This window comes from Nitrospirota bacterium (assembly GCA_035516965.1).
Taxonomy (GTDB): domain Bacteria; phylum Nitrospirota; class UBA9217; order UBA9217; family UBA9217; genus MHEA01.
The window spans coordinates 57672-115057 of sequence record DATIZR010000061.1; the positions used below are offsets into that span (position 1 = coordinate 57672).

53 protein-coding genes, 7 tRNA genes and 4 riboswitches (1 of these 64 only partly in view) are annotated in these 57386 nt (G+C 58.1%); of the genes, 7 read left to right on the forward strand and 53 right to left on the reverse strand.

Annotation, left to right across the window (positions count from 1 at the left end):
* The 41 genes from tig to VL197_09395 form a co-directional block, all read right to left on the reverse strand.
* Positions 1-1055, reverse strand: the 5' portion of a protein-coding gene (tig, locus tag VL197_09195; GenBank protein HUJ18156.1) for a trigger factor. The gene continues 229 nt to the left of window position 1, outside the view; only the first 1055 of its 1284 coding nucleotides appear in the window; it begins with the start codon at positions 1053-1055; its stop codon lies off the left edge, out of view.
* A gap of 82 nt (positions 1056-1137) precedes the next feature.
* Positions 1138-1220: transfer RNA gene (locus VL197_09200), tRNA-Leu, on the reverse strand.
* An 84-nt stretch (positions 1221-1304) separates the two neighbouring features.
* A tRNA-Lys gene (locus VL197_09205) sits at positions 1305-1380 on the reverse strand.
* Positions 1381-1862: 482 nt separating this feature from the next.
* Positions 1863-1939, reverse strand: a tRNA-Arg gene (locus VL197_09210).
* Positions 1940-2205: 266 nt separating this feature from the next.
* Positions 2206-2282: transfer RNA gene (locus VL197_09215), tRNA-Arg, on the reverse strand.
* Positions 2283-2343: 61 nt separating this feature from the next.
* Positions 2344-2419 (reverse strand) — tRNA-His (locus tag VL197_09220).
* A gap of 336 nt (positions 2420-2755) precedes the next feature.
* Positions 2756-2832 (reverse strand) — tRNA-Arg (locus VL197_09225).
* Between the two features lie 79 nt (positions 2833-2911).
* Positions 2912-2988: transfer RNA gene (locus tag VL197_09230), tRNA-Pro, on the reverse strand.
* Between the two features lie 171 nt (positions 2989-3159).
* The gene (locus tag VL197_09235) at positions 3160-3492 is read right to left on the reverse strand and encodes a c-type cytochrome (protein HUJ18157.1); all 333 of its coding nucleotides are present in this window, start codon (positions 3490-3492) and stop codon (positions 3160-3162) included.
* A 50-nt stretch (positions 3493-3542) separates the two neighbouring features.
* Positions 3543-3878 carry a cytochrome c gene (locus VL197_09240; protein HUJ18158.1) on the reverse strand — a complete coding sequence of 112 codons (336 nt, stop codon included), beginning with the start codon at positions 3876-3878 and terminating at the stop codon, positions 3543-3545.
* Positions 3879-3888: 10 nt separating this feature from the next.
* Entirely contained in the window at positions 3889-5088 is a 1200-nt protein-coding gene (locus VL197_09245) for a molybdopterin-dependent oxidoreductase (protein HUJ18159.1), read from the reverse strand.
* Positions 5089-5186: 98 nt separating this feature from the next.
* Complete coding sequence (locus tag VL197_09250; GenBank protein ID HUJ18160.1) at positions 5187-6047, reverse strand: DMT family transporter; 861 nt, start codon at positions 6045-6047, stop codon at positions 5187-5189.
* Between the two features lie 267 nt (positions 6048-6314).
* The gene (gene ahcY, locus VL197_09255; GenBank protein ID HUJ18161.1) at positions 6315-7724 is read right to left on the reverse strand and encodes an adenosylhomocysteinase; all 1410 of its coding nucleotides are present in this window, start codon (positions 7722-7724) and stop codon (positions 6315-6317) included.
* 21 nt (positions 7725-7745) lie between these two features.
* Positions 7746-7834, reverse strand: a riboswitch (S-adenosyl-L-homocysteine riboswitch).
* Between the two features lie 289 nt (positions 7835-8123).
* Positions 8124-9287, reverse strand: coding sequence for a methionine adenosyltransferase (gene metK, locus VL197_09260; GenBank protein HUJ18162.1), 1164 nt, complete (start codon positions 9285-9287; stop codon positions 8124-8126).
* Positions 9288-9508: 221 nt separating this feature from the next.
* The gene (locus VL197_09265) at positions 9509-11032 is read right to left on the reverse strand and encodes a cobyric acid synthase (protein ID HUJ18163.1); all 1524 of its coding nucleotides are present in this window, start codon (positions 11030-11032) and stop codon (positions 9509-9511) included.
* A gap of 184 nt (positions 11033-11216) precedes the next feature.
* The gene (locus tag VL197_09270; GenBank protein HUJ18164.1) at positions 11217-12350 is read right to left on the reverse strand and encodes a zinc-ribbon domain-containing protein; all 1134 of its coding nucleotides are present in this window, start codon (positions 12348-12350) and stop codon (positions 11217-11219) included.
* A gap of 118 nt (positions 12351-12468) precedes the next feature.
* Positions 12469-12669, reverse strand: coding sequence for a DNA gyrase inhibitor YacG (locus VL197_09275; protein ID HUJ18165.1), 201 nt, complete (start codon positions 12667-12669; stop codon positions 12469-12471).
* A 31-nt stretch (positions 12670-12700) separates the two neighbouring features.
* Complete coding sequence (locus VL197_09280) at positions 12701-13384, reverse strand: energy transducer TonB (protein HUJ18166.1); 684 nt, start codon at positions 13382-13384, stop codon at positions 12701-12703.
* Positions 13385-13445: 61 nt separating this feature from the next.
* Positions 13446-15329, reverse strand: coding sequence for a TonB-dependent receptor (locus VL197_09285; GenBank protein ID HUJ18167.1), 1884 nt, complete (start codon positions 15327-15329; stop codon positions 13446-13448).
* 15 nt (positions 15330-15344) lie between these two features.
* A riboswitch (cobalamin riboswitch) is annotated at positions 15345-15533 on the reverse strand.
* Positions 15534-15591: 58 nt separating this feature from the next.
* A complete protein-coding gene (locus VL197_09290) occupies positions 15592-16377 on the reverse strand; it encodes an ABC transporter ATP-binding protein (GenBank protein HUJ18168.1) in 786 nt (261 codons plus the stop codon).
* Positions 16361-17326, reverse strand: coding sequence for an iron ABC transporter permease (locus VL197_09295; GenBank protein ID HUJ18169.1), 966 nt, complete (start codon positions 17324-17326; stop codon positions 16361-16363). The genes VL197_09290 and VL197_09295 overlap by 17 nt, the downstream gene beginning before the upstream one ends.
* The gene (locus VL197_09300) at positions 17314-18147 is read right to left on the reverse strand and encodes a cobalamin-binding protein (protein HUJ18170.1); all 834 of its coding nucleotides are present in this window, start codon (positions 18145-18147) and stop codon (positions 17314-17316) included. Before VL197_09300 ends, VL197_09295 begins: the two co-directional genes overlap by 13 nt.
* A 229-nt stretch (positions 18148-18376) precedes the next feature.
* A complete protein-coding gene (cobT, locus tag VL197_09305) occupies positions 18377-19447 on the reverse strand; it encodes a nicotinate-nucleotide--dimethylbenzimidazole phosphoribosyltransferase (GenBank protein ID HUJ18171.1) in 1071 nt (356 codons plus the stop codon).
* Positions 19448-19573: 126 nt separating this feature from the next.
* A riboswitch (cobalamin riboswitch) is annotated at positions 19574-19753 on the reverse strand.
* 72 nt (positions 19754-19825) lie between these two features.
* Positions 19826-20011, reverse strand: a riboswitch (cobalamin riboswitch).
* 112 nt (positions 20012-20123) lie between these two features.
* Positions 20124-20762: a class I SAM-dependent methyltransferase gene (locus tag VL197_09310; protein HUJ18172.1), complete on the reverse strand. Its 639-nt coding sequence runs from the start codon at positions 20760-20762 to the stop codon at positions 20124-20126.
* A 2-nt stretch (positions 20763-20764) separates the two neighbouring features.
* Positions 20765-20908 carry a hypothetical protein gene (locus VL197_09315; GenBank protein HUJ18173.1) on the reverse strand — a complete coding sequence of 48 codons (144 nt, stop codon included), beginning with the start codon at positions 20906-20908 and terminating at the stop codon, positions 20765-20767.
* A gap of 155 nt (positions 20909-21063) precedes the next feature.
* Complete coding sequence (locus VL197_09320) at positions 21064-21300, reverse strand: Rdx family protein (GenBank protein ID HUJ18174.1); 237 nt, start codon at positions 21298-21300, stop codon at positions 21064-21066.
* A 19-nt stretch (positions 21301-21319) separates the two neighbouring features.
* The gene (locus tag VL197_09325) at positions 21320-21505 is read right to left on the reverse strand and encodes a hypothetical protein (protein HUJ18175.1); all 186 of its coding nucleotides are present in this window, start codon (positions 21503-21505) and stop codon (positions 21320-21322) included.
* 57 nt (positions 21506-21562) lie between these two features.
* Positions 21563-23506, reverse strand: coding sequence for an ASKHA domain-containing protein (locus tag VL197_09330; GenBank protein HUJ18176.1), 1944 nt, complete (start codon positions 23504-23506; stop codon positions 21563-21565).
* Between the two features lie 121 nt (positions 23507-23627).
* Positions 23628-24299 (reverse strand): cobalamin-dependent protein, encoded by a 672-nt coding sequence (locus VL197_09335; GenBank protein HUJ18177.1) that lies wholly within the window; start codon positions 24297-24299, stop codon positions 23628-23630.
* Positions 24300-24344: 45 nt separating this feature from the next.
* On the reverse strand, positions 24345-25409 hold the full coding sequence (locus tag VL197_09340; protein ID HUJ18178.1) for a uroporphyrinogen decarboxylase family protein: 1065 nt from the start codon (positions 25407-25409) through the stop codon (positions 24345-24347).
* A 58-nt stretch (positions 25410-25467) separates the two neighbouring features.
* Positions 25468-26160 (reverse strand): DUF2284 domain-containing protein, encoded by a 693-nt coding sequence (locus VL197_09345; GenBank protein ID HUJ18179.1) that lies wholly within the window; start codon positions 26158-26160, stop codon positions 25468-25470.
* Positions 26161-26162: 2 nt separating this feature from the next.
* Complete coding sequence (locus VL197_09350) at positions 26163-26396, reverse strand: hypothetical protein (GenBank protein HUJ18180.1); 234 nt, start codon at positions 26394-26396, stop codon at positions 26163-26165.
* Between the two features lie 123 nt (positions 26397-26519).
* Entirely contained in the window at positions 26520-29225 is a 2706-nt protein-coding gene (locus VL197_09355; protein ID HUJ18181.1) for a VWA domain-containing protein, read from the reverse strand.
* The gene (locus VL197_09360) at positions 29222-30055 is read right to left on the reverse strand and encodes a CbbQ/NirQ/NorQ/GpvN family protein (protein ID HUJ18182.1); all 834 of its coding nucleotides are present in this window, start codon (positions 30053-30055) and stop codon (positions 29222-29224) included. Before VL197_09360 ends, VL197_09355 begins: the two co-directional genes overlap by 4 nt.
* A 19-nt stretch (positions 30056-30074) precedes the next feature.
* Positions 30075-30503, reverse strand: coding sequence for a hypothetical protein (locus VL197_09365; GenBank protein HUJ18183.1), 429 nt, complete (start codon positions 30501-30503; stop codon positions 30075-30077).
* Positions 30500-31117, reverse strand: a complete 618-nt coding sequence (locus VL197_09370) for a GTP-binding protein (GenBank protein ID HUJ18184.1) — start codon at positions 31115-31117, stop codon at positions 30500-30502. The genes VL197_09365 and VL197_09370 overlap by 4 nt, the downstream gene beginning before the upstream one ends.
* Positions 31118-31133: 16 nt before the next feature.
* On the reverse strand, positions 31134-32150 hold the full coding sequence (locus VL197_09375; GenBank protein ID HUJ18185.1) for a uroporphyrinogen decarboxylase family protein: 1017 nt from the start codon (positions 32148-32150) through the stop codon (positions 31134-31136).
* 309 nt (positions 32151-32459) lie between these two features.
* On the reverse strand, positions 32460-33029 hold the full coding sequence (locus tag VL197_09380) for a DUF1638 domain-containing protein (GenBank protein HUJ18186.1): 570 nt from the start codon (positions 33027-33029) through the stop codon (positions 32460-32462).
* Between the two features lie 50 nt (positions 33030-33079).
* Entirely contained in the window at positions 33080-34999 is a 1920-nt protein-coding gene (cooS, locus tag VL197_09385) for an anaerobic carbon-monoxide dehydrogenase catalytic subunit (protein ID HUJ18187.1), read from the reverse strand.
* A gap of 317 nt (positions 35000-35316) precedes the next feature.
* Positions 35317-35964, reverse strand: a complete 648-nt coding sequence (locus VL197_09390; GenBank protein HUJ18188.1) for a response regulator transcription factor — start codon at positions 35962-35964, stop codon at positions 35317-35319.
* Positions 35961-38321: a PAS domain S-box protein gene (locus tag VL197_09395; protein ID HUJ18189.1), complete on the reverse strand. Its 2361-nt coding sequence runs from the start codon at positions 38319-38321 to the stop codon at positions 35961-35963. Before VL197_09395 ends, VL197_09390 begins: the two co-directional genes overlap by 4 nt.
* On the opposite strand from VL197_09395, the gene VL197_09400 reads away from it, so the two are divergent.
* Positions 38265-38699 carry a hypothetical protein gene (locus VL197_09400; GenBank protein ID HUJ18190.1) on the forward strand — a complete coding sequence of 145 codons (435 nt, stop codon included), beginning with the start codon at positions 38265-38267 and terminating at the stop codon, positions 38697-38699. The genes VL197_09395 and VL197_09400 overlap by 57 nt on opposite strands.
* A 220-nt stretch (positions 38700-38919) precedes the next feature.
* On the opposite strand, the gene recO is transcribed toward VL197_09400, so the two are convergent.
* From recO to VL197_09430, 6 genes are all read right to left on the reverse strand, one after another.
* Positions 38920-39696 (reverse strand): DNA repair protein RecO, encoded by a 777-nt coding sequence (gene recO / locus VL197_09405; protein HUJ18191.1) that lies wholly within the window; start codon positions 39694-39696, stop codon positions 38920-38922.
* A 176-nt stretch (positions 39697-39872) separates the two neighbouring features.
* The gene (locus VL197_09410; protein HUJ18192.1) at positions 39873-40712 is read right to left on the reverse strand and encodes an MBL fold metallo-hydrolase; all 840 of its coding nucleotides are present in this window, start codon (positions 40710-40712) and stop codon (positions 39873-39875) included.
* A 35-nt stretch (positions 40713-40747) separates the two neighbouring features.
* The gene (locus tag VL197_09415) at positions 40748-41350 is read right to left on the reverse strand and encodes a DedA family protein (protein HUJ18193.1); all 603 of its coding nucleotides are present in this window, start codon (positions 41348-41350) and stop codon (positions 40748-40750) included.
* A 352-nt stretch (positions 41351-41702) separates the two neighbouring features.
* Complete coding sequence (era, locus tag VL197_09420) at positions 41703-42602, reverse strand: GTPase Era (GenBank protein HUJ18194.1); 900 nt, start codon at positions 42600-42602, stop codon at positions 41703-41705.
* Positions 42603-42686: 84 nt separating this feature from the next.
* Positions 42687-43139 carry a hypothetical protein gene (locus VL197_09425; protein ID HUJ18195.1) on the reverse strand — a complete coding sequence of 151 codons (453 nt, stop codon included), beginning with the start codon at positions 43137-43139 and terminating at the stop codon, positions 42687-42689.
* A 50-nt stretch (positions 43140-43189) separates the two neighbouring features.
* Positions 43190-43993 (reverse strand): alpha/beta hydrolase, encoded by an 804-nt coding sequence (locus VL197_09430; protein HUJ18196.1) that lies wholly within the window; start codon positions 43991-43993, stop codon positions 43190-43192.
* A 609-nt stretch (positions 43994-44602) separates the two neighbouring features.
* On the opposite strand from VL197_09430, the gene VL197_09435 reads away from it, so the two are divergent.
* The 3 genes from VL197_09435 to VL197_09445 all read left to right on the forward strand — a co-directional run bounded on the left by VL197_09435 (position 44603) and on the right by VL197_09445 (position 47455).
* A complete protein-coding gene (locus VL197_09435; protein HUJ18197.1) occupies positions 44603-45076 on the forward strand; it encodes a CHRD domain-containing protein in 474 nt (157 codons plus the stop codon).
* Positions 45077-45255: 179 nt separating this feature from the next.
* Positions 45256-46239 carry a quinolinate synthase gene (nadA, locus tag VL197_09440; GenBank protein ID HUJ18198.1) on the forward strand — a complete coding sequence of 328 codons (984 nt, stop codon included), beginning with the start codon at positions 45256-45258 and terminating at the stop codon, positions 46237-46239.
* 85 nt (positions 46240-46324) lie between these two features.
* Positions 46325-47455: a DNA recombination protein RmuC gene (locus tag VL197_09445; GenBank protein HUJ18199.1), complete on the forward strand. Its 1131-nt coding sequence runs from the start codon at positions 46325-46327 to the stop codon at positions 47453-47455.
* Positions 47456-47640: 185 nt separating this feature from the next.
* Here VL197_09445 and VL197_09450 read toward each other — a convergent pair whose 3' ends face one another.
* The 3 genes from VL197_09450 to VL197_09460 all read right to left on the reverse strand — a co-directional run bounded on the left by VL197_09450 (position 47641) and on the right by VL197_09460 (position 50529).
* On the reverse strand, positions 47641-49461 hold the full coding sequence (locus tag VL197_09450; GenBank protein ID HUJ18200.1) for a KUP/HAK/KT family potassium transporter: 1821 nt from the start codon (positions 49459-49461) through the stop codon (positions 47641-47643).
* 171 nt (positions 49462-49632) lie between these two features.
* Positions 49633-49827 carry a twin-arginine translocase TatA/TatE family subunit gene (locus VL197_09455; protein ID HUJ18201.1) on the reverse strand — a complete coding sequence of 65 codons (195 nt, stop codon included), beginning with the start codon at positions 49825-49827 and terminating at the stop codon, positions 49633-49635.
* Positions 49828-50232: 405 nt separating this feature from the next.
* Complete coding sequence (locus VL197_09460; GenBank protein ID HUJ18202.1) at positions 50233-50529, reverse strand: hypothetical protein; 297 nt, start codon at positions 50527-50529, stop codon at positions 50233-50235.
* Positions 50530-50842: 313 nt separating this feature from the next.
* On the opposite strand from VL197_09460, the gene VL197_09465 reads away from it, so the two are divergent.
* The 3 genes from VL197_09465 (at position 50843) to VL197_09475 (ending at position 53192) form a co-directional block, all read left to right on the forward strand.
* Positions 50843-51478, forward strand: a complete 636-nt coding sequence (locus tag VL197_09465) for a CpXC domain-containing protein (GenBank protein HUJ18203.1) — start codon at positions 50843-50845, stop codon at positions 51476-51478.
* Positions 51479-51623: 145 nt separating this feature from the next.
* Positions 51624-52649: a HAMP domain-containing sensor histidine kinase gene (locus VL197_09470; GenBank protein HUJ18204.1), complete on the forward strand. Its 1026-nt coding sequence runs from the start codon at positions 51624-51626 to the stop codon at positions 52647-52649.
* 165 nt (positions 52650-52814) lie between these two features.
* The gene (locus tag VL197_09475; protein ID HUJ18205.1) at positions 52815-53192 is read left to right on the forward strand and encodes a hypothetical protein; all 378 of its coding nucleotides are present in this window, start codon (positions 52815-52817) and stop codon (positions 53190-53192) included.
* A 68-nt stretch (positions 53193-53260) separates the two neighbouring features.
* On the opposite strand, the gene VL197_09480 is transcribed toward VL197_09475, so the two are convergent.
* The 3 genes from VL197_09480 to VL197_09490 all read right to left on the reverse strand — a co-directional run bounded on the left by VL197_09480 (position 53261) and on the right by VL197_09490 (position 57382).
* Positions 53261-54316, reverse strand: a complete 1056-nt coding sequence (locus VL197_09480) for a serine hydrolase (GenBank protein HUJ18206.1) — start codon at positions 54314-54316, stop codon at positions 53261-53263.
* A 26-nt stretch (positions 54317-54342) separates the two neighbouring features.
* Positions 54343-56880: a PEP/pyruvate-binding domain-containing protein gene (locus VL197_09485; protein HUJ18207.1), complete on the reverse strand. Its 2538-nt coding sequence runs from the start codon at positions 56878-56880 to the stop codon at positions 54343-54345.
* 130 nt (positions 56881-57010) lie between these two features.
* Entirely contained in the window at positions 57011-57382 is a 372-nt protein-coding gene (locus tag VL197_09490) for a response regulator (GenBank protein ID HUJ18208.1), read from the reverse strand.
* Positions 57383-57386 lie beyond the last annotated feature (4 nt).

Consider the following 57386-nt stretch of genomic DNA (forward strand, 5'->3'; position numbering starts at 1 on the left):
CTGACGCGCTTCTCGGCTATGGCCCTGTTTTCTTCCCGGAACTTGCCGGCGTCGAAGGTCTTAGTCACGTCGACTCCGCGCCGCGCCATGCGGGTCACGTGCTGCCGCGCCATGGACTGGAGCTCGCGTTCCACCATCCCCTGCGGGACCTCGAAAGAATGGGCCTCGATCAGCTTCGCCATGATCTCTTCTCGCTGGGCCGCGGCCAGTTCATCGCGCTTCCTGGCTTCGAGGTCCTTTTTGATCCCCTCCGTCAGTTCAGCCACGGACTTGTTGCCGCCGATGTCTTTTGCGAACTCGTCATTCAGCTCTGGCAGTACTTTCTTCTTGATCTCCTTCAAGGCGACCGTGAAGTTCGCAGCCGTACCCGCCAGTTCCTTGTTCGAATAATCCCCGGGGAACGTCACAGCGATCTCGCGCGACTCGCCCTGGTTCATTCCCACGATCTGCTCTTCGAACCCCGGAATGAGGCTGTTCGTGCCGAGGGCAAGCATGTGGCCTGAAGCCTTGGCGCCCTCGATCGGCTTGCCTTCCCGGAAGCCCTCGAAATCGATGATGGCCGTGTCGGTCTTTTCCAACGCTCTTCCCTCCACGGGCTGGAGTTCGGCGTACATCTCCCGGAGGTGGTCGATGGTCTGGTTCAATTCATCGTCGCTTACCGCGACGCTGTGATCCTTCACCTCGAGGCCCTCATAGGCGCCAAGCTCGATCTTCGGCCGGACCTCAACCACCGCGGTAAAGTTGAGCGGGGCGTTCCTGTCGAAAGGGGAAATGTTCGAGATGCTCGGGACGTCGACGGGGCTCAGTTTGTGCTCTTCCAGGGCCTGCAGATAGGAAGCCGTGATGAGCTTGTTCATCACCTCGGACTCGATCTCCATCGCGTAATGCCGCTCCACGACCGACTTGGGCGCCTTGCCGGGCCGGAACCCGGGGATCTTCGCTTTTCTCGCCACGTCTGCCACGGCCTTTCCCATCTCGTGCGCGATCACGTCAACAGCGACCTGGATATGCAGTTTCTTTTTGACTGGACTGACGTCTTCGAGTACGGCTTTCATACGTTACCACCTTTGCGTAAAATAATTTCGGTTTTGAATGGTGAAGCTCGTTCGGTCTGCGGAAGTCGGCACGCCGGTTCAATGGTGCGAGAGGGGGGACTTGAACCCCCACGGTTGCCCACCAGATCCTAAGTCTGGCGCGTCTGCCAGTTCCGCCACTCTCGCCAATGCACCAAAAAAGAGAGCAGTGAACAGAGAAGCAGCTTTCGTGGAAGGCTGCCTGCTGCTCACTGCTCCCTGAATTGTGTATGGTGAGCCGTGAAGGAGTCGAACCTTCGACCCGCTGATTAAGAGTCAGCTGCTCTACCAACTGAGCTAACGGCCCGTCGCGAAAATAAAAAAAGAGTACCAGTTGCGAAAGCGTTGGTAATTATACTGATCTTTGTGTCGGGATGCAACAAAAAACTGCTGTTCCCCATAAAAAAATCGCCTGTTATCGATGGTGCGCCCGGCGGGAGTCGAGTCGAACCTCACTCCGTCGCCACAAAAGGGCTTCCCCAGCGGGGGCTCGCCCGTCTCTCCCAAAGCTCAGGGGAAGCCATCTCCTGAAACCCCTTTGTCGTGGTTTCTCCTGCTGCTCTCGGGGGCTTTGCTGCTTGCGCTATCTTGTCGACGATATTTTTATGGTGCGCCCGGCGGGAGTCGAACCGCACTCCGTCGCCCTGAAGGGCTCCCCAAAGGGGGCCAGCCCCCTCTGGTCTCTCCCCCGAAGCTCAGGGGAATCCTTCCCTTGAAACCCCTGGTCGTGGGTTCTCCTGTTGCTTCCCGGGCTTTGCTGATTGCGCTATCTTGTCGACGATGTTTTTATGGTGCGCCCGGCGGGAGTCGAACCCACGACCTTCGGCTTCGGAGGCCGACGCTCTATCCAGCTGAGCTACGGGCGCATGAGAACAAGGAAGATCAAAGCGATTGAGAATGAAACCTTTACAGCAAACCGCATCCCCGCGTTTTGCTCTGTGCATTTTCCATTTATTTCTGGCGCGCCCGGCAGGAGTCGAACCTGCGGCGGCGCCCGTAAAGGGCTCCCCAAAGGGGGCCAGCCCCCTCTGGTGTCTCCCCCGAAGCACAGGGGAGTTTCTCCCCTTCCACCCCTCGGCCGCAGGGTGCGCGGCGCCTGTCATCACTAGCGGGTAAGCACTGAGTTGGCAATTGGCGCGCCCGGCAGGAGTCGAACCTGCGGCCTGCGGATTCGAAGTCCGACGCTCTATCCAGCTGAGCTACGGGCGCCCTCGGTACCGGGTCTAAAAACTGGTAGAGACGGCCGGCAACGACCGTCTCTACGGAAATTTGGGGTGAGCGACGGGGCTCGAACCCGCGGCCACAAGGGCCACAACCTTGTGCTCTACCAGCTGAGCTACGCCCACCGTATTGACAGTATGAAAAGCGGAGCACATTGTATAGCGTTGACGTTCATTTGTCAACAGCCATTATGTCTGCCGCCCTCAATCCTCGAAGGTAGCTTGTACCTTGCTCCAGATTGCCTTTCTTGTCTTGCATCCGCATTCGATCTAGGTCGATAGAACTGGCGCGCCTGAAGGGATTCGAACCCCTGACCTGTCGCGCGCCAGGCGCTCCCCAGAGGGGGTCCGCCCCCTCTGGTATCTCCCCCGAAGCTCAGGGGAATCCTTCCCCTGAAACCCCTGGGGTCAGGCTGTGGTCGTTCTTGACTTGCATCAGTATTCGACCTTGGTCGATAGAACTGGCGCGCCTGAAGGGATTCGAACCCCTGACCCACAGCTTAGAAGGCTGTTGCTCTATCCACCTGAGCTACAGGCGCGCAAGCGCTTCGCGCTATTAAAAATTGAAAATTGAAAAGAAAAAAAGGCATTCTCAATTTTCAATCTTCAATTCAAAACTGGTCGGGGCGAGAGGATTTGAACCTCCGGCTTTCTGCTCCCAAAGCAGACGCGCTACCGGGCTGCGCCACGCCCCGATGTGCTGCAATGAGCCAATGAGCCCTAGCGTGGCCCTATAATACTCAGACTCCCCTGCATTGTCAAGCTCCCCGATATTCCTCCACGTCGGTGTCGACCTGCGGCTAAACAACAAAAGCCATGTCACCGGGGCTCCCGGGACATGGCTCTGGTCAAGGCAGTCGAAGTCCTTATTTGTTGAACGTCTTGAGGATATACTCCGCGATCTCGTGGGCGTTCTTGTCTGAAATCGTCTTCGTATCGAATTGAGTCATACCCGGGCCGGGGTTTCTCATTTTCTTAATGATGTCTTCAGCAGTCTTGACATTGTTGGCTTCGCGGTCTTTTTTATGGAGAGTCTTCTGCGGGTTGATGATATTCCCGCCGTCAACGTGACAAACCGCGCAATTCTGCTTGAACAGCGTCTCCCCGGGCTGGCCGGCCGCCAGCGCCGCGCCGGTTGAAGAAACGACCGCCACCACAGCAACTAGAACAGCAGCTGCAACAATAAAGCCCTTCTTCATATTCTCTCCTTTCACTCACTTGGCATTGAACATCGGGACACCGGGACCCGTTATTTACCGTTTCCGTAGTTTGCGGCCAGGTAATCGATGATCGTCTTTGCGTCCTCCTCCGGGATGGGGGCCCCCATGACCTTGATCATCTTGTTCACCGTACCAGTCCACTGTGACCGCGAAAATGGCGGCTGCGTCGTGATGTAGTCAAGGCTGTGGCAAATTGCGCAGAACGAGGCAGCCTTATCCACTCCCGGCGCCTGTTTGAGTGTTACCGTCGGCGTCGGAAGCTGGATGGAATGCACGTTTCCCATGCTTCCCGGCTGTCCGGGCTCTTGGGCAAAAGCAGGCATCGAGAGGGCAATGAACGCGAGGATCGGGATAAGGTTCTTCATGATATTCCTCCTATCGCACTACCACTTCGACTTTTTCGATGTCGTTTTTCAGATACCCCGCCGGATTCCAGAGCTTTTCCACGGGCTGCGACTCTCCGATGCTGTTGGTAGCCCTGACCATGAGCGTGTATTTCCCGGCTTTTTTCGGTTTCCATGGATAGGACCACTGGACCCAGGCGTACTTGCCCATGTCCTTTCCAATCTGAGTTTCGTCCCAGGACCGCCCGCCGTCAAGGGAGACGAGCACATCGCGAATGCCGTATCCGCCGGAGAAGGCAATACCCATCATCGTGATCGGCTTGTTTGCCTTGAGCGTTGACCCGTCGGACGGATCGACGATGAACGAACGGGTCGTCATACGATTGATCGGAATCGTTCTGTCCGGCTTGCCGCCCGGAGGGACGCAGCCGCAGGGATTGTCCGGGATCCGATAGGCCGTCTTGACCCAGAAGCCGTCGAACTGTTTGTTCAGGACCGTGATCGAGCTGAGTGACTTGACCCAGTAGGTCGCGAACCAACCGGGCACGATCAGACGCGCCGGGAATCCGTTCAGCATCGGCAGCGCCTTGCCGTTCATTTCGTAGGCAACGATGATATCCTCGTCCAGCGCCTTGTCCACGGGAAGGCTCTTCACGAAATCGGGGACCGATGGGAGCGGCGGACCATCGAGTCCGTCAAAGGCTACATCAACGCTCCCCTCCTTCAGTCCCGCCGCATTCAGGATGTCCTTGAGGCGGGCGCCCGTCCAGGTGACGTTCCCCATGGCCCCGTTCTTCCACTGGCCGCCCGCAACCCGGGGTTCAAACAGGCTTCTGCTATTTCCCGAGCACTGAATCACGGCGGTATACCTGACGGGAGCAAACTTCGTCCTGAGCTCATTCATGGACAGCTGAAGCTCCTTCTCCGTGTTGCCGCCGATCGTGAGACGCCATGTATCCAAATCGACGGATGTCGGGACGTTGGCAATGTGCCACCGGACAAAGACCGCCTCATTGGGGGTGATCAGTTCTTTGAAATAAGGAAAGGGTGTTTCCAGCTGGGGCGGGCGGGACGTAACCAGGATCATATCCGTCTTTTCTGGATAACGGACCAGTTTCTGTTCATCGAGCGCTGCAAGCAGTTCTGCAGGGACCTGGCCGAAGGCAGCCATGCCCGTGATCATACCGGCTGATTTCAGAAAGTCCCTTCTGGTAAAACGATCGTTCCCCATGACGAGCCTCCTGTAATGCAGTTTGATCTATCAAAGATATAAGTTCAGTATAGCCTAAGTTGAACCTGGTTGCCAAATAAAATGGTTGTTCCTGGTGACTACCGAACCGACATCCTTGCATGCACGACCAGATACCCGGACAAGAGGATCAATGCACCGCCGAAGAGCGCCATGAGCGGCGGCGTTTCCGACAGGAACAGGAATGCAAGCGGGATCGCGGAAAGCGGTTCGATATATCCCAGGACCGCCGCATGCTGGGCCAGCACCTTTTTGAGGGCGCTGAAATACAGGAGAGGCGCGATCGTCGAGTGGAAGACACCCGTGATCAGCAGCAGGGCCGCAGTCCGCGGACCGATCGAGTAATCCAGGGAAAGGACGGCCGGTGCCGTGGCAAGGACCGTGATCCAGAGCAGTACGACTAAAGCCTTCTGATTCAGCTCAAGCAGGCTCAGCCGGCGCGTCAGCATGATCATAAAGGCATAACCGAACCCCGACGCCGTTCCGGCAAGAATGCCCGGCAGGTGAACGCTGTTCAGCCGGATTCCCCCCTCGTTCAGCACGATCATCGTCATGCCGGCTGCGGCGAGAGGCAGCGAGATGAGCGTAACCCGTTCAAGACGTTCGGCGATCACGAATGGCGCGAGTACTGCCACGAGCACAGGCGCAGTATAGTGGGTAAAGACCGCGTTGGAGACGGTCGTGTGCCCCAGCGCATAGAAGTAGGTTATATTGTTCAGGATGGATGCCATCGCCAGCCCGGCGAAGAGGTACCAGGAGTCCATGGTAAAGAAAGGCTTCGGGAAGTCCCCTCTTACCGCGAGAACGAGGGGCACCAGGAAGCTGGCGATCAGGGAGGTATAGAAGAGCACCACCACCGGCGGAAGCGCAATCCAGCGGATCAGGACGCCCCAGGTGCTCCAGATGATCATGGAGAGGATGATTTTCAGGTAGTTCTGCATAGATCAAAATAAAGGAGCCAGGAGTCAGAAAACAGAATTCAGAATACATCTCCATCTGAGTTCCGCTTCCCGACTTCTGGCTCCTGTCTGTTCGCTTCTGTCTTGTGAGTCTTTGTCCCTACGTGCCGATCTTCCAGGACTCGAGGTACTTCTTCTGCTCCGGCGCGAGCTTGTCGATGCGGATACCCATGGCCTCCAGCTTCAGCCTCGCGATCTCCTTGCGATGTTTTCCGGCACCGGATAGACTTCCTTCTTGAGCTTCCCCGCTTAGTAGCGGTAGTGCTCCGACTTGTACGGACCTTCCTTGGACACGCCGATATAGGCGGCCTGCTGATCGGTCAATGTGGTCAGCTGCGCGTTCAGTTTTTTCAGCTGCAGGCGCGCGACCTTTTCGTCCAGGTGCTTCGGCAGTGTGTATACGCCTACCGGATACTTGTCGGGATGGGTGAACAGTTCTATCTGGGCGATGGTCTGATTGGCGAACGAGGACGACATCACGTATGACGGGTGGCCGGTTGCACAGCCGAGGTTCACCAGGCGACCCTTGGCCAGCAGGATGATGCGTTTCTTGTCAGGGAAGATGATGTGGTCGACCTGCGGCTTGATTTCTTCCCACGGGTATTTCTCCAACGAGGCAACGTCGATCTCGGAGTCGAAGTGGCCGATGTTGCAAACGATCGCCTGGTCCTTCATCTTCGCCATGTGGTCATGCGTGATGACATGATAGTTCCCGGTGGCGGTGACGAAAATATCGGCCTTGTCGCAGGCGTAGTCCATGGTGACCACGCGGTAGCCTTCCATCGCCGCCTGCAACGCGCAGATCGGGTCGATCTCGGTGACCCACACCTGGGCGGACAATGCACGCAACGCCTGTGCCGACCCCTTGCCCACGTCGCCGTAGCCGCAGACCACGGCGATCTTGCCCGCGACCATCACGTCGGTGGCTCGCTTGATGCCGTCCACCAGCGACTCGCGGCAGCCGTAGAGGTTGTCGAACTTGGACTTGGTGACCGAGTCATTGACGTTGATCGCGGGGAACTTAAGGTCGCCCTTCTCGTGCATCTGGTACAGGCGGTGCACACCGGTGGTGGTCTCCTCGGTCACGCCCTTGATCTTCGCCAGACGCGTCGAGTACCACTTCGGATCCTGCCTGAGCTTGGCCTTGATGCTGGCGAACAGCACCGTAGCTTCCTCGCTGTCGGGCTTGTCGAGCACCGAAATATCCTTCTCGGCACGTGCACCGAGGTGCAGCAGCAGCGTGGCGTCGCCGCCGTCGTCGAGGATCATGTTCGAGTAGCCGTTGTCCGGCCATTCGAAGATGCGGTGCGTGTAGTCCCAGTAGTCCTTGAGCGATTCGCCCTTGACGGCGAACACGGCGATGCCGTCCTTGGCAATTGCGGCGGCAGCGTGGTCCTGCGTCGAGAAGATGTTGCACGAGGCCCAACGCACCTGAGCGCCGAGCGCGGTCAGCGTCTCGATCAGCACTGCGGTCTGGATAGTCATGTGCAGCGAGCCGGTGATGCGCGCGCCCTTCAAAGGCTGGCTCCGGGCAAACTCTTCGCGGATGGCCATCAGACCGGGCATCTCGGTCTCGGCGATCTTGATCTCTTTGCGGCCCCATGAGGCCAGGTTCATGTCGGCAACTACGTAGTCTTTTGCAGCCATTGCAGTAGTCATAAAGCTCCTCCCATTCAGGTTAATGAATGGGCGCCGTTGCTACCAGTTGAAGACCCCATCGAGCCTGACAGACCCACCTTGCGGTGACTGCTGCAGCGCCCCTCGACGGGGTGGGTTGATGTTTGAATTACCGTCCTTCGTCTGTGCGAAACGCGACAGCCGCGTCAGCAGCTTCCCACTTGAATTCCCTGCCTTCGCGGTCAAAGAGTATACGTCACACAGCGTTGGGGGCAGCCACACAGGGCTGCACCTGCATAATTTTCAAACTGCTCACGCATAGCCTGGATCGGCAATCTACCTTTCGCCTGTGCCCAGCGTTTACGAGCCTGCACCCGACGCTTATGAGTGCAAAGCGCGACTGCGGGGTGTTACCGCGCGAGTGCAGCGTGCAATCGGCCATTACTTCAATCCCGCGTCCTTCTTGAGCGTAGCAGCCTTGTCCGTCTTTTCCCAGGAGAACTCCGGCTCGTTCCTGCCGAAATGGCCGTAGGCGGCGGTCTTCCTGTAGATAGGACGGCGGAGATCGAGGGTATGGATGATCCCCTTCGGGGTCATGTCGAAGTTCTTTCTGATGACGTCGACAAGCTTCTCATGGTCCACCTTGCCGGTGCCGAAATCGTCCACATGGATCGAAACCGGCTCGGGCACGCCGATGGCATAGGCAAGCTGCACTTCGCACTCGGCCGCGATCCCTGCGGCAACGATGTTCTTCGCGACGTAGCGCGCCATGTAGGACGCCGAACGGTCGACCTTCGAGGGGTCCTTTCCCGAGAAGGCGCCGCCGCCGTGGCTGCCCACGCCGCCATAGGTGTCCACGATGATCTTGCGTCCCGTGAGTCCCGTGTCGCCCATGGGCCCCCCGACTATGAACTGTCCCGTCGGATTGATGTGGTAGATGACCGTCTTCTCGTCCAGAAGCTCCGGCGGGAGCACGGGCTTGATCACTTTTTCGATGATGTCCTTGCGGATCTGCTTCTGATCCACCTCCGGGCCGTGCTGGCTCGAGACCACGACGGTATGCAGCTTGTGGGGCTTGCCGTCCAGGTACTCGATCGTGACCTGGGACTTGCCGTCCGGCCTCAGGTACGGGAGTACGCCCGACTTTCTCACCTCGCTCAGTTTGCGCGTGAGCTTGTGGGCAAGCATGATGGTCATGGGCATAAGCTCCGGTGTCTCGTCGCAGGCATAGCCGAACATGAGCCCCTGATCGCCGGCGCCGCCCGTGTCCACCCCCATGGAGATGTCCGGGGACTGCGCATGGACCGACTCGATGATCCCGCAGGTCTCGGCATCGAAGCCGAACTTGGCCCGGGTATAGCCGATGTCCGATATCGTCTTCCGCACGAGGTCCTGGATATTGACTCGGCCTTTCGAGGTGATCTCGCCCGCCACCACGACCAGTCCCGTGGTCAGGAGCGCTTCGCATGCCACGCGGCTCATGGGGTCCTGCGCGAGGAACGCGTCGAGGACGGTGTCTGAAATCTGGTCGGCTATCTTGTCCGGATGCCCCTCGGTGACGGATTCCGAGGTAAAAAGGTAGTTCCTGCTGCAGCTGCTGCTCATTTGGCTTCCTCCCGGCCTTGCGGCCCTCTCAGAAAATTTCGTTTTTATAGCACAGCCACGGTATTTGTCAAGAAAAAATTAGCCTCGGGAGAACTCGAGGGTGGAAAGGGACAAATGGATCGCAGATCCCGCGGATGGCTAGAACAATACCTGAACCGCCCCCTCTTTTCAACCTGTTTTTTGCCGGCTTCCGCAGGATCGCGGCCAGGCAGCCTGGAGGATCACTTCTTCATACCCAGGATGTCATAGACGGCCTTCATGTCGATACTGGACCGTACGATCGACGCGAGCTTGTCGAACCCCTCCTGCTTCAGGCTCTCATAGGACGTCCCGGAAACGATGCCGACCCCCTTCCGCGTCCTGATGTGGTCAAGAAAACTGCTCCGGAATACATCGCTGTCGAATACCCCGTGCAGATAGGTTCCCCAGATGCGATGCGACGGCGACAGGGCTCCGTCGTCGCGCATCGTGCCGTTCTCCCGCACGCGAAACGCTGCACTTGCCCCATCGAGCCGCTCGGTCCTTCCCATGTGAATCTCATACCCGCTCAACGCGGCACCGTGCTCCCAGAATTCGCTTCGAAGCGACTCGGCCCGGACCTGCGTCGTCTGTTTCTGCGTTTCCATGATCGTCGTTACCGGGAGCAGGCCGATGCCCTCGGCTTCCGGAACCGTTCCGTCCACGCGGAAGGGGTCGCTAATGGCCTTCCCCAGCATCTGATAGCCACCGCAGATGCCGGCCACCATACCTCCGCGGGCAGCGAACTCCCTGATCCGTTGCTCCATGCCGGTCTCCCGCAGATAGAGCAGGTCGCCGATCGTGTTCTTGCTGCCGGGGATGATTACCACGTCCGGACAGCCCAGGTCGGCCGATGCCTGGACATATCTGACCCGGACGCCTGGTTCGGCCGCGAGAGCGTCAAAATCGGTGAAGTTCGAGATATGGGGCAGATGGATGACAACAATGTCAATTTCGGATTTTGCTCTCGACTCCGCACTCCCCGCTCCGGATCCCGAATTCGCTTCGAGCGGCACGCCGTCCTCCTCCTGGACGTACACGCCGCGGAAGAAGGGAACGACACCGAGCGTCGCGATGCCCGTTCTCTCAGCGAGGAAGTCCAGCCCCGGCGTCAGGAGGGAAATATCCCCCCGGAACTTGTTGATGATGAAGCCCTTGATCCGGTCCCGCTCATGCGGCTCCAGCAGTTCGATTGTCCCGACGATTGAAGCGAACGCGCCGCCCCGGTCGATGTCTGCCGCGAGGATCACGGGCGCGTCAGCCATTTCGGCTGTTCGCATGTTCACGAAGTCGCGGTCCTTCAGGTTCACCTCGGCAGGGCTGCCCGCTCCTTCGATCACGATCACATCGTGGTTTCGGGCGAGCCTGTGGTAGGATTGCTGGATCGAGGGCCAGATGTCCCGCTGGTAAGAGCCGTACTGCGCAGCGGTATAGTCGCCGATCACCCTCCCGTTCAGGATCACCTGGCAGCCGGTGTCGGAACTGGGCTTGAGCAGGAGGGGGTTCATGTCCGCGCACGGCTCCACTCCTGCAGCCTCGGCCTGGACAACCTGGGAGCGCGCCATCTCGAGCCCGTCACGGGTAACGAAGGAGTTCAGGGACATGTTCTGGCTTTTAAAGGGGGCGACGAGAAGCCCGTCCTGAAAAAAAATGCGGCAAAAGGCCGCGCAGAGGATGCTTTTCCCGACACCGGAGCCGGTGCCCTGGATCATGATTGATTTTGACATAAGGATACTTGAGGGAACCACGGGTCCGCTGCGAGGACACACAGAGAAGGCTGGGCTTTTGTCTGTGCTTCTTTCCCTGTGCGGCGAAGCCGCTTGCCTGCGCCCAACGATTACGAGTGCTTCGCGCGAGTGCAGGGTGTGGTTAAAGCAATCTTGGTTTCAGCCCGTCCGGGCAGGGTAACTCCTATGTCTGCTCCTCGGCGATCTCTTTATAGAGCTGCACCGGATCGAATGGCTGGAGTGTCGCGTTGAAGCTGGCGACCCCGACCGGCGGTTCGAGGATGCGTATCTCAAAATTCACCGAAGCCCTGGCAGGGATCGTCACCCCCTGCTCCTGAAGGCTCTTCTTGAGCTCCGGGATGTTCACTCCGCGTTTGGCAAGGATTTCGAGGTCCCGCTTCGTGTAGAGCTGTTTGCCGTTCAGTAATTTCCCTTTTGTGAGGACCGCGTTCTGGGCATTGTACACGTCGACGACGACATACCATGCCGGCCTCGGTTTGTCCGTTGTGTTCTCGATGACGCCGGTTATGACGAGGTCGCCCTTCGCGGGATCGATGGCGCCGGAGGCATTCTGGATCTGCAGTCCGTCCGGTGAGGTCATGCCTTTTGCGGCATCGGACGCACGCTGCGAAGCCTGCCCGAGATAAAATTTTACCCCGAACGCGATGCCTCCGACAACCAGGAGCGCGATAACGATGAAGGCCGTCATTTTCCCGAGGCCGGATCCCGCGGACTGCACGGGAGCCGCGTCAAGAACGACCGGAGCCGGCCGGGCCGCCTCTCGTGCCGGGGATGCCGCGGCTGGAGGCGCGGAGACCGGGGCGGCAGGCCGCACGGGCTCGGGTCTTTGGATGGGCGGCTCTTTTACCGGTGGCTTCTGCTGAACCGGAGCCGGTCCGGGCGCCGGCCGAGCGGCAGGCGGCTCCTGCGGCCGGGGTGAGGGTTGGTCCTTTGCCACTGAGGGTTTTGTTGCCTCGCGGACCGCCGGCTTGACGAAAACAGGGGGAGCCTCTTCCTCCTGCGGCAGGGCGGCAGTGTCATCCGCGGGAAGAGCGAGATCGAACGCGGGGGCGGACGCCGCCGTCTCCCGGGAAGCCGGCGGCATTGCTGCAGCGGCCTTCGGTGCTGCCTGCACAGGCAGTGCGAGCATGTCCGGAAGGGCGGCAGCCGCTTCGGACAACTGGTACTGTTCGAAGTCCTGGCGGGTTATCTTTACGATATCACCGCAGCGGGTGCAGCCGAACTTGATGCCGTTTCCCGTAATCTTATCATCGGCGACACGGAAGAGCTTGTTGCAGCCTGAGCAGCGGACTTCCATGCGATATGCCTCCTCACGATCAGGTCCCCGGTCCGGAAAACGAACTTCGGGAAGGGAATCCCACCGCGCAGTGGGGACTCGAATTGGCGTTCATTGTAGTATATTTTCGGGAAATTATCTACACCTCTCCATCATTTTTTTCTCCCCCTTCCGCGTCGGGGATGTCCTTTTTCTCACCGGCGATGCGGTATTCCCCCGCGGCCCATTTGCCGAGATCGATCAGCCTGCACCGCTCGGAGCAGAAAGGCCTGTACGGGTTGTCTTTCCAGCCTGCTTCCTTTTTACAGACCGGACAGCGGGTGGTCACCATTTTTTTCATCGCTGTCATTTGTTTCTCCGACCGGCTTCCGTCATTTCAACACATAGGCGATCGGCACTTCGACCCAGCCGCTCACGTACGGCATGGGTCCGGCGCGATAGACCGTCCGGACCGAGGCGGAATCCAGGACCTCGGAGCCCGAGCTCTTGACGATCTCGACACGGTCCACATCCCCCTGGGGCCTCACGCGAAACCGGAGACGAACGATGCCTTCGATACCGCGCTCGCGGGCCAGGCGCGGATAGTTTTTTGCCCGCTCGATGGAAGACACGATCACGGCCCACTGCTCCGAAGAAACGGACCCTGACGACGAGCCCGCCGCGGCTGAGGTCTGCCCGATTGATTCCCCGTTCACACCCGAGGCATGCTGCTGCGCATCTTGATCAACGGCTGTCCCCTCGCCATGCGGTTGCCTGTTCACTTGAGGCACGGGGACTGTATCGGAAGCCGGGACCGGGACCGGCGCTTCCTGCTGAACAGGAACCGGCTCATGCAAGACCTCCTTGTTCGGAACGATTTTTCTCGCGGCAGGGGGCGCGGCTGTCTTCGCTTCGTTCCCTGAAGCCGACGTTCCCTCCCTGCCGATCAGTGCGACCATGATCGGGTCATGACGGCCCTGCAGCAGGTCTCCGGCAAACCGGGCAAAGGTAATCCCGGTCCCGAACAGGAGCAGGTGCAGGGCAAGCGAGAGCAGTATGAACTTGCGGAACATCATAGGTCGCGACAAGAGAGGACGTTGAGACGAGTCAACGTCCTTTCTTTTAATTATACAACTATCAGAAAACCAAAGAAACGCCGCCGAACCATTCCCGGCCAGGCATGGGATACCCGGCATTCACCTGGTATTCGCGATTGAACATGTTCTTGACGCCGGCATAGATTTCGGCCTTCACCTTCTGCCCCAACTCGACAGGTTGCGACAACTTTGCATCGGCGACCGTATACTCCTGCGTAGGATTGGGGATGCCGGGATAGGTATAGTTTCTGACATACCTTCCGTCTATAAAGAGATTCGTTTTCCCGGGCAATGTCACATTCACATAACTCTTAGCCTGTGCTGCGGGAATTCCCGCGATATAGGAACTCGTCAGCTGATCCGTGACTGCTTTCGTATACGTGTAATTAAGAGCCCACGTGAAAGATTCGAAAGGAGCTATTTTTACCTCCGATTCCGAACCCTCGATCCGCGCCCTGCTGATATTGACAGGCGAGTAAATAAATGTTGAGGGATCTACCTGCCAGTTGATCAGGTTGTCAACCAGGCGTCTAAAATAGGTGAACTTGACTGAATACCTCTTGCCGAATGGCTGCTCGATGCCTGCTTCATACTCCTTCGAGGTCTCGGGCTGCAGAGCCGGGTTTCCCTGCTCGAAGCCGTCAAACTGCCAGAAGAGCTCGTTCAACGTAGGACCGCGGAACGCTTCGCCCGCCGATGCGCGGATGATGGTTCCGGTCGGGGAAATGATATACCGAGCGCTCACTTTCGGGCTCAAGTTGCTTCCATAAACCGAGTTTGTGTCCTCGCGTGCTCCGACAACAACGATGAGCGATTCACCAGCGGAGATCTCGTCCTGGATATAGGCCGCCATAATCGAGTCGGTATGGACTCCCGGGCTTGCATCAGGCTGTTCCGTGTTAATGCCGTCGAGATGATTCTGCCTCGCCTCGGCTCCCAGCGTCAAAAGGTTCCAGGAATTCGCCACCCAGTTCGTCTGCACCTCGGCCCCGGTCGATGTGCTCGTGTTCTCGGTGTGCTGCCGAAAGAACGGGTTCGGGTCAATGAACCTGATATCATCCTGGTTCTGATATACGTTCAGCCTGAGATCGAGCTCCCTCGTGAATTTTGTCTTATAGGTGAGTGACGAACCCTGGGTCCGGTCCCATTCACGAGCCAGCGGACTCAGAAAGATGCCGCCATCGGCTGTTGAGCCTGGCACACCGATCTCCTTGCCGAGCGAGTCGATGGACAGCTCGACATTCGTATCTGCGCTGTGATCGTAGCCCAGTTTTATAGCAGCCTTCCACTGGTCAAGATCGCTGTTTACCCGAAAGCCGTCGTATTTCTGCGTGCCGCCCGACAGCGAATAATAGAACTTGTCGATCTTGTTCGAATTTCCCACCGTAAGGTCCTGCCATCCGTGCGTTCCGGCCTCGGCTTTGACGGTCGTTGACGGACCTCTCGGTTTTTTTGTGATGATATTGACCACTCCGCCCAGAGCGTCCGCGCCGTACAACGAGGACGCAGCTCCTCGCACGATCTCGATACGTTCGATGTCCTCGAGCGGCACCGGGAGACTGGACATATCGAATCCCCCGGCGCTCGCTGAATTGAGCCGCCTGCCATCAAGCAGGACCACGACCTGCTCGGAATTGGCGCCTCTGATGTTGATTTCAGTGACCGAGCCTTTACCGCCTGTTTCCGTGAGCTTGATGCCGCTTGCGTGGTCGATGGCTTCAGCTGCCGTCTGTGCCCCTGACCGTTGGATCTCGTCGCTCGTGATGACCGTTACGGACTGTGTAACATCCTGAGGCTCCTTCTCGGTCTTCGTTGCCGTTACCACCACTTCCTTGAGCTGCACTGTATCGTCGGCCTTTGCCGGCACAACCGCAAATGCCGCCGCGCAGCACGAAACAATGACTGCTGTTACGATTCCCTTCATTATATATACTCCTTCCATCGAGGTTTTGGGAACGAGAGGTCTCCTGGCTCAGGACTTCCTACTCACCGGCCTTCCCATCCCGCACTGCGGGACAGTGGCGTGCTCGGCTTTCGTTTCCATCACAGTTGCGTGACAGCTGGGGATTCGCACCCCCTTCCGCTTCTCTATTCCCAGTTTTTTTGTTTCATTCTTCAGTTACGTCTCCACCGTGCGCTTCGACTCCCTCCTCTGTCACCGCCTTTCCGACAGCACAGCTTCGCTGTTAATAATTTTCCTCGTAGCTGATATACATGCCCGCCTTCTCGGATCGCCGTATCTCCATGCTTACGTCGAAGGCCTGCTTCAGCATGTCCCTCGTCAATATGGCATCGGGCCGGCCAGAGCCGATGAGGTTTCCGTCCTTGATCAGCAGGACCCGGTCGAACTGGAGCGCGATGTTGATGTCATGGAGCGACATGACTACCGAGATGTTCCGCGCTTTACGCAGTTTCCTGAGCAGCCTGATGAGGTCGATCTGGAACTTGATATCCAGGTTGGCGAGCGGCTCGTCCAGGAGCAGCAGCCCCGCGCCCTGCACCAGCGTCATGGCGATGAAGGCCCGCCGACGCTCACCGCCGCTCAGATCGCTGAGGTTCGCATCCGATTTTGTAGCCAGGCCTACCAGGTCCAGCGCCTCGTCAACGGACATGGCCGGCGGGATGTCATAGGGGTAGAGCCCCATGCTCACCAGCTCGCTGATCGTAAAGGGAACGGTTATATCCAGCGTCTGCGGCAGATAACTGATCAGCTTGGCGCGGTCCCGGTGCCTGAGCGCATGCAGGTCCCTTCCCCAGAGCCTGACACCGCCTGACGACGGCCGCAGGATCCCGGTTCCGAGCTTCAGGATCGTGGACTTGCCCGAACCGTTCGCACCCAGGAGACCGATGAACTCTCCCTGGCCCACGTTGAACGAGAGGTCGCGGATGAACGGCCGCTGACGTTCATAGGAGAAGCAGGCCGCATCGAGTTCCAGGATCCGCGGCTCTGATGGTTCAGATGGTGAGGACATTTTTTCTCCGGAGCAGGAACAGGAAGTACGGCGCGCCGATGATCGCCGTGATCACGCCCGCCGGCAGTTCCATGGGCGGCAGAAGGGAGCGGCTGATCAGATCGGCAATGCAGAGCAGCGATCCGCCGCCGAGCGCCGAGGCGACGATCAGCATCCTGCTGTCCGCGCCGAGAAAGAAACGCATGATATGCGGAATGAGCAGGCCGATGAACCCGATCATGCCGCCGAGCGAGACCGATGCCGCCGTCATCAGGCCGACGGAGACGAACAGGATGAACCGCTCGCGCTGGGGTGCGAAACCCAGGCTGTGGGCGAAGTCATCGCCCAGGATCAGGGCGTTCAGGGCCTTCGCGCGCGTTGCGGAGAGGATGATTCCGGCAGCGACAAAGGCAAGCCCGTAGGGGATGCGGGACCACTCGGACATGGAGAGGTCGCCGAAGATCCAAAGCGTGGCCCGGCGCATTCCCTCGTCGGTCGACACGCTCATCAGCAGCATGAGAAGCGAAGAGAACAGAAAGCTCAGTCCCACTCCGGCGAGCAGCAGCCGCTCCGGCCAGATCCCTCCCCGCTTCCACCCCATGACGCCCACGATGCCTCCGGTTATGACGGCGCCTATGAAGGCCATGACCGGCACGGTAAAGCTGCCGAGAAAACTCAGACCGCCGATGATGCCGAGCGCGGCGGTGAGGGAAGCGCCGCTTGAAATGCCGAGGATATAGGGGTCCGCGAGCGGGTTCCGGAGAATGCCCTGGAGCACCGCTCCCGAAGCCCCGAGCGCCATGCCCATGAGCACTGCCACGACGATCCGGGGCAGGCGGATGGAGAACAGGATCTCGCGGTCCGTGTCGCTCAGGCCGAAGGGAACGATGACGCGCGGCCCCGCGACCAGCGAGCACAGGACGATGAGCAGGACGACCAGGAAGAGTAAGATGATCTTTACCGGAGACATGCGGCAAGCTCCTCGATTCCCCCGATGACACGCGGCCCGAGCCGGTACAGCTTATCGCTCGTGTAAAACACGGCGCCGTTCCTGACCGCCGGCACGGACGACATTCTTTTCAGGAAACCCTCTGATACGCTTCGCATATCCATGCCCGTGGCCTTGCCCACAAAGATCGCGTCCGGTGCTCGGCTGATGACATCCTCGATGGAATACTTGGGATAGGACGTCTTCGCCGTCGCCGCCAGATTTTCGTGGCCGAGCAGCATTATGGCGTCATCGATGACCGTCCCGGGCCCCGCCACGATGAGCGGCTCCGGCCAGACGATGAAGAGGACCTTTCGCTTGACATGATGCTCACTGCGCAGGGCGGACGCCCTCCGGATCCCCTCTTCGATCTCCCGTGCAAGGCGCTCGCCCCGCTCCCGGATGTTCAAGGCGGCCGAAAGGTCGCGGATGCCCTGCGGCAGTTCGGAGAGCCGCCGCGCCTCGAAGACATAGGTCCTGATCTTGAGCGAAACGAGCCGCTCCTCGAATTCCTTCGGGTTCCCGTCCGTGGTCAGGACGACGATGTCCGGCTTGAGGGAGACGACGGCCTCCAGCGAAGGATTGGACATGCCTCCGATCTTGGGCTTCTTCTTCGCCTCCTCCGGGTAGTCGCAATAGGTCGTAACGCCGACGATGTTGTCCGCCAGCCCGAGGGCGTACATGATCTCGGTCATGCTCGGGGCGAGGGACACGATGCGCCGGGGCGACGATGCAAGATCGGCCGCCGATGCGAAACAGGCGATCATCACCAGAGAAAGAGAAAAGAATAGAGAAGTTCTCATCCGCGTTAATCCGGGTCCAATGCCGACCGCATCTTCATCATGTCCACCTCGTTCTCTTTCCGGAACGACACCATCAATATAAAATAAGAAACGCTGTTACGATGTCATTGCGAGCGACCGCCGGGAGCACGGCAATCCCGTCACAAATACGAGATCACTTCGCCGCAGAGCTTATGCCGAGCAAAGCCGAAGCACTCCCCGCAATGACACCACAGCGGGCTTGCTACATCTACGAAACCGTCTGCTCGGCGCTCTTTTCCGATACTCCGGCCGATGAGAACGTGGCCATTTCAGCAAGGACGCGAAGGCCTGCATCGACCAGCGTGATCCCCAAAGCCGCGCCCGTCCCTTCGCCGAGCCGCAGGTTCAGGTCCAAAAGCGGCCGCTGTTCCAGGCGCTCCAGCATCTTCCGGTGGCCGATCTCCACGGACTGGTGCGCTGCGATAAGGTAATCCTTTGCCGCGGGACACAGTTCTGCGGCAATGAGCGCGCCTGCCGTCGAGATGAACCCGTCCAAGACGACCGGGATCCGGTAGAGAGCGGCGCCGAGCACGATGCCCGCGATCCCGCCGATCTCGTACCCGCCCACTTTGGCCAAGACATCCAGCGCATCGCGCCGGTCCGGCCGGTTCACAGCGATCGCCTTCCTGATCGTTTCGACCTTGCTCCTGAGAGCCGCATCATCGATGCCGGTCCCCCGGCCGGTGACCAGTTCCGGATCGGTTCCCGTGATCACCGAAACGATCGCGGACGACGGCGTCGTGTTGCCGATGCCCATGTCGCCCGTGCCGATGATATCCAGGCCGTCGCGGTACTTCCCCACGAGCCCGACGCCTGCCATAATCGACGCTTCGGCCTGTTCCCTTGTCATGGCCGGTCCTGCAGCCATGTTCGCCGTACCGCGGCCGATCTTCCTGATCTCCAGGCCCTCGGCGGGCTCGAAATCGTGGTCCACACCCATGTCCACCACGATGACCCGCACGCCCGCCTGCCGTGCGAGCACGTTCACGCCGGCGCCGCCGCGCAGAAAGTTATAGACCATCTGGGGCGTCACTGCAGCCGGATAGGCGCTCACCCCTTCCTTCGTCACGCCGTGATCCCCTGCGCAGGTGAAGATGATCTTGTTCCTGAGGACCGGTTTGTCTTTGCCCGTGATAAGGCAATACCGTCTGGCAAGCTCTTCAAGCCGTCCCAGACTTCCCTGCGGCTTGGTCAGATCGTCGAGCTGCGCCTGAATCTGGCTTGTTCGTGAAACATCTACCGGTTTTATATTATTCAGAACTTCTTTCAGTGTGTTCATGTTTTCTCCTTAATGTAGTATTAGGTACGGCTTCACCTGCCGTATGCACAGTTGGCTTCCCGACTAACAGGAATCCCAGCATCTATGACAACTCCGAGAACAGTATCGTGACCATGATTTCTCCTTGTACGCGAAGATCGGAATAAGACGTCTCCTGGCTCAGGACAACCTACTCGCCGGCCTTCCCATCCCGGGCGGGACAGTGGCATGATTCGGCTTTCGTTTCCATCACAGTTGCGCGACAGCAGGGGAATCGCACCCCTTTCCGCTTTCTTATTCCTCGGTCCCACTGCTAAACAACAAAAAATCCCCAGTCTTCTACTCAAGACGGGGGATTAAAAGGATGTCTTAATCCACACATGATCTTAACGCCGAAGAATGTGCGAACAGTATCCAAGCAGGTCTTCTGGCTCTCCCCTCCTTTACCGGCCTTCCCGACCGGGTTACCGGTCAGTGGCGCATTGAGAAGTAAAGGACTTAACCCCTAAAGCGGGTCAGGATCACAGCGGCGGGTCCGCTCCCGATTTTCACGGGATTCCCTTGGCTTGAATGTCTCTCTCTATGTATAAGTGTTACATGTATACCACCGGTATCGGGCAAAGTCAATTTCATTTTCAGAGACTTATTTATATTGCTTCAGGAAACAAAGAAACAAGATCCTGATCGCAAGGCATCTTCAAACGATCCGGATGCCATCGATAAGCACGTACGTGTCGTGTTTGATATAGCGCGTTCCCGTCACCGTCAGGTTCGCGTTGTTCTGGAGGTGCATGAGCGTCTGCCGGTCGAACCCCGCGCCGTAGACCTTCGCTACAAGGGGAGCAAAGAAATCCTGCCTTTTTCTGAGTTTTGGGTCGCCCGAATACTTCATTTCGAGAAGCCGGAACCTGCCGCCAGGCTTCAACACGCGCGCAAATTCCGAGATCGCCCGGTCCTGCAGTTCATGGGGCAGGACGCAGCAGAGAAAGAACGCGACGACCCAGTCGTAGGTGTTCGAAGGGACCGTCGCCATCTGCGAAGCGTCTTCCAGAACGAACTTGACATTGCACGTTGCTTCGCTGCACCGCTTCGATGCTTTCTTCAGCATGGCGGAACTGAAATCCATTGCAGTCAGGTCCACGCCTGCTGGGTAGTATTTCAGGTTGCGCCCGGTGCCGACGCCCGCTTCCAGTGCCTCTCCGTGAACATCTTTCAACAGCTCGGGTCGCCACTTCCGGTATTGGCGCTCCCAGGGGTAATCCAGGATATCGTAGAACCACGCAGTAACGGCATATCGCTTCTGATTTAACAGGTTCAACTCCTGCGTGCGGTCCATCGCTATCCTTCTTTCACGAGAGCCGCCTTGAGCTGTTCGTAGGAGATCATTCCCCTTTTCACGATAAAACAGTCATTGACCTTTACCGAGGGACAGGGTGGCGCATCCTTTTCCGATGCATATTCAGGGGCCGTTTTCTTGATCACGATAATTTCCGCGCCGAATTCCTGCTCCGCCCGACGGGCGGACTCGATGTGAGACAGTCACCACTTACCCATGGGATCGTTCATGTACAGCGTGATGGTGCGTTTTTTTATCATCGTTTCCTGTCCGGGCAGAGAGGGAAGAGCGGCGGGCCCGTTCACTCGGGGCCCCGCCGCTTCCTGAGAATTTCGATGATCTCTTCCTTGGACGGGAAAACGCCCGAGACAGACTTTGAGAAGACTGTCTCTCCGTCCGCAATGACCGTGAATGCACCGCTCTCAGTCGAGTGGACCAAGACCGGCTTGACGCCGAACGCTTCCTGGATTGCCAGCGAGAAAGCGGCCGCAATGGGCCGGTAATTGCACGTCCCGCAGTATTCAATGGCTATCTGCATGAACGGGAATCGGCAGCCGCTACATCTTCTTCAGCTCGGACCTCTTGATCTTGACGTGTTCTCCGTCCGCCATGACCACCCGGACCGTTGTGGCCGAATGATATTCCTTTTCCATGCACTCGTATTCGGCGTTCTTCGTGAGGGATACTTCCTTGCCACTGATGGTTTGCACTTTCTTCGTGTCGCCAATGTACTGGACCTTCATTCTGTGCCATCCTTTCCGCGGCCCGGCGTCAAGCGACGCTGCCGCGCGCAGAGAACGTTAGACATATTCCGGCGGCAAAATTCCCTTCAGATGCGGAAATTTGTCGAACATGTGGGGGAACTGCATGGACTCTCCGAAGCGGTCGTTGAAATCCTCCTCGAGCGCAAGCTCGACGTACTCGACCTGCCGGGCGATCTCGTTCGCCTCGCGCCGCTTGTCCGTGTTCAAAAGCGCGATCCGGGCGCCGTCGCCCGCTGCGTTCCCTATGTACTCGACCTTTTTCAGATCGCAGTCAGGAAACATCCCGATGGACATCGCTGCGATCTTGTCGATATGGCTGCCGAAGGCGCCTGCCACGGCAAGGCGGTCAAAGGAGCTGACGCCGAGTTTGCGCATCATGATCAGGCAGCCCGAATAGAGGGCTCCCTTTGCGAGCTGGATGGCGCGGACGTCCTTCTGGTTGACCACGATGTCCTGGTCGATAGCCGTCTCGTGCTTCCAGGCAACGACATACTCGGGTACGTTCTTCGCCCCCTGCCGAACCCGTGCGGACTTGATCTCCGCATTGAGGCGGCCGTTCTTTACGATGATCCCGGCCTTGAACATTTCGGCGATCACGTCAATGATTGCCGACCCGCAGATGCCCCGGGCCTGCATGTTCCGCTGTCCGTCGCTCCACTCGTTGCTGCCGATCACCTTGTACACGGGTTCATAGGTCTCTGGATCGATCTTGACCCGTTCGATCGCCCCGGGTGCTGCCCGCATCCCGAACTCGATCTGGGCCCCTTCAAGGGCCGGGCCCGTGGCGCAGGAACAGGAGATGAGCTTCTTCTTGTTGCCGAAGACCAGCTCGCCGTTCGTGCCGATGTCGATCAGGAGTGTCATCTTATCCCGCTTGTACGGCGTGTCAGCGATCAGGCATCCGACGTTATCGGCCCCTACGAAACCGGCTTCGATAGGCATGATGTGGATGTTTCCGCCGGGAAGGATATCGATGCCGAAGCGGTCGGCCTTGAGATCCACGGAATGATGCAGGGCGGGGGTGAAAGGCGCCACGCCCATGTACTCCGGGTTTATCCCGAGCAGGATATGGTGCATGGCCGTGTTTCCCACGAGGGTCATCTCGCTGATGTCCAAGTGCGAGATCCCCGCTTTGTGGGCCGCCTGCTTCACGATCGTATTGAGCCCTTCGATGATCGTGGCCTGGAGCTCTTTGAGCCCGGTCTGTTCGTTCATCATGCAGTAGGTGATGCGCGACATGACGTCCTCGCCGTACCGCACCTGCGGGTTCATCATCGATTCGGTCACCAGCACATTGCCGGTGTTGAGGTCGGTCAGATATCCGGCGACGGTCGTGGTGCCGATGTCCACGGCAAGACCGATATTGGTCGTCACTTCACCCGGCTCGACACGGATGATCTCGCTCTTGTTCCAGACCGTTACCGTCACCTTCCAGTCCCCCTTGCGGATCGCGTCGGGAAGGACCTGGAGCGCGCGGTAATCGATGGACAGCCCCTTGACCCGGTGAGTCTTGGAAAGCGCCTTTTCCAGCCGCTCGAAGTCGCCGAGGGGATCATCGAGGGATGGATGGGGCAGCTCCACGTAGTACTTCAACACCGCCGGTTTGAGTTTTATCTTGATGACGCCGGCGGCCTTGCTCACGACCTGTTTTCCCGTGCGGCTGGCTTCGGGAACGAAGACAAGCACATCGCCCAGGATCTTCGTGGAGCAGGCCAGGCGGATGTGTTCGTCCGAATCCTTCCGCTTGAGCACCTTGATCTCTTTTTCGTCGAGATCGCTCAGGTGCTTCATCGAGGACGTTATGTTCTCCTTCGGAAAGCTACCCTCCATGACCTTGACGCGGCACTTTCCGCAGACCATATGCTCTCCGCAGACCGCCTCGATACCCACCCCCAGCCTTCTCGCGGCGTCGAGGATCGTAGTGCCTTCAGGTACCTTGCCGCGACGACCGGAAGGCTGAAAGATGATCGTATGATCCATAGTGTTATTCCTTCTCCTTGCTTTAAATTGACCCGGCCCTTCATCTCGAAACCAGCGGGGAGTACGGGTCGTCGGACTCCCCGCTGGTACCGCAGTTCCTTGAATGAAGATTGCCGGCTGTCTAGGCTGCCTCGCCTTTTCGCAGCGTTTCGAGCATTTTCATGGCTTCGCGAAGAGCATTGGGAGCATTGTCCGCCGTGATGTCCGCGCCGTATTCCTCCACGGTCTTCTCGGTGATCGGCGCGCCGCCGATCATGATCTTCACTTTCGGATTTTTCTCCTTGATCATCGGGATAAGCTTCTTGATGCCGACCATGGAGGTCGTCATCATGGCGGAAAGCATCACGATGTCGGAGTCGGTCTTGAGCTGCTCCTCGACGAATTTCTGAAGCGGAACGTCACGTCCAAGGTCGTGCACGGTCCACCCCGATGATTCGAATATGGCCTTGATGAGGTTCTTCCCGAGATCGTGCACGTCGCCCTGCATCACGCCGAGCACGACCTGGCCGCGTTTTCCGCCGCTCGACACTTTAATATGCGGCTTCAGGACGTCGAGGGCGGCGTAGAGCGCCTTGGCGCAGAGCAGCGTCTCGGGGACGAAATACTCGTGGCTGTCGAACTTCTGGCTGACGACCTCCATGCCCCCTGCCAGACCCTCCATCGTCATCTTATAGGCATCGGCGCCCACCTTGACCGCCTCTTCCGCCGTTTTTCTGGCGTCTTCAACTTTGTAGTTGATGACCGCCTCCTGTAGTCTCTTGATCAGTTCCTGTTCCTTTTCCTTCGTCGCCATGTATGGTAATCCTCCTTAAGTTATTGATAGTGCGCTCTTGCGTGGTTATTTATAGACGCCGTACTTCTTCGACGCTTCGACGATCCGCTTCGCGTTTCTGAGCGGGGCATTGGGGCCGAACTCGCATCCAGTCGCGAGGATGAATCCTCCGCCTTTGGCGAAGATCTCGATCTCTGCCTTGCACTCCTCCTCGATCTCCTCGGGCGTACCGAGGAATGCCACCGGTCCCGGCGGGATCCAGCCGATCGTCGTGATGCACTTGCCCCACTTGGCCTTGTGCTCTTCCCAGCTGTCCACATCGTCCGCAACATAGGCATGGGAGATCGCATGGGGTTTTCCGTATTTCGCGCTCAGGTCGAAGTAGATCCCGTTGCCGCAGTTGTGGAAGGCGAAGAGCGCGCCTGCCTTGTGCACGTAATCCGCGATCTTCCTGACGGACTCGCCCTCGAATTTTTCCCAGAGCGGCTTGCTCAGGATGCTTTGCGATGCGTACAGGTGATCGTAGCATATGCAGTGAACTCCCGCTTCGAGCTGTGCCTTTGTGTACTCCAGCAGCATCTCGTCCACCACTTCGACGGCGGCCATGACCTCGGCGGGGTGCTCCATGAGATCCATGAAGAATGCTTCCGGGCCGCGCATCATGCTGAGGACGCCGATGGAGCCGTAGACGAAGCCGACGATGGCATGGGTCTTGCCGATCTCCTTCGAAAGGCCCGCGGCGAGATCGATCACGCCCTTGGTCCGCTGCGTCTTGCGCGGGTCGATGCGCTTGACCTTCGTGTACTCCTTGTAGCTGCTGATGAACGGCTTGTCGTAGTTCGGATGCGCCGTGCCCATCTCGGGGAAGTTGATCTCGCATCCTAATGCATGGGCCTCGACGGAAAGGTCCACCAAAAGGACCACACCGTCATGGCCGATCATATCGAGAGCGTCCACATGCCCCCTGACCATTGCGGGGATATCAGTGCACTGCGACCATTCCGCGTAGGTCAGCCCCGAGAACCGGTGGCTTGCGCCGCATACCAGCGGTGCAGCAGGGACCCGGTCCGCCTCCTTGAACTGCATTGCCGTCGCCACTCTTTCAAGACCATTCATTCGATCTGTTGCCATTGAGAACCTCCTTGCTTTCGGGATTAACAATACCGGTCACATCCAGCATGACCGAACCTTATTCGATCAGCACGAGCCCGCTCCAGACGACCTCATGTTTCGGTGGAATGTCGAAGGGAAGCCCCGCATTCTGGCTCGTTTTCACCACGTCGATGCCGACGCCTTCCATTGCCGGCCGCGCCTGGTAGGCCCGGCGGCAGCCCGCCCCAGGACCTGCACACGACGGGCAGAGCATGCAGTCGCCCCCGATCAGGCCCAGGGCATAATGAAATCCGAGGGCCATGGCCTGGGCCTCCACTTCATTCACCAGTTTGTGTAGCCTGACAGCTTGCAGCTTGACGTCATCCAGGTTCCTGCGCGCTTCATCCGGTTCGCCTCCTTTCTGCGCAGGATCGGTGTTGTGGGATTCCAGGAACTTGAGGACCACTTCCTTGTTGAAATCATCCATGGCCAGGGAGAGCGGCGCCTTGGTCTGAACCAGAACTGCGGTCCGGTACTTGCTCAGCGCCGTCCTGAACTCATCCACCGTGGGCACATTGGGAGGACAGGTCAGCGTTCTGCCAAAATGGGGACAGCGCGGGATCTCGCACTTCATCCGCACCCGTTCGTCGACGACGATCTTGCGCGCCGAAAAGGCCTTTGCCTTCCAGGCGCCTTTGTCGAGGGCGAACTGCACGACCTGAGCGATACGCTCCGGTACGCCGTTTTTCTTCTTCCCTGTCGCTTTTCGCGCTGTCCCTGCCGCTGTCATCACTACTCCTTGCCGCCCATTGAGATATAGAATTTGGGCTTATAGGTATCCACATTCACCATGTCCTGGTTCAGCACGACGCGCTTCTTCTTCCAGCAGGCCGGGCACATGTACCGCGACTTGAAGCCACGGTCGGGCCCTGTGTAGCGGAGCTCCATATGGGCCCTGCAAGCCTTCACCCCGCAATCCGCGCAGATGAAATCCGCCTTCCCCCCGCACTTGAAACATTTTTCCATGATTCATTCCTCCTATCCCCGGACAAGCCGGAACTAAAACTTGACACAGATAAAGTCCGATAAAAAATTACGAAAAATCATGATCCTTCATAAGCAATCTGTGCAGATCAGTGTCAAAACCTTCTAAGTCGTCAGCCGCTTGTAGATCAACGGCAGCCGCACCGGCAGCGTTTCCACGTTTTCGATGAGGGTGTAGTTCGTTTCCCCGTACATGTACGGAAGGTAGTCGCGGCTCTTTTTGTCCACGGTGATGCAATACGAGAAGACCCCTTTTCTTTTGGCCTCCCAGAGGGAATGCCGCGTGTCCTCCACCGCATAATCGGCATCCCCGTAATCGATGTCATAGGGCCTGCCGTCTGACAGGAGGATCAGGAGCCGGATCCGCGAGTTCTGCCGGCTGAGCAGCCGTGTGGCGTGCCGGATGGCCGCTCCGAGCCGCGTCTGGGCCATGGGTTTGATATAGTCGAACCGCTGCCGGAACCGGGTGGGAGACTTCTCGTCGAAATCGCGGATCACATAAAAATCCATCTTGTCCCGGTAGTTCGACGAGAAGCCGTACACGGCCCATTGATCGCCGATGCTTTCCAGCGCTTCGGCCATCAGCACCAGCCCCTCGCGCTCGACGTCGATGATCGTCTTGCCCGAGGGCAGCTCGTCGCCCGTGGAATAGCTCATGTCCACCAGAAAGGCTACGGACACGTCGCGCAGGTTCTTTTCCCGCCTGATATAGACCCGGTCCGAGGGCGTGATGCCCGCGTGGCGCTCGACGACCGCTTCGATCATGGCGTCGAAGTCGATATCATCGCCCCGCTCCTCACGGAAGAACCTCTGGATGCGGTCGGGCCGCAGCATGCTGAAGTACCGGCGCAGCACGCTCACCAGGCCGTACTGCTCCGCGACCGTTCGGTCGTAGTACGCGGTCGAACTTTCCGGCGTGTCCATCTCCCGCACGCGGACCCAGTCCTTCCGGTAATCCCCCATCTTCGAATCCCACTCGTCGTAGTACACGGTCCTGCGGAACCGCTTCTCCGCCTCCATCTCGTCGAGCACGGCTTTGACCTGACCGAAGAGCTCCAGCAACCGGTCCATGTCCTGCACCTGCCAGAGGAGTTCCTCGGATTCGATGACGGCTTCTTCCTCGATGCGCGTGAGCGCGGCGTTCACCAGTTCCGGCTCCACTGTTGATTTCCTGTCCGCGAACCGCTCGACGAATTCGATCGTCAGGCGCTTCATGCCCTGGCGGGCGTTCTCCACGAGCTCGTAATCGATCACGCCGCGATAGAACAGGCGGTTCCCCGCTTCCCGGTTCTCCGAGATCTCACAGGCATCCGTCCCGTCCAGCGATCGAAGAAGCTCCACGGTGAGCTCGAGCACTTCGCGGGAGGAGCAGCCCGGACGCAGCACGCGGACGAGTGAATCCCTGAGCAGCGCGCCCAATTTGTCCCCTGCACCCGGCGAGGCGTCGTAGCCCTTGACGTCCCGGAGGCCGAGCTGTTCGAAGATCGATCGCTCCGTCTTGCCCAGCGCCCGTTCCCGGGCAAGGTAGGCGTTCATGATCAGGTCCCGGTCCTTCCTGAGGCCCGGGTATGCACTCATCATCAGGAAATCCACCCGCTCATCTTCGAGAAATTCGAAGACGCGAAACGCCTGTCTGGGGTTCGGGAGGGCGCCAAGGCCGGCCCTCACCTCGGAAGCCGGGAGTTCGAAGGTCCCGTGCAGCAGATGGGCCATTTCGTGGGTCAGGATCCACTTGTACGTCGTAAAGTTCGTGTCCTCGTCGGGGAAGGCCTCGATCCGCGCCGGCAAAAAGATGCGTGCCCCGTCCGTGACGGAGAAAAACCGGCTCAAACCGGGCAGGTTCTTGTAAAAGACCGACGACGAGCGCAGCATGATCTTCGCGCCTATCAGGGCTTCGGCATAGTCCCGCAGGACCGTATGGATGTCTTTCAGCTCCAGACCCTTGACGAGGCTCTCCATCGTCGTTCGGCTGGACCCGGTCTGGAGCGAGAAGAAGGATTGCCCCTTGTCCGCCTGACTGTCGACGTTCTCCAGGCCCCGGGATACCCACTGCTCGAGATCTTTCATGGTGAGCCTGCCCAGGATCTGCGGCGCCGACTTGAAGTACTGCAGGGCCAGGTCCGCCTTTTTCGCTTTTCCCGCTGATGCGCCGGTAGCGAGCAGGCTGTGGGCCGAGTAAGCGGCCTTGATGTTCGGTGCCTTGTCGATCAGCAGCAGGCCGAGAAGTGCCCAGCGGTCCAGGTCGCAGACGTCGATCTTTTTCATCACCTCGGGACTGGACCGGAAATATTCCCGGCCCGTTTTCCAGGATTTCTGCGTGATCTCCACGCCGCGCACTGCCCAGCGTTCGAACGCCTCATCGCCCACGCTGTCCAGCATCGAGGGGCTCGCCTCCAGATATTGCAGCGCCACGTCCTGGTCCTTGTCAGCCAGCGCAGCCGCGATCTTCGCCCATTCCAGGATCACCGCGTCAGGCCTTCCTTTGAGGCGCGGCAGCCCGCGGAAGAGACTTTCTACGACGCTCCACTTTGACTTGCCCATCAGGGTGAAAAGAGAAAGGAGTTCTGTTCGCACGGAAAGGCCTTCCACGGTCTGTAATGCCGCATCTCCTGAGGAGAGAAGCGACAGGGGCAGCGCCCTGTCCAGCGACTGGAACTGCCGGACTATGCCGAGGTAGCACTTCAGGCCCTCGTCATCGATGATCCCGCGCAGCCGGGAAACGGCCCCGTCCACGCGTTCCTTGCCGAGTTCCACGGCGATCGATGCCGCGAGCACGGCGATCTGCTCCTGTATGGTGTCTTCGGTTGTCATAGAACCGCCGATACGATCTCCTTCAGTGTTTTCTGGATCTCCTGATCGTCGGTGATAGGCTTGATCAGGGCAACCTCGCAGGCGCGTCTGGGTTCCACCCCGCGGGTGACCAGCACGCCGGCATAGATCAGCAGACGCGTGCTCACACCCTCGTCGAGCCCTCGGTCCTTGAGCCCGCGGAACTTTTCCGCGATCTTCCTGAGTTCGGATGCCGTCTTGTGATCGACCCCGCTCTCGTGCACCACGATCTCCTGCTCCAGGCTGGCGGACGGATAGTCGAATTCCAGCGTGATGAACCGCTGCTTGGTGCTCTGCTTCAGGTCTTTAAGCACGGTCTGATAACCGGGGTTATAGGAGATGGCCAGCATGAACGAGTCAGACGCCTCAAGGATCTGCCCTCGCTTTTCAAGGGGCAGCACCCGGCGGTCGTCCGTCAGGGGATGGATGACCACGGTGGTGTCCTTCCTTGCCTCGACGATCTCATCGAGGTAGCAGATGCCGCCGTGGCGGACCGCAAGGGTAAGGGGGCCGTCCTGCCAGCGCGTCGATCCGCCGTCGAGCAGGTATCTGCCCACCAGGTCGCTTGCGGTAAGGTCTTCGTGGCAGGCGATCGTGATGAGCGGCTGCCCGACCTTGTATGCCATGTAGGACAGGAACCGCGTCTTGCCGCAGCCCGTCGGTCCTTTCAGCATGAGCGGCAGCCGGTTCTCATAGGCGATCCGGAAAAGCTCCACCTCGTCCTGTATGGGCAGGTAGAAGGGCTCTTGGGTGATCTTGTAGTCCTGCATGCTCTTTTCCGTCGCATGTGTCGTCATCATTGATTCTTGCATATCCCCGCCTCCCCTTCGCTCACTGATTCTTCTCTTTCGCCTGATCCCGGTTCAGGCCGTACTGTACCTGGACCGCCTCGATCGCCTGTTCCGAAGCCTTCCTGATGGACTCTTCGGAAAGACCGTAAATAACCGCATTCATCACCAGCCGGAAGCGCTTCGTTTTATTGCCGTCCCGCCCCGCGACCATGATCTCTCCGTTGCCGCCGACCGTATCGGCGTGAAGGAACCCGGAGGAATGCTCTATGAACGCCTTTACGTGACTGACGTCCTTTGCTCCCGCTGCCTCGCACCCCGAGGCCGTCAGATGTACCGCGTCGCAGGCAAGGGACCTGAGTTCTGCGGGATCGAGGCCCTCAGGGGATGAGAAGACCCTTTCCAGGCTGTGGCTGTTGATGTCCTGATGGGCCGGATTCTCAGGCTCGGCAAATTGAACCTTGAGTTTCATGTCGTCACCGTAGCGCTCTGGATCCGGCCGGCAAGAGATGACAACCCTTCTCCCGTGACGGTCGAGATCCGGACGACCTCAGCTCCCTGATTGATCTCGCGCACAGCTCGCGAAGCCGCTTCGAGCTCCTCTGCCGTCACCAGGTCGGATTTGCTCAGCCCGATGATGGTTGCGTCCTTTATCTGGAGCGACACCAGGCGCTTGAGCGTATCGTAGGTCAGGAGCTTCGCGGCCCGGGACGTGTCGAACAGGACAATGGTGTGGCCCATCTCCACCGGGTTCTTCCGCGCCGACAAAAGCACGGTCTGGCGGATCGCGTCAGGGACGGCTATGCCCGTGGGCTCGATGATGACGACGTCGGGACGTACGTTAGCGGCGAGGGTCTCCAGGGTCTTCATGAGGTTTCCCGCTACCTGGCAGCAGATGCATCCGCCCCCGATGTCCTTGACCGTCAAACCGTATTCCTGCATGACCGCCCCGTCCACGGGCACAACACCCACATCATTCACCAGGATGGCGATTTTCGCCCCGCCTCCGGCCAGCTTTTTGCTCAGCGCGATGATGAGCGTTGTCTTCCCCGAGCCGAGATATCCGGCTATCAACACGATCTTCATGGTTCGGCAGCCGCCTCTACACCTTGGTCAAGGCCTTCATCAGGGCTTCCATGTTCTCCCGCGGCACTTCAGGCCAGAGATCGCAGCCGGGCCAGACCGCGTTCGCCCCACCCTTGAGGGAGTCGAGCGCCGCCGGGCCCACGTCCTTGGCCGCGCCCTTGTGGAGGACCTTTATGGGATCGAAATTGCCGAGGATGAGGGCCCCGGCGCCGAGCTTCTGGCGCGTTTCAGCAATGCAGTTCTTTTGGTCAACGCTCACCGCGTCCGCTCCGCATTCGAACATATCCGTGATGATGGCATTCGTATCGCCACAGATGTGCAGGATGCTCGGTCGCGGCATTTCTGCCAGGATCCGGGTGAGATGGGGCTTGATCAGGCTCTTGAAGCTCCGCGGGCTCATCACATCCGAGGTTCCGCCCATTTCCCGAAGCGTAAAATAGTCAGCCCCGGCCTCCTGGTATACTTTGAAGACCTCCACGATGAAACCCGAGATCTTTTCCAGGAGTTTGGCCGTCTTTTCCGGTTCGAGAAAGGACTCCTCGAACAACACGTCGAGCTCTTTTATCTGGCCCGCAAGGGTAAAGGGGCCGAGGACATAGGTACCGATCGCAACGTCGTTCCCAAGCTCCCTTCTCAAGGCCTTGATGGCCTTGACCACCACGGGGATCCTCCCGGCGTTCCTGATGTCGGTGGGGATCTTGAGGTCGTCGGCGCTGGTAACGACTTTCTCCTTGACCGTGGGATAGAGGAGTCCTTCAACTTCATCATAGAAGTTCATCTTCGATCCCAGCGCTTCAGCCTCCACGCCGAGGTCAAAGGGCACCACCGCGCATTCGAAGCCGAATTCCCGGTACATGCCGCCTGCCGCCCTGGCCATGAGCTCCGGGTCCCGGTGAACCTTTGAAAAAACTATTCCATTTTTGTCCAGGACCGGCTTGATGACATTCCCCATCCCGCTGAATATGGGCGGACGGTCAACCTTTTCTCCTTTGAGAAATTTCATAACCCGCTCTTTTGCCGTCAATGACGCCATAACTTCTCCTTTCGCCTCTCGCGCCGATGCCCCGGTTGCTCCGCAAGCGTCGGCATTTGTTTTCTATTTTTTTTGATGTATGCATACTTCCATGATCGCCGTAAATCGTCAATCGGGGAAACCCTGATTCTCCAGAATAAAATACCTTAGCCATCCTATTTCGGCTCTCTCATCCGTGTAAGACTTCAGGATGACGAATACAAGGGTAACAGGATAAAAGTGATAGAATAAAATCGTACAAAAGTAACCTATCAATCGACAACACTCTGCGTTTTATAGAGATAACTCGCTCCTTCCGCTTTTGCCGAATCACAGGTTCTTGATAAGGTCGAGAAAATGGTCAAGGGTAATGGACATCCGCTCCACAGGCAAGCCGGTAAACACGCTGAACCTTTGCACCTTTATCTCGTCGAGGGGGATAACGCCCGTATCAAACACGAGAATCCGTTTGTAGTGTTCGAACATTGACCGGAAATTAAAATCAAAATCTTTTTTCCCCGCTTCGAACATCTTTTCCCAGTTATTGATCCACCCCGCGGAAAGAAAAAAACTGATTGCCTCGTTGTTGAGACGCGCTACCTCCTCCCGTCCCACAAAGGCCTCGAGACAGTTTCCTGCAGCCAGTTTCTTGGCCCCGTATCGTTCCAGAATATCCATGATGTCGGGGTGGCAATGTCCGTAAAGAACCTTCATGGTGACCCCCTCTGCCCGGTTTTTTTCCAATGCATCAACCAGGTTCGCCTTCAATCTGTCGAAGTTCACATGAAGGGCGGCATCAAGGAAGATGACCCGGTGCGGAAATTTATTTTCCCTGATCAAATATTCAATTTCTTCCTTGAATATTCCGCAGCTGATAAAGATGACGGGGTCCTTTTGCATGATTTCAACCTTTCTCCGCACGGCAGGCTGAGCGTATCACTCAGGCGAGCCTATACATCAAAGGCGATCTCCCTCCGTTTTGCCAGGATATGTTCTTCGATCTCTTGAGCTGCCTTGACCGAATCGTCTTGCAGGAGCATTCTGCCGCCGGTAACATCGACCATATCTTCGGTGAGGTATTTTTTCACGAGGGGACTGCCGCCGATCATCGGCTCAGGTGAAACATACGTCAGGAGTCCGTAAGCAAGGGCGGTAAAGATGTCGGCGATCGCCTTTTGCTCCATGTACTCGGGCACGGCCGCGGCTACGGGCAACTGGCTGGTGTCGCAGCCGATGGTCCAGGCGAGCGCCGCCACGGTGTCAAGGATCTTACCCACGTCGGTGCAGGAGCCATAAGACACGATCGGAGGCACGTCGTATTTTTCACAGACCGACCTGAGTTTCCTGCCTGCTTTTTTTGCCATCTCTTTTGTCGACATACAGAGGTTCTGGTGCGTAGAGGAGCAGCATCCGGCCCCGATAACCATGATATCGCGCTTAATGAGTTCCAGCGTCAGCGTCTCTATCGAGCGGCCTCCCTGCTCATGCCGGGCGTTCGTGCATCCGGCGACGGCCACCGCGCCCTTGATGTTCCCCTTCTTCAGCTCATCGATGTACGTGTTGATATTGTTCCCGAACATGGTGAGCACTGTCTCGGTCGTGTAGCCCGCGATGCACTGCGTTCCCTTCGCGCTCTTCGGGATATTGACGATTCTCTTTTTGTCCGCCTTCCTCGCTTTGAACTGTACCATGGCCGCATGGAGGATATGATCGGCCTGCTCGTCGGCTTGAGCGGGGTCGAAATCAACCGCATCCACGCCGGGAAAGCGCACGACGGGGTCGGTGCTGATCAGCCTTGTTCCATATTTGTCAGCATAGTCCTTCAGAGTCGGCACGGAACAGTTCAGGTCCATGAGAAAGAGATCGATCAGCCCGGTGGCGATAAAGAGCTCTTCCTGTATCCAGTTCCCCAACTGCCCTCCGAAGATCTCCCGGTAATGGCCTTTACCCGAAACGTTCATGAGCTGCTGGCCCTCGCAGAGAGATCCGTAGAGTTTGATGCCCTTTGCCCCTGCATCCCGGGCGGCGGTCTGGAACGCTTTTCCTGCGGCTTTTTCCATGATGTGTCCGGCGAAGACCGGCTGGTGGCCGTTGGATACGATGTTCACCGTCTCCGGATCGAGACAGCCGACGTTCGACGAACCATTGACCAGTTCAGGCGTGCCGAGCAGAATATCCTGGATGACCGTGATCCCCCAGAGGCCGACGTATTCGTTTGCAAGACCGAGTCTCAATGCGCTCTGCATCAGATCGACAGGGTCATTGCTGACATTGGTCATGCACTTGGTGAGCGCGGTCAGGATCTCCGAACTCGGCCCGCCTGCGTAGAGGCCCTTTGCTTTCCAGAGTTCCCTTCTCTTGTCGACGGCAAAAAGGTCCATGAGCGTCATGGGCTCGTCACCCTGTTTGCCTATCTCGCGGAGGATGAAATCGGCGAACTGTGTCGCGAGCTCATGCACCGGCCGGGTGTGGTCCCAGCCAAGCCCCTGGCACATCCTCTGGAGTTTGCCTTCGTCCCTGAGCTTCAAGGGGGACTTCCCTTCGCCTATTGCCTTGAGCGTAGTAGCGAGATTGCGGCACTGGTAGGTGTTCGCAGCAGTGCCGATCGCCGCAAGTTTGAGCAGGTTGCGGGCGACAATGACATCGCCGCTTGCGCCGCACACTCCGAGCGGAGCCTTGCTCGTGATCCTGCAGGGGCCGTCGGAGCATAACTGGCAGCTGAGCCCTTTCTTGCAGGTGCCGCATTGGGGTTGCTGGGATTCGAACCGCTCGAAGACGGTGCTCATGCCCTGACTGACAGCGGCCTGATGCAGTTCGTGGCTTTGCTTGTCCTGATGACTTTTCTTCACAACGGTGATTTTCGTCTGCATGGTCTCCCCTTTCCCGCATACCCCTGTTTGTTGTATTCATACTGGCACGAGGCCGCAACCGGGTCAATCGGGGAAACCCTGATTTAGCCCCATGAAATGCCTGATACAGGCGCGAAACTCCTGCTGCAGGACCCGTGAACGACGCTGCGCCGTGTTCAGCTGATCGCCAGGGCCGGGGCAGTCGGCAAAAATGGTTCTGTGCTTTATTGCAGGGCCTTCCGGAGGATGAGGCGTACGTCAATGAGGGGGCATCGTTACAAGGGTCGACAGAAAAAGGGCTGGTGCAGGGCGGAGGTCGTTTTCCTGTTCATGAGTGATCAAAGGGATGTTAATCCCTCGCGGATCGCGTATTTCGTCAATTCAGCGACGGTATGGATATTGAGCTTTTCCATGACTTTCATCCGGTGCGTTTCGATGGTCTTGATGCTCAGGTGCAGCTGAAAAGCTATTTCCTTGGAGGTCTTTCCTTCAGCCATGAGCTGGAGCACCTCCCGCTCCCGGTCGGTTAAATGGGAGAAAACGCTCGGTTCTGATTTCGATGAGTTTCGCACGAAATGGTCCACGACCACTCCTGAGATGCAGGGGCTGAGATAGGTCTGGTTCTTCAGCACCGTCTTGATGGCGGCGAGCAGTTCGTCGACCGCGCATTGCTTGAGAAGGTAGGCCGTTGCCCCCGCCTTGAGCATTTCCGATACGAAATGCCGGTCGGAATGCATGGAGAGCGCGATCACTTTGACACCGGGACGGTCTGCGACGATCTGGCGGGTGGCTTCGATGCCGTTCATGTCGGGCATGGCAATGTCCATGACGACGACGTCGGGCGACAATTTCTTCGCAAGGCGGACTGCTTCCCTGCCGTCCTCGGCTTCGCCGACCACCGCGAGCTCCGCATTCTGTTCGAGCACCATGCGCAGACCCCCGCGCATCATGACGTGATCGTCTGCGAGAAGTACCTTGATTTTCATTCCCTGACAGCCTCCGCGTTTTCTTCCCGGTCGAGGGGCGAGGTCACCGTCACCCGAGTGCCCCGGCCGGGCCCGGTATCGATCGAGAGGGAGCCCCCGAGGTACTTCAACCGCTCCCGTATGCTGAAGAACCCGAAGGTCAGGTCCGTGTCGATCTTCGAAGCATCGAACCCGATGCCGTCGTCTTCGACGACGATTTTTATGGCGCCGGCCTCCCGGCTTATGCCGACATTCACTTGGTGCGCCTGGGAGTGCTTCACAATGTTCATGAACAGCTCACGCACGGTCTGGAACAGAAGAATGCTGACATCTCTCTTCAACGGCTTGGGGCTGCCGTCATTTTCACAGTAGAATAGAATGTAATGCTGTTTCTGCATCTGCTCCGCGAGCCATTCAATCGTCGCTTCAATGCCAATATCATACAGCAGCGGCGGACTCAGCTCGAAGGACAATGATTTCGTGTAACTGATCGATTGATCGATGAGTTCTACGATGCCGCCGACGGCCTCCTCGTGGGCGTTCCCGGACAGCGTATTTCTGAGGACCCCGAGCTTGATCCTGGTCAGGGCGAGCATTTGTCCGATATTGTCGTGAAGGTCCATGGCAATTCGCCTTCTTTCCTTCTCTTCGGCGAGCAGCAGCTCCGAGGCCAGGAGCCTCAGCTGCTCCTGGTAGGCGTGGAACTGCTCTTCGGTCTTCTTCCGCTCGGTAATGTCACGCTGGACCGAGACAAAGTGGGTTACCTTTCCCCGTTCGTCCCGCAGGGGGGTGATCTGCCACTCCATATTGAACTGCGTGCCGTCTTTCCGTGTGGCCACCGTCTCGATATAAAAGGCCTTGCTCTGGGATGTGCCTGTCTCCAGTTTATTCCACTGGGTGCTGTCGGTGAGCGGCCCCTGGAGAAGCGAAAGCTTGCCGGTCACTTCCTCCGCCGCATATCCCGTCATCTTGGTAAAAGCCGGATTCACGAAGACAACTCGCGACGCGGAGCGCACGGGGGTTGCTGTTGTGATGACGACCGCGTCTCCCGCCTGCTGGATCGCCGATTCGGTCAGGCGCAGCTTCTCTTCGGCCTTTTTCCGCTCCGTGATGTTATTGAAGAAGGCGAGCGTGGCGGGCCTTCCCATCCACGTGATCAGGACCGAGTTGATCTCCAGCCATTTGGTATTCCCTTCGCCGTCCAGAACCCGGCAGGAATAATAGGGAGAAACGCTGTCCCCCTTGATCCTCTTCAGGTGCCGCTCCATCACCATCTCCCGGTCGTCGGGATGAATGAAATCGGTAAAGGGACGAGAGGTCAGTTCTTCCTTCGAATGTCCCCAGATCTTTACCGCCTTGGGGTTCACGTACCGGAAGAAATTATCCTGCGTGATCAAAATGCCCTCGTTCGCATACTCGACCACGAGCCGGTATTTCTCCTCTGATTTCCGGAGGCTCTGCTCCATCCATTTGCGCTCGGCGATTTCCTGCTGCAGCTCCTCGTTCGCGATGCTGAGCCGGGCGGTGCCGATCGTCACCCGCTCTTCCAGGTCGCTGCTCCACTTTTTTAAAAGCTCTTCGTGGTGTTTCTGCACGGTCACGTCGTTGCCGACGCAGAGGACCTCGGTCATGGTTCCGGAATCATCGAAGAGTGCCGTGTTCGCCCAGGAAATCCAGGCGGTCTCGCCGTTCTTCCGGATATGTTCGAATTCAGCGCTTGCGTACAGCCCGGGAGCGGCCGCGATATCGTGCAGCATGGTCTCCATGTCGGGCCCGGGGTTTTCCGTTCTTTGCATGACGGTCCCCACGATGCTCTTCCCGACGAGCTCCTGCTCGCCGTACCCGAAAAATCTCTGTGCAAAAGGATTGATGAAGGTGATGACGCCCTTGCCGTCCATCCGCAGGATGATGCTGTTGGCGCTTTCGACGAGGTGCTTATATTTGGCTTCGCTCTCCCTGAGCGCCTTCCGTGTCTGCTTCTCGTTCGTGATATCCTCTACCGTGCAGATCATGCCGTCGTACGACCCGTTCTTGATATTCGGGATCAGCCATCCCGACTGGTATGTCTGTTTTCCCGCCAAGGTGCGGATGGAAACCCCGGGATAATACACAGGCCGCAGCGTTGCCTGCGCCTCATCGTAGTAGGGCTTGAACTCCTGCGTTGCGTGCTCCGCGTTTTGCGGGAAGACCCTTGACCCGATCAGCTTCTGCTGCGTCACTCCGGCGATCATCTCCATTGCCTTGTTCGCGTAGTAGATGACGTCGTTCTTGTCCGCCACCCAGACGCCGGATGTGATCCCATCCATGATGCTCTCATACAGATGCTTGCTGATTTTGTCCCTTTTTCGCGGCCCTGCTTCTTTTACCAGTGGTCTCATTTTCCCTTCTCACTGAACCCGGTCTCGGTAATGGTGTGCACCTGCGCTCTACCAACGGCCAAAATTCGTACCCGCCTGGCCGCTTCGAAGGTCGCTCCCGATGAACAGGAACGACAAATTACGTCACGCCCTGCTTCCCCTTTTCCCTGCCACGGCGGCAACAATTTTCGAAAAAACAGGGAAACGACCCGCTGCGTGCGTGGGAAAAATCAGGTCATCATTGACCGTAACCTCGAAAGCGCCTCTATCAGAAGAGTGGATAAGCACGGGTTTGATGCCATTTTCCGCCTCGATCACCCTGGCAAGGCTGGCAGCGATCGGCCGGTAATTGCAGGTCCCGCAGCAGGTGATGGAAATCTGTCTCATGGTTTACGTTAACACTGCGCATGTTGCCTGTCAAGACAGCTTTCTGCCCCCCGATGAGAGCACTTATATCCTGCAGGGAAATGGGTAACGGGGAAGACTGAGGGGTACTGATCAAATCAGGAGGGAGAACCCTGATCACGAGGGGATACCTGGATGACCACGGTTTACGAAAACAGGGTCTTTTCCCGGTGCTGAGCCGTGTGTTCGCGAAACGAACCTGTGGTTCCCTGGTTTATTTATCCCTGCAGAGCTGCAGTTCCAAAAACTGGACAGACCTCATGAAATCCAGGGACTTGAGGCGCTTTCCTATAATATGGAGGAGATGTAACGAAAAGGCCCGGTCGAGTTCCTGCATGATTCCCGGCGAAGGCTTGAGCCGGCAGACCTTGTCCATGTCCATCCGGAGCGCCTGGTAGTAGAAACCGACCGCTCCCGGTGTGATCCGTACCTGCTCGTCCCCGGAAGACACCACGCAGTCCGGACAGAAGACCCCGCCCTTCATGACCTCGAAGATCATCTCGCTCTTCGGCTGCGTCCCGCACGAAAGGCAGTAGTCCAGCTTCGGCTGGTACCCGAGGAGGGACAGGAACTTGATCTCGAAGATCCTGAGCAGAAAGGCCGGGTCCTCCCCCCCGTCGAGCAAATGGAGGATGTGCGAGAGGAGCAGGAAGGCCGCTGCGTTGCGCTCGCCCAGGGGGGACATCTCGCGCACCATCTCGAGCATCACGGCGCCGGCTGCGGCGCGGCCCAGGTCCGAACCGATCAACGAATGCTGCTCGATGATGTCCGAGGACTCGATCCGGAGCAGTTCCTGGTGCTCCCGTTCGTAGAGATGGAGCCGGCAGTAGGTAAAAGCCTCGAGCGCCGCGCCGAAGCGCTTGAAGGACTTACGGGCGTTCTTGGCCACGCCCTTCAGCATGCCCCGGTCGAGCGAGAAGAAGGCGACGAGCTTGTCCGCCTCTCCCAGGTTCATGCTGCTGATGACGATGGCTTCGGTCTTGGATTTCATGGGCATGGGATCACTTGGCAGCCGCGGGCTTCAGCCAGCTCCGGAACCGGCTCACTGCTAAAAACGAGATTGTATTATACACGGTTGGAAGGAGAGAGAAAAGAAGGAATGCGCGGAAGAAACAGCAATCTGCACGAGAGAATACAATTCCGCGGCAGCGGTTAAGCTCGGACGAGCTACAGGCTGATCTCCATCCCCGCTTCCACGCCATAGCACTGCAGTGATGCGCTTTCCTTGCGGGCAATGCCGCGGCAATCGTCCACGATGCGGTCCAGCTCAACGTCGGTCCGGTCCTGGTTGTGATGGATCAGCCCGAACTGTTTTGCCCCGGCCTCCATTGCCAGGCGCAGGGCGTCCGTGTAGAGGGAATGGCCCCACCCCCTCGTGATCGTGTACTGGTCCGGGGTGTACTCGGCGTCATGCATCACGATGTCGGCTCCCCGGGCGAAGCGGACGTAGTCCTGGTACTCGCCTCCGCCGGAATGGCGCAGGGTCAGCTCGTTGTCGGTCAGGAACACGAAGCTCTTGTCGTCCTCGGTGAACTTGTACCCGAGCCCCTGGTTGGGATGGCTCAACTGCATGGGCGTCACGAGCACAGGACCGATCGTGAAGGGCTCTTCGCACAGGGTATGCGGCACGATGACCGACTGCAGCTGGCTGAAGTCGACCGGGAAGTAGGGGGCTGCCATGGACTGGGAAAGGACCTTCTCGATGGACTGCTGCGTGTAGGTGCACCCGTAGAGCTTGATGGTCGTTTTATTGCTGTAGATGGGCTTGAAGAAGGGAAACCCGATCAGGTGGTCCCAGTGGGCGTGGGTGAAGAGGATGTTGAGCGTCGACTCGCCGGACGCGATCAGCTTGTTCCCGAGCTTTCTGATACCGGTCCCCGCGTCGATGATGATGACGTCGTTGTCCCTGCTCCTGATCTCGATGCAGGTCGTGTCGCCGCCGTACTTCGTGTACTCCTTTCCCGAGACAGGGATGGAGCCCCTGGCTCCCCAGCAGGTGATCCTCATTCAGCGACCTCCGGACTCTGTGGCAATGGCCAGACTTATGCTCGCTGTTTCCTTCGATGGTTCCATACGTACACCGCGATGATCGCAGCGCTCAGGGCGATTGCGCCGAACAGCGCCTGGTGCGAATACTTCATGATCAGCTCCCGCTCGGCGCCGATGAAGTAGCCTATGGAGGTCAGGATCGTGACCCAGAGGCCCGCTCCGAGCAGCGTATAGAGAGAGAACTTGACGTGATTCATGCCCGCGAGGCCCGCGGGAAGCGAGATGAGGTGCCGCACCACGGGAAGCAGTCTTCCGATGAAGGTCGATACCTCGCCGTGGTCCGCGAAGAACCGCTCGACCTTCGCGAACTTCTCCTCGGTGATCCAGACGTACTTGCCGTACTTCAGGAGCAGCGGCCTGCCGAGGTAATGGGCCGCGAAGTAGTTCGCGTAGGCGCCCACGAGGCTTCCCAGGGTCCCGCAGAAGATCGCGACGAACAGGTGCATCTGCCCCTGCTGGGCAAGGTACCCTGCCGGAGGCATGACCAGCTCGCTCGGGATCGGGATGACCGAGCTTTCCATGACCATGAGCAGGAAGATGCCGGGATACCCGAGCGCCCCGATGGTCAGGACCAGCCAGTTGATCAGTTCGTGCATCGTAAAAGCTCCTTTTAACCGGAGATGAACACGGATAAAGATGAAGCATGAACTTCCGCATCAGTCCGAATCATTTCCTAACCCGGACAAGCCAGATCAAAACCAGAAGCTAAAGGCGTCTCTCGCGGAGCACGCGGAGGACGCAGAGTTTAAAACCAAAACCAGAAAGTCTCTCATGGCGAATTATTTTTTTATTTTCTCTGCGAGCTCTGCGCCTCTGCGAGATATCTTCTTGCCGCTTTGTAAAGAATTTGATTTGTTAGTTACCAACTATTTATTCTAGCTGAAAGACTGAACCCGTACGAAATTATTGCCTTTGCCCGCCGCATCCTCCGCGCCTGCGGGTATCCGCCTACTCTTCCGTCACGAGCCCCAGGTTCTTGAGCATATGCTCGTCCTCGCGCCAGGCCTTCTTTACCTTCACCCAGAGCTGGAGGAAGATCTTCGCTCCGAGCAGTTTCTCGGCGTCCAGCCGGGCGAGCGTGCCGATCTTCTTCAGCATGGCCCCGCCCCTGCCGATCAGGATCCCCTTCTGCGATTCCCGCTCCACGTAGATGACGGCCGTGATCCGCGTGATCTCCGCCTCCTCTTTCATTTCCTCGATTACGACAGCTGTCGAATAGGGTATCTCATCCTTCGTGAGCTCGAAGATCTTCTCGCGGATAAGCTCGGACACGATGAACCGCTCGGGCTGGTCCGTGAGCTGGTCGTCGGGGAAGTACTTCGGACCCTCGGGGAGCCGCGCAAGGACCGACGGGATCAGCCCGCCGAGGTCGCTCCGGAGCGCCGAGACCGGGATGATCTCGGCAAAACCATACAGCCTGCTGTACTCCTGCATCAGGGGCAGGAGGCGCTCCTTCTCGACGAGGTCGATCTTGTTGATCAGCAGGTAGACCGGGGTTTTCACGTTCTTCAGGGTTTCGATGATGTACCGGTCCCCTCCGCCCGGCTTTTCCGTCGCCTCCGCGAGCATCAGGATCACGTCCACCTCGTTGTACGTGGCGAGCGCGGTCTTGACCATGACCTCGTTCATCCTGTGCATGGGCTTGTGGATGCCCGGCGTGTCCATGAAGACCATCTGCGCATTGCGCTCGTTCACGATCCCGAGTATGCGGTTCCGGGTGGTCTGCGGTTTGTCCGAGATGATGGCGATCTTCTCGCCCAGGAGCGCGTTCAGGAGCGTGGACTTGCCCACGTTCGGCCTGCCCACGATCGAGATGAAGCCGGACCTGAATTTCTGCCCTTTGGTCATGCCGGCTAGAATACCCGAAAACACCGGCTCACGCAACAGAAAAGCCGGGAAACGCGACGAGAGAAGGTGGGAGGAACGTGACAATCAGCGGGCGGCACAGTAGCCTTGAGGGTGCTTTGCGAAGTAGGCCTTCAGTTTGTCGAGGACCTGCGCCTTTTCCTGCTCCGTGAGCGGCGCATATCCCCGTCCGTACTTCCAACCATAGGCCCAGCGATACCACGCGGGAAATGCCGGATTACCGCCCGCCCGGACGCCGTCATACATCAGGTCCGCCAGAACCTTGCTGTGGGTGCGCTCGTACACGCACTCGCGCAGTTCCCGGTCGGCGTTCAGGCGCTCGTCCTCGGTGCCGCCCTGCCAGTAGGCCTTGTCGTGGCGGAAGCAGCACTCGCACCACAGCGTCCGGTCCTGGAGATTCCCGTCCGGGAACAGCGAGCAGCCGTCGCTCGTGAAGCCGCTGATGTCCGCGGCATGATAGGTCGCGCAGCCTGCGGCGAGGATTGACAGGCAGAGAAGCAGGAGTATTGTTCCTGACAATGATCGTCCCTGCATTCTTCTGCCGTTGATGGAAAATTCCGGAAACAATGTCACCCCGTCCCCACGCTCTTCACCGCCGCAACAAACTCCTCGGCCCTCTCCACCTGCGGCATGTGGCCCGCGCCTTCTATCGGTATGAATGCCGGGTTGTTGAGCCATTTTCGTATGAGTTCGCGCTGATTCACAGATACGAGCCGGTCTCCGGTGCCCCAGATCACGGTTGTGGGGACCTTCGGCACGCTCTGCGGACGAGGCTGGTTCATGGCCGTATCGAACACGATCCGGCTGTGCTTGTCCTCGTATCCGCGTATCCGCTCGATAAAACCCGGCGGCAGGGCCGCTGGACTCGGAAAAGCCCTGGCGAACGCCTTGTTCGAGTACACCATGTTGCGCATAAGGCTACGGAAAGGCTTTTCGATCATCGGGACACTGATGAGCTTTTTCAGGAAGGTCGGAACATAGGGAAGATGACCGCCGTTCACGATCACCAGATGTCTGGTGCAATCGGGGAACGTTGCTGCAAACTCGATGGCGTGCGCTACACCAAAGGAATTTCCGATCACAAGGACCCGATCGGCTCCAAGGCTCTCCACCAGGCTTTTCATCATACGAGCGCTTTCAGCAAGGGTCGGGATTGGCAGGGGGTCCGACTGAGCAAAGCCCGGCATGTCCGGCGCGATGATGGTGAAGGATCGGCTCAGGTCCTTCCAGACTGCTGACCAGCTCATCTCCGCATCGCCCCAGGCAGAGTGAAACAGCAGGAGCGCCGGGCCTGTCCCGCCAACCCAGACATGAACACTCCGTCCCAAGACCGTCAGGTCTTTCGGCTGTGGTATATTGTTTGAGGCAGTCATAAGGCTCGTTGGCAAAGAGTTTCGCCGAATCTCGCGGCGGTTTTGATAAAGCCCCTGGTGAACCCGCCTTCGCTCAGAAAACGTTCTCCCAGTTGTCCTAGCCGTTGGTCTAGCAGATAGTTGGTCTGATGAATCAGGCAAACGGGCGTGTTCACCGCGATCTCAGGTCCCTGCCCTTTCTATATAAGTCCTATAGGTCATAGACGACCTATCACTCGCCTACGCGAGCCTTCTTAACTGCCTGCGCTTGCAGGTTGTCCTGGTCCAAAGGTCGTGCCCGCGCTGGCGAAGATGATAATTACTTAGCGCACCGAGAATATCACAGCCACCAAGAAAAATAAAGTGCCCTGATGGCTTTATAGGATCAGAATCCCCGAAGGTTCCTGCCTGCTTCGACATCTTCTTATCTCGACAGCGTTACTTCCCAGGAAGTCCAGAAAGCGAGATTCTTCGCTGTTCTCAGTCAGAATGACAGCCCATTCGCTGTCTGTATCAAAGGCTACTCCTTTTGTCTTATTTTACAGACACCCGTCTTGACATCTCAGGCCTTTGAGATATATTTGAAAGTGAAAGGGAATAATTGAACCAACAACGAAGGAGGCCAAACATATGAAAACGGTAAAAGGAGTAGTATTCGTTTTGTTCGCAATCCTTCTGACCACATCGCTGGGAATGGCGGCAGGAGCCGGTCATTTCAAGGCCAAACTCAGCGGCTCGGAAGAGACCCCCGCTGTCATGACTAAGACAACGGGCGAGGCGATATTCAAACTGAGCAAGAACGGCAAGGAGCTGACGTACGAACTCAAGGTAAAGGAAGGCGAGAACGTCACCGCTGCGCACATCCATGCCGGCAAGAAGGGCGAGGAAGGACCGCCGGTAGTCCCGCTCTTCGGCGGTAAGAAAAAGGAAGGAATGTTCTCCGGCGTACTGGCGAAAGGGACCATAACGGATAAGAACCTTGTCGGTCCGCTGGCCGGGAAAACGATCGAAGACCTGGTGAAGATGATTAAAGAAGGAGGCGCCTATGTGAACGTTCATACGCCGGCGCATCCGGGCGGAGAAATACGCGGCCAGATCGAGTAGCAGAACGTACGCAGGCGTAAATCGGGAAGATTACAAAGCGTAGCCGGGCAGAAGTCCGGCTACGCTTTTTTATGCGTTGTGATGGGGCAGAATCCCCGCCACCACCAGCGCGCGGTACTTTCCATTTGACAATTCACCGCGCTTATCGGTATTATCACACTACAATGACCCCGGAAAAGATCGACAGCAGCGCCCTCCGCGACAAGATCCTGAAGCTCAAGAAAGACCTGAACGCCATCATCCTCGCCCATAATTACCAGCGGCCCGAGGTGCAGGACATTGCCGACATCACCGGAGATTCCCTTGAGCTGTCGCGCGCGGCGGCGAAGACCGGTTATGACGTGATCGTGTTCTGCGGCGTCCATTTCATGGCCGAGAGCGCCTCGATCCTGTCCCCGGACAAGACCGTGCTGCTCCCGGAGATCGGCGCGGGCTGCCCCATGGCCGACATGGTCACCGTCGAGGGTCCGCGCAAGACGCGGCGTCAGCATTACACCGACGTGCTGGGGATAACCTTTGCGTTCGCCGACGACTTCACGCTGCTGGACATGAAGAAGAAATACCCGGGCGTACCGATCGTGGCCTACGTCAATACCTCGGCCGCGGTAAAGGCCGAGAGCGATATCTGCTGCACCTCGTCGAACGTGGTCAAGGTCGTGGAGTCGCTCAAAGAGGACACGATCATCTGCATCCCGGACCGGAACCTCTCCGCCTATGCGGCGAAGAGGACGAAAAAGAAGATCATCTCCTGGGACGGGTTCTGCAATGTCCACATGGCCCACCTCAATGTGGATGACGTGAGAGAGTCAAAGGCGAAGCATCCCGACGCGCTGCTGATCGTGCATCCCGAATGCCCTCCCGAGGTCCAGGACATGGCCGACCACATCACGAGCACCTCGGGCATGCTTCGGTATTGCCGGGAGTCGAACCACAAAGAATTCATCATCGGCACCGAGGAGGGCATCCTCCACCGCCTCAGGAAGGAAAGTCCCGGCAAGAAGTTCTATGTGCTGAACAACGAGATGGTCTGCCCGAACATGAAGCGGACCAGGCTCGAGAGCGTGGCCGCGGCCATGGAAAAGATTCAGTACGTGATCAAGGTGCCCGAAGACATCCGCGTCAAAGCCAAGCGGGCGCTGGACCGGATGCTGGAGATCACGTAAAAAGGTTGGGGTGCAGTGTTCATTCCGGAACTACTGCACTCCGAACTACGAACTCTTGACCCCGAACAAGGCACTCCGAGCTCACATGCAAATCGCAATCCTTATACTGCTCACCCTCGTCCTGCTCGTCCTGATCTGGTTCGTTCTCCAGTCCCGGAACAAGGCCGTCGATCCCGCCGTCTCGCTGCTCCAGCAGGAAGTCGAGTCCCTTCGAGGGCAATTGACCGAGTCCATGCAGAGAGGCCAGGAAAGCGTCAACCTGCAGCTCGGCGTGATCACGAGCCAGGTGAACAACCAGCTCGGCCAGGTGACGACCCAGGTGAACAACCAGTTGGGCCAGGTCACCACGCAGCTCCAGAAATCCACGGGAGACCTGAACGCGCGGCTGGACAACGCGGCGAGGGTCGTTCAGGAAGTGAGCAAGAGCCTGGGGGGGTTGAACGAGGCCACGAAAAAGGTGTTCGACGTCGGCAAGGACATCGCAAGCCTGCAGGAGATCCTGAGGTCCCCGAAGCTGCGCGGAGGGCTCGGCGAGCTGTTTCTCGGCGACCTGCTGGCCCAGATCTTCCCCCCCGCCTACTATTCGCTGCAGCACAGGTTCAGGAGCGGAGAGGCCGTGGACGCGGTCATCAGGCTCGGCGACAACCTGGTGCCCGTGGACGCCAAGTTCCCGCTGGAGAACTTCAGGCGCGTCGTAGAAACGGGTGAGGACGAGCAAAAGGCCGCGAAGAGAAAGTTCATAGCCGACGTAAAGAAGCACATCGACGCCATTGCGGGCAAGTACATCCTGCCCGATGAGGGCACCTTCGATTTTGCGCTCATGTACATCCCGGCAGAGAACGTATACTACGAACTGATCATCAAGGACGAGGCCGTGGACACGGAAAAGGCGCTGATCAACTACGCCTTCACGAAGCGCGTGATCCCCGTGTCTCCGAACAGCTTCTACGCCTATCTCCAGACGATCCTTTTGGGCCTCAAGGGCCTGCACATCGAGGAGCAGGCCCAGGATATCCTGAAGAACCTTGCCAGGCTTTCGGGCGATTTCAGAAAATTCCAGGAAGAGTTCGAACTGGTGGGGAAACACCTGTCAAATACGAAGGCGCGATATGATGAAGCGGACAAGCGGCTCGAAAGGTTCGGCGACCGGCTTCAGGCATTGAGCGGAGCCGAAGCGACCCCCGTTGTGGAGGAAATAAGAAAACTGCCGCTCTAACGCCAGCGGCAGCCCGTCCCCGCCGCGGTCCTGCTCACATCCACGCGGTCTTGCAGCGCTGCATCCATTCGGATTGCTTCACTCCCCCGCTGTGCATGCCTCTGCTGGAATCCCTTTCTCTTCGCCGTCTTTCCCGAAAGCCGATTGAGCATCATGGCCGGGACGTCCGCCAGCCGCGCTCTGCATCAAATCTCCACGCGTGTCACGACGCCGTGCAGTTTGTTGTACGGCAGCTTGTAGAACTGCACGATGTTCGGGGTCAGGCGCTTGATGAACGAGAAGATACCCCAGATGATATTGCTCGGCTGGATGTCCTCGACCCCGTAGAAGATCGTCTTCTCGTGGATCCCGGCCTCGCGCAGGATCTCCTCGACGTCAGGCACTTCCATGTATCCCATCTGGATCTCGAAGGAGCGCAGCCCCGGGGCCAGGTCATCCTTGAAATACCCCGTGACGCCAAAGGGGTCCTCGCGCTTCAGGATCGACACGATAATGTTGTCCTCGTAGATGATGTTGTTCTTGAACATGGTGTGCACGATGTAGGGGGGGATTTCCGCCGCAGTGCGGGAGAAATACAGCGCCGTTCCGCCGATTTTGCTCGCCTGTTGGTAGATCTGCCCGTAGCTCAGCAGGAACACATCGATCGGCAGGGGCTGGAGCGCGATGTACAGTTTGCGCTGTCCCCGGCGGTAGAGCATGATGATCGAGAACGGAATGGCTGCGATGATGAGCGACCAATAGCCGCCGTGCGGTATCTTGTAGGTATTTGACAGGAGAAAGAGAAAGGAGACAAGGGTCACGAAGACCGATACCGCCGCGCGGACGTATCTTTTCCTGAGCGAAAAGATCCAGGTCATGAATATGCCCGTCAGCGTCATCGTGCCGGTCACGGCAAGCCCGTAGGCAGCCGCGAGACTGCTCGACTCTCTGAATTCCTTGATGATGTAGAGGACGGCCAGGAGGAGGAACCAGTTCACGAAACCGATGTAGATCTGGGAATGCCGTTCCTCCGACGTGTAGTCGACCTTGAACATGGGCATGATCCTCGTCGTGATGCCCTGGTAGACGATCGAGAACATGCCGCTGATCATCGCCTGAGAGGCGATGACCGTGGCGATGATGGAGAGCACCAGGAACGGAACGTACAGGAACTGCGCCTGATGGTAAACCATTTCAAACAGGACGTTCCTGGCTCCGGGATGTTCGACAAGAAAAGCACCCTGACCGAGGTAATTGAACACGAGGGCCACGAACACAAAACGCCATGCCCGCACGATCGGCTCGCGTCCGAGGTGGCCCATGTCCGCATAGAGGGCCTCTCCGCCCGTTGCGCAGAGAATGACCTCGGATAGAACGAAGAATCCCGTGAGGCCGTGTTCGATGAGGAACCGCACCGCGTAGTAAGGATTGATCGCCTTGCACACCGAGGGGACATGGAGGATCGAGAGGAGGCCTGAGATCGTGAGGGAAAGGAACCACGCGATCATCAACGGACCGAACGCTCCTGCAACCCGCTCGGTCCCCCTCTTCTGGAATGAGAACAGGAGGACCGCGATGGCCCCGGCGATCACGATGAGGGATTGCTGACTCATTCCCTCGAATCCCTTGATCAGGAGTATGCCTTCCACCGCGGAAAGAATGCTGATGGCGGGCGTAATGACGCCGTCGCCGATGATGAGGGAAATGCCGATGAAGGACAGCAGCGTGACGAGCGCGACCTGCCGGCTCGATTTCAGGAGCGGGACCAGCAGTTCCCGCAGGACGATCGTCCCGCCCTCGCCCCGCCTGCCCAGGCTCATGGCAAGCCAGGCATACTGCACCGTGACAAGGAGGATCAGCGTCCAGACGATCAGCGACAGGACGCCGATGACGTTGCGTTCCGTTCTGACGATGGTGGGAAGCAGAAAGATGACGGTGAGGGTGTAGATGGGGCTCGTGCCGATATCGCCGAACACGAGGCCGAGGGAACGTACAATTCCTTTGACCGGAGAGGTTTTATCGGGCATCTGAGGGGGAGCTGTTGAGAAGAGACAATGAGAGTTCCCGCCTGCGTTGCGGACAGCGTGGTCGTGCGACCAGCACCATTGAAAGGGATGCAATAAAGAACACGGATCGGGTCGTTACGCCGCAATCCGTGTTCTCTGTCACCGCTCCGGGCGCCGAAGAGGACGCCCAAACTATGCCTTTTTTTCTTCGCTCTTCTGCTCCGCCATGGGTGTCGCCTGAGTCTCGTCCCTCATGGCCTTCTTAAAGGACTTGATGCTTTTACCGAGACCCTCTCCCAGTTCGGGAAGCTTGCCGGGACCGAAAATGATAAGAACGATCACCAGGATCAGGATCAGGTGCATCGGCTGGAAAAGACCTTCAAACATGGTTCATCCCTCCCTATCGGAATGGGTTCATTATACGCACGGTCCCCCGTACTGTCAACAGGAATTCAGGCGCCCATGCCCTCCCGGCGCGTTTCCTGCGACACGGCGCTCCCCGCCAGCTCATAATTGCCGTTCATGAACTTCTGCGCGAATGCCCTACATCGCGGTCGTCCTTCAGTACGGCGTCGAGCTGACGGGTATATCGTGGGCAGAGGGAAGATGAGGACGAGCGCATGGATCAGATCGTGCCGATATCGCCGAACATCGAACAGGGATTTTAAGGGTACCTTTGAATGGGGAGGCGTTGTCAGGCATAAAAAAATGCGTAACGGGCGGTTCGCGGAGTGTCGCTGCGATCAAGATTAATACGGTTGCCGGGACAAGACAGGGTAGAACAGCAAAGGTTCAAGCCAAAATAGACATATTCTCCAGCTGGCAGAATAGTGCTGCCGGTTTGAGAGGGGGGTTCTCCTCACCCTGAAAAGAACCTTGACTCCGGCATATGTCCGCCGTATAATTCGGGGCATGAAGGGAACGAAGAGAATAGTCATTGGCATTATAGCAATACTCTTCATCCTCGCAATCATTCCTGCTTTTTACCCGGGTGAGGATGATGCCCTTGGCCGGGACTGTCCTTTTTGCAGGGCCTATGGTCAGCTGTTTACCGCAACAATAAACACCTTCAATGAATTCGGCTTTCATCTCTGCTGGATCATAACTTCCCCGTCCGTCGAAGATTCGTGCAATTTGCCGAAAGCACTCCCCTCATCCGCAGTAAGTCGCGCTCCTCCTGCATAGTGACCCCTTGATTTCCCGATTCATGTACTCACGATAGACAGTGCCGTCAACAACCGACTTTTTTGCGAACCCGCTACGCAAAATTGCGGGGCGAGCATCATGGCTGCTACCCGCGTGTGGTCCCGCGTCGAGCGATTGCGTTTCCCCCATTAATAATAGGGTTGTCCTGTTGCAGCATTGTCGTCGGCCTTTGCTTTCCATGCATGGGGGTGAACCTATGCCGACCATTCAGGCTGAAGCTTACAATAACGAAATCTTTCATTGTGCGCGTTGCAGGTGTCGTTATCGGGCGAGGGTCGCCACCTGGGTAGACGTTTCCCGGTCGCCGCAGGTAAAGGCCCTCATGCAGCGATGGGAATTCAACACGATCACCTGCCCTCGCTGCGGACACCGGCAGTTTTCAGGCACCTTTTTTTTCTATGAAGACTTTTTGGAGGGGATGCTCGTCGCCGTTTTCCCCGATGTCCCCGCCGATCCAGGGTTCCAGGAAGAACAAATCAAACAAGTGTACGGCTACTATCCTACACTCGATTTTTTCTACGACATGACCCAGCTGTGGTTCCTGATTTATCTGCAGGAGCACTATAAGAATAACAAGCCGCAGAGTACGGCATCGGAAATCGGCCGGGGGAAACAGCAGCTTCAGACATTCCTTCGGTTCGTCAAAAGGGACCCGCTGATGCTTACGCTCCGCAAGACGCTGACGGAGACGGTTTCCGGGAACAAAACAAGCGACGACCTCCAGAACATAATATGGCGCGCTCTTGCCAAGATAGAAGGGGTATCTCCCGGACGTCGCGGCCTAGGTGACGCCGCCGTGCGGATGAGCCGGCGGCCGGCCACGTCTGCATAGATCGAAGCGGTCTCGGGATATGTTGCTCCTCTCCGATGCCGCGATTGCCGCACCCTTACCGGATGCCGGAAACCGGAGCCCCTCGGCGCGCTTCTCTTTGCTGTCATGACCGGTGGGTAGCCGGTACAGTTTAGGAGGGAATTTTATGCACCTTATGCGCCTGAAGAAGTACCCTGTGCTACTTATCGTGGCTCTTACATTTGCCATCACGTACCTGCACTATTCCGCCGCGGTGGCAGTCCAGACCCTTCACAATATCTACCGAGAATTGTACTATATTCCTGTGCTTCTGGCCGCTCTCGCGTATGGCCTGCGAGGGGCCCTCTTGTCTTACCTCCTGGTCTTTGCTCTCTATCTTCCCTACGTTATCATGACATGGCCCGGCTCGGCCCTGAACGAGACGAACCGTTTACTGCCGCTCCTTTTGCAAGGACTGTTCGCCATGATAGCGGGATATCTGGTCGATCGTGAAAGAAAACAGAGAGCGCAGTTGGAACAAGAACGGTATCTCGCGGACATCGGACGGATCACGACGGTCATCGTGCATGATCTCAAGAACCCGCTCGTCGCAATAGCCGGGTTTGCCCGACGCATCAGGGAAGGCAAGGGAAGGACTGAGAACGCGGCAACGGTGATCATGGAAGCTACCGAGCAGATGGAGAATATCGTGACCAGCGTACTTGATTTTTCCAAACCAGTATACCTGGATTTCAAAAGGCTCGATATAAGAGACCTCGTTCAACGCGCCGGCGACTCGTGCAGAATGAGGGGCGATCAGAGGTCGGTGGCCCTTTCAATTGACCTGCCGTCCCTTCCTGTGAACGGATGGGCCGACACTTGTCAACTGGAACGAGCACTCGTCAATCTTATTCTCAACGGTATTGACGCATCGGAGAGGGGGCAGAGCGTTTCGATCAGCATGACGGCGCATGGCCATGAACTCACCATCAGGATTGCTGATCAGGGTTCGGGCATGACCACGGAAACCCTCGAGCATATCTTCGTCCCCTTTTATACAAAGAAGCCCGACGGGACGGGCCTCGGTATGCCCATCGCAAAGAAGATCGTCGAAGCCCACGGCGGAAAAATCCACGTCAGCAGCACGCCAGCGCACGGGACCGTGGTGGCGGTAGAATTGCCACTTGAGGGAAGAGACAAGGTGATTGAATAAAAACGGAGCAGACGAAGTTATTGAACCTGCGACAGATGGACCACGATCCATCGGCCGGCTTGAAGAGGAACTCGCTTACGCACTCGACTTCGCAGGATCAGCCGCGCGAAGGGATGGCATTTTTAACAGAACGTTTCATCAAAAGAACAGTTTTTTCGGTGGCCCGTGCAGGTTTCGTCAGGTATTGAGTTTGCTGATCCAAAGCCGGAAAAACCAAGATCGGGGGCAGCAATGACCGCAGGAAATAACGACAGAAAGAATGTATCGAAACACATCTTGCCGGCGTCCTCAAACCTCCTGGGGCTATGTTTTTTGATCCTTTCGCTGAAAAAGCTCTGGAAGGGGAACGGCGTGGGGCGGATTATTGACAAGATGGACGGCGTAGTGATCCTGATTTTTCTTACCGCCAGTTTGCTGTCATATGCATCAATGAGGGCGACCCGGCATGGAGATCGGTACGAAAAAACTGCCGACATCTTCTTCCTGGCCGGCTTGCTTCTGTTGTCTCTCATTGCGATCGTCACGGCTTTTGAACTGACCTAGCAGAGGCCCCCCTCCCGCTGCTGCCGATACGATTTCGGGAACAAGACAGACTGATGCAGTACCTTCCTTCACCGGGATTGACGGTCCACCTCGTCATAGATGAGCGTTGTGATATCACGGATGACGGCTACCAGTTTATCGGCATCTTCCCCGCGGGCCATCACCCCCATGAGATAAGGCCGGCTCGGTTGATAGACGATCCCGAACGCATGGAGCTGCGTCAAGCGTCCATCACTGTCTGCGCTGCCCGGGCCTTCATCGATCATTCTCCTGCCGAACTTGAACGCGCAATCGACGTTGGAGGGGATGCCTGCGACCATCCCGCTCTTGAACACCGACCGGGAGAGAGTGTGCAGCGCTTTTTCCGACGTCTCCTTGTTCAGATACGAGGCACGGTACAGAACACGGTAGAACGATGCATAGGCGCTGAAAGGCACCGGGGAGTCTTTTTTCCCCGGATCGTAGTTCACGTAGATATCCTTGAATATCCTGTCCAGGTAGCCCGGGGACAGATTGGCCGCGAGCAACGCGTGGGCATCTGCGTCGTCATGGACGATCATCCTGAAGATCAGGTCATCAACAGTATAGGACTTTCCCGCCTCGAGCGGCTGGTAGGAACTCTCGACAGGCCGTTCTTCTCTGACGATGTTCCCTGTGTAGGCGACCCTTCTCTTCAGAACGAGAGGATCCGACTCCGACCATTTGAAGTAGGCGATCATCAAGGGCAGCTTCAACAGGCTTTCGGAGGAGAAGGTTTCGTTTTCCCGGATGCCGAAGTGGTGGCCGCCGTTCAGGTCGCGGAAATACACCGACAGGGCTGACGCGTCATGTGCCCGCAATTTGCTTTCAATAAGCGCGGCAACCTTATACCGGAACGGCTTGAGGTCCCCGCGGGCCTGCACCCGGTCCGGGTTCTTGCGTCCCGATAAGGGGTGTACGAACCTGAATTCTCCGGGCCTGTCCGTCGCAACTTCGTCACTCTCGTCGCTGCTGTTCTCGTATATGCCGCCGAGAATCCCGGTGGCCCTGCCGATAAACGCACCGGATGAAAATGCCGCCAGCAGGAGGACGGCCATGAGAGACCGCCTGATGGTTACACTTTTTTTCCGTTCCTGGTCAGACATTTCTTCTCAGGCCGGTTCCGCGAAGGTCAGAAGTCATAGACCCCGTCCAGAAAATCACGGGCATAACGATCAACGGCGGCATCATCATACAGCACAGCATCCAGCTGCCGGGTATAGGAAAAAAGCCTTCCCATCTGGTCCAGCAGCCCCTCCGCGTCCGCCTGTGGCACATTCGCGAGCCGGGCTACGATCAGGTCCCCTTTGGTCTTGATGTTGAACCCATACGCTCCCAGAATTGCGGCGAGAAGCTGCAGCCGCCTCGATCGCTTGGTCATGTCCGTGGCTCCTCCGGCGAACCTGAAATAAATATGGTTATTTCTGGTGTTTTCGCTGCAATAGCAGTCGAGGATGATGAAGTGGTAGCCGAATTTAAGGCTGATGTTCGCATACTCCCGCGAAATGACGGCCATGTTCGCCTCCACCCGTCCGCCAGTCTCGGTCGTAATGTCCGGCACCCGCAGCATGCTCGCCATGAAATCGTTGACCTTGAGCGGCACCGCATCGGAGCGCCAGAGCCCCGGCCTGGTCATGCCGGTGATGATCGCGCGCAACGGAAGAGACGTGACCTGCTCCGCGGCGACCTGCTTCTTCCCTTGCGGATTGTCCAGACCGCCGCCGATATCGATCAGCAGAATATCCGCCGGTATTGGCAGGTCCAGTTTCACGGCTCCCGCCTTGACCCCGCGTTCCGCGCCTTCGATCAGCGCGGCTACCGCTTTCTCATGGATGAACCGCAGGATGTCGTGCATCGTCCTGCAGGCCCTGGGCGTAAACTCGTCGCGGAGGGGATCAACAAGATTCAGTGGCGCGATATAACGGAGGAGGTACCGCTTCTTGCGGAACTCGAGGAGTTCTTCCAGTCTCACGCTGTCATCCTGCGCCCGTTCCAGCACCGGTTTGGCCAGACCCTGGTACAGCGTTGCGCCATCGCCGTCCACCTGGACCGTGATCTCCTGCCCCTGGCTCAGCACCTGGGTCGCATTCCCGGCGTTGACGACCGTCGGTATCTTGAACTCCCGGCACAGGGTTGCCATGTGACTCGTGGGCGTTCCGCTGTCGGTGATGATCGCGGACACGCCGGTCATCACTCGGACAAAATGAGACGAATCGTGGCGGGCAACCAGGACGGCCCCCCGGGGGATGGCATCCAATTCACTGTCCTGCTTGAGAATGAAAACGCGGCCTGCAGCCGCGCCTTTGTACACGGCAAGACCGCGGTTGCGCAGAACGATGCGCGCGGCGGGCGGGCCGGGAACCGCGTCCGCTGGGCGAGCCGTCTCGTGGGACAGCCTGAGCGGACGCGACTGAAGAATATAGGGTTCCCCACGGCTGTCAAGGGCCCACTCGATGTCCTGCGGGCCCTTGAAGTGTTGTTCGACCCGGAGAGCGAGGCTGGCCAGTTCCGTGACCTGCGTGCGGGACAGGCTCGGCCGGCTGCGCTTGTCCTCCGGCGTTGCAACCGACGTAACGCCCTCGTTCCCCATTACGACCATCGTGTCCTTGGCGCCCGTTCTTTCCTCGATCAATTCCGGGGGGTCGCCCTTTTTCACCCTGAAAAGATCAGCGTCCGTCTCTCCTTCAACGATCGCGGTGCCCAGACCCCAGGCTGCGTTGATGACCATGGTTCCAGGATCTCCCTGGGGATCTGACGTGTACACAACACCGCTTGTCAAGGCAGGCACCATCGCCACGCAGGCCACGGCCATTTTCATGCTCCGGATGTCATGGCCCATCCTGCGTCGATACGCCGCAGCCTTCTCCGAGAAGAGACTGGCCACCACCTCCCGGTAGGCCTTGTCCACGGCGGCCGTCTCCAAGGGAACGTTCAGGACCGTCTCGAACTGTCCCGCAAAGGAGAATTCGCCATCCTCCTCAACGGCGCTGCTCCGAACGGCCAGTGTGCAGCCGGCGCCGCAGCGCGACTTGATTTTTCTGACGGCCTTCTCGAGGGCGCGGCTGAGCTCCGGGGGCAGGGCCCCTTTCCGGACCCGCTCCTGCACTTCGGGAAGGGAAGGCTCAGCGGCAAAACCTTCGTCCTGAGATGGGTCGAATATGCCGTTCTGGCGCATGAACGCGTCGAAGGCGCGGGTCGTCACCGCGAAAGCGTCCGGGACATGCAAGTGGAGGGCATTTTTAATCTCGGCGAGGTTGTTGTTCTTGCCGCCCAGGGCGGCCGACATGTCGCCGCTCACCTGTTCGTAGAAAAGAACGAGTGCATCCGGCATGGGGACCGTCTCGTCGATAACACGCCGTATGTGCGCGTCTATTTCCATGAACCGTTGCCGAAGCCGGGGATACCGGCCCCGCGTGAGCGTGTCGAAGCCATTGACCGATTCTTGCACAGCCGCGGACAGTTCGCCGTAGGAACGCCTGACATACTGGATGTCGAAGAGATAGTCCCCTCCCAGCGTATCGCCCATTTCGGTGATCACTTCGAGCGATCGGTTGTTCCGGTCGAGGACCTCGCGGAAGTCATGAAACAGCCGGCCGAACTCATCCTGACTGCGACCGCGGGGGCCGGCAAAACGGAACAGCGATTTTAATTGTGAGGTCAGTCGGTGCATTGCCATCATAGCTCAAAATAATAAGTGGGCCGCCTGCAAACGGATGGACGCGGACCGGTGCCATGGCCAATGCCGCGCCGAGATGCCTTCGGGACAGTCTTTCGACTTCATCCGCGTCCGGATACAAGGCTCAGGCCTGCTTTTCCAGTGCCCGCTTGATCGACGCTTTCAATTCCTTGATCTTGACCGGTTTCGGGAAAAAATCATGCACTTCCCGTCGCAGCGCTTCGATGGCGGCGTCGAGGTTGGCGAAAGCGGTGATCATGATGACCTGGGTAGCGGGGTAGCGGTCCTTGACCGTCTTCAGCACCTCCATGCCGTCGATCCCTTTCATTTTATAGTCGGTCACCACGACGTCGAATTTCTCGTCCTGCAGCCGCTTGAGCGCCGGCTCGGCGTTCAAGAAGGTTTCGACCACGTAGCCGTCCTGCTCGAGCGACAATCTTGCCATGTCTCCCACGATTTTTTCGTCATCAATGACCATGATTCTGCTCTTCGCCATGTAT

Excerpts from the sequence above, each read along its gene's own strand:
- VL197_09235 (HUJ18157.1), bottom strand. The coding sequence starts at position 3,492 with ATGAAGAAGGGCTTTATTGTTGCAGCTGCTGTTCTAGTTGCTGTGGTG.
- VL197_09240 (HUJ18158.1), bottom strand. The coding sequence starts at position 3,878 with ATGAAGAACCTTATCCCGATCCTCGCGTTCATTGCCCTCTCGATGCCT.
- VL197_09245 (HUJ18159.1), bottom strand. The coding sequence starts at position 5,088 with ATGGGGAACGATCGTTTTACCAGAAGGGACTTTCTGAAATCAGCCGGT.
- VL197_09250 (HUJ18160.1), bottom strand. The coding sequence starts at position 6,047 with ATGCAGAACTACCTGAAAATCATCCTCTCCATGATCATCTGGAGCACC.
- ahcY (HUJ18161.1), bottom strand. The coding sequence starts at position 7,724 with ATGACTACTGCAATGGCTGCAAAAGACTACGTAGTTGCCGACATGAAC.
- metK (HUJ18162.1), bottom strand. The coding sequence starts at position 9,287 with ATGAGCAGCAGCTGCAGCAGGAACTACCTTTTTACCTCGGAATCCGTC.
- VL197_09265 (HUJ18163.1), bottom strand. The coding sequence starts at position 11,032 with ATGTCAAAATCAATCATGATCCAGGGCACCGGCTCCGGTGTCGGGAAA.
- VL197_09270 (HUJ18164.1), bottom strand. The coding sequence starts at position 12,350 with ATGGAAGTCCGCTGCTCAGGCTGCAACAAGCTCTTCCGTGTCGCCGAT.
- VL197_09275 (HUJ18165.1), bottom strand. The coding sequence starts at position 12,669 with ATGAAAAAAATGGTGACCACCCGCTGTCCGGTCTGTAAAAAGGAAGCA.
- VL197_09280 (HUJ18166.1), bottom strand. The coding sequence starts at position 13,384 with ATGATGTTCCGCAAGTTCATACTGCTCTCGCTTGCCCTGCACCTGCTC.
- VL197_09285 (HUJ18167.1), bottom strand. The coding sequence starts at position 15,329 with ATGAAGGGAATCGTAACAGCAGTCATTGTTTCGTGCTGCGCGGCGGCA.
- VL197_09290 (HUJ18168.1), bottom strand. The coding sequence starts at position 16,377 with ATGTCCTCACCATCTGAACCATCAGAGCCGCGGATCCTGGAACTCGAT.
- VL197_09295 (HUJ18169.1), bottom strand. The coding sequence starts at position 17,326 with ATGTCTCCGGTAAAGATCATCTTACTCTTCCTGGTCGTCCTGCTCATC.
- VL197_09300 (HUJ18170.1), bottom strand. The coding sequence starts at position 18,147 with ATGAGAACTTCTCTATTCTTTTCTCTTTCTCTGGTGATGATCGCCTGT.
- cobT (HUJ18171.1), bottom strand. The coding sequence starts at position 19,447 with ATGAACACACTGAAAGAAGTTCTGAATAATATAAAACCGGTAGATGTT.
- VL197_09310 (HUJ18172.1), bottom strand. The coding sequence starts at position 20,762 with ATGGACCGCACGCAGGAGTTGAACCTGTTAAATCAGAAGCGATATGCC.
- VL197_09320 (HUJ18174.1), bottom strand. The coding sequence starts at position 21,300 with ATGCAGATAGCCATTGAATACTGCGGGACGTGCAATTACCGGCCCATT.
- VL197_09325 (HUJ18175.1), bottom strand. The coding sequence starts at position 21,505 with ATGAAGGTCCAGTACATTGGCGACACGAAGAAAGTGCAAACCATCAGT.
- VL197_09330 (HUJ18176.1), bottom strand. The coding sequence starts at position 23,506 with ATGGATCATACGATCATCTTTCAGCCTTCCGGTCGTCGCGGCAAGGTA.
- VL197_09335 (HUJ18177.1), bottom strand. The coding sequence starts at position 24,299 with ATGGCGACGAAGGAAAAGGAACAGGAACTGATCAAGAGACTACAGGAG.
- VL197_09340 (HUJ18178.1), bottom strand. The coding sequence starts at position 25,409 with ATGGCAACAGATCGAATGAATGGTCTTGAAAGAGTGGCGACGGCAATG.
- VL197_09345 (HUJ18179.1), bottom strand. The coding sequence starts at position 26,160 with ATGACAGCGGCAGGGACAGCGCGAAAAGCGACAGGGAAGAAGAAAAAC.
- VL197_09350 (HUJ18180.1), bottom strand. The coding sequence starts at position 26,396 with ATGGAAAAATGTTTCAAGTGCGGGGGGAAGGCGGATTTCATCTGCGCG.
- VL197_09355 (HUJ18181.1), bottom strand. The coding sequence starts at position 29,225 with ATGACAACCGAAGACACCATACAGGAGCAGATCGCCGTGCTCGCGGCA.
- VL197_09360 (HUJ18182.1), bottom strand. The coding sequence starts at position 30,055 with ATGCAAGAATCAATGATGACGACACATGCGACGGAAAAGAGCATGCAG.
- VL197_09365 (HUJ18183.1), bottom strand. The coding sequence starts at position 30,503 with ATGAAACTCAAGGTTCAATTTGCCGAGCCTGAGAATCCGGCCCATCAG.
- VL197_09370 (HUJ18184.1), bottom strand. The coding sequence starts at position 31,117 with ATGAAGATCGTGTTGATAGCCGGATATCTCGGCTCGGGGAAGACAACG.
- VL197_09375 (HUJ18185.1), bottom strand. The coding sequence starts at position 32,150 with ATGGCGTCATTGACGGCAAAAGAGCGGGTTATGAAATTTCTCAAAGGA.
- VL197_09380 (HUJ18186.1), bottom strand. The coding sequence starts at position 33,029 with ATGCAAAAGGACCCCGTCATCTTTATCAGCTGCGGAATATTCAAGGAA.
- cooS (HUJ18187.1), bottom strand. The coding sequence starts at position 34,999 with ATGCAGACGAAAATCACCGTTGTGAAGAAAAGTCATCAGGACAAGCAA.
- VL197_09390 (HUJ18188.1), bottom strand. The coding sequence starts at position 35,964 with ATGAAAATCAAGGTACTTCTCGCAGACGATCACGTCATGATGCGCGGG.
- VL197_09400 (HUJ18190.1), top strand. The coding sequence starts at position 38,265 with ATGCTTGCTGATTTTGTCCCTTTTTCGCGGCCCTGCTTCTTTTACCAG.
- VL197_09395 (HUJ18189.1), bottom strand. The coding sequence starts at position 38,321 with ATGAGACCACTGGTAAAAGAAGCAGGGCCGCGAAAAAGGGACAAAATC.
- recO (HUJ18191.1), bottom strand. The coding sequence starts at position 39,696 with ATGAAATCCAAGACCGAAGCCATCGTCATCAGCAGCATGAACCTGGGA.
- VL197_09410 (HUJ18192.1), bottom strand. The coding sequence starts at position 40,712 with ATGAGGATCACCTGCTGGGGAGCCAGGGGCTCCATCCCTGTCTCGGGA.
- VL197_09415 (HUJ18193.1), bottom strand. The coding sequence starts at position 41,350 with ATGCACGAACTGATCAACTGGCTGGTCCTGACCATCGGGGCGCTCGGG.
- era (HUJ18194.1), bottom strand. The coding sequence starts at position 42,602 with ATGACCAAAGGGCAGAAATTCAGGTCCGGCTTCATCTCGATCGTGGGC.
- VL197_09430 (HUJ18196.1), bottom strand. The coding sequence starts at position 43,993 with ATGACTGCCTCAAACAATATACCACAGCCGAAAGACCTGACGGTCTTG.
- VL197_09435 (HUJ18197.1), top strand. The coding sequence starts at position 44,603 with ATGAAAACGGTAAAAGGAGTAGTATTCGTTTTGTTCGCAATCCTTCTG.
- VL197_09445 (HUJ18199.1), top strand. The coding sequence starts at position 46,325 with ATGCAAATCGCAATCCTTATACTGCTCACCCTCGTCCTGCTCGTCCTG.
- VL197_09450 (HUJ18200.1), bottom strand. The coding sequence starts at position 49,461 with ATGCCCGATAAAACCTCTCCGGTCAAAGGAATTGTACGTTCCCTCGGC.
- VL197_09455 (HUJ18201.1), bottom strand. The coding sequence starts at position 49,827 with ATGTTTGAAGGTCTTTTCCAGCCGATGCACCTGATCCTGATCCTGGTG.
- VL197_09460 (HUJ18202.1), bottom strand. The coding sequence starts at position 50,529 with ATGAAAGCCGAATTCATTGAAGGTGTTTATTGTTGCGGTAAACAGCTG.
- VL197_09465 (HUJ18203.1), top strand. The coding sequence starts at position 50,843 with ATGCCGACCATTCAGGCTGAAGCTTACAATAACGAAATCTTTCATTGT.
- VL197_09470 (HUJ18204.1), top strand. The coding sequence starts at position 51,624 with ATGCACCTTATGCGCCTGAAGAAGTACCCTGTGCTACTTATCGTGGCT.
- VL197_09480 (HUJ18206.1), bottom strand. The coding sequence starts at position 54,316 with ATGTCTGACCAGGAACGGAAAAAAAGTGTAACCATCAGGCGGTCTCTC.
- VL197_09485 (HUJ18207.1), bottom strand. The coding sequence starts at position 56,880 with ATGCACCGACTGACCTCACAATTAAAATCGCTGTTCCGTTTTGCCGGC.
- VL197_09490 (HUJ18208.1), bottom strand. The coding sequence starts at position 57,382 with ATGGCGAAGAGCAGAATCATGGTCATTGATGACGAAAAAATCGTGGGA.